Source organism: Pseudonocardia humida, from assembly GCF_023898865.1.
Taxonomy (GTDB): Bacteria; Actinomycetota; Actinomycetes; order Mycobacteriales; family Pseudonocardiaceae; genus Pseudonocardia; species Pseudonocardia humida.
The window spans coordinates 1-40700 of sequence record NZ_JAGSOV010000068.1; the positions used below are offsets into that span (position 1 = coordinate 1).

Below are 40700 nucleotides of genomic sequence, written 5' to 3' on the forward strand. Positions count from 1 at the left end.
GGCTGCCCCCGGCGGTGGGGCGGCCGGGCCACCCGCCCCCACACCCCCGCGCGCCCGACCCGCAGCGGGCTGCGGCCGATGTCGGTCAGCACGTGCAGCGGTCGCCGCGGGCCCAGCGCCGCACCCAGCGCGGCGATCGCCGGGTGGCTGCGGAAGTGCTCGTCGAGCACGGCCGCCCCGCCCGCCGCGTGCTCGGCCGCGTCCAGCAGCGAGTGCCGCGCGGGGGACAGCCGGTGGCGGGCCAGCCAGTGCCGGGCCACGCCGTGCCGCTCGCGCAGCACGCAGTCGGTGCGCGAGGGCAGCTCCCCGGCCAGCGGCAGCTCGGCCGGGTCGCCCACCACCAGCGCCCGCCGGGCCCGGAACAGCAGCGGCACCGCCTCGGGCAGCGAGCAGTGCTGGGCCTCGTCGATCACCACCAGGTCGAACAGCGCCGAGCGCGGCGGGATCCGGTGCGCCGACGCCGCGGTGACCGCCCAGCCCCGCAGGTGGCGCAGCACGTGGTGGAACGCGGCGCGGTCGGGGGCGCCGCGGCGGCGGATGCTGCGCAGCTCGGCCAGCGCCGGGCGGCCCCGGTCGACGCCGTCGAGCACGACGCCGGTCAGCAGCTCGCCGGAGGCCTGCTCCAGCCGTCGGCGCGCGGTGACCAGCGCGGCCCGCAGCTCGGTGTCGACGACGGCGGCGCGGGCGGCCTCGCCTGCGGCCCGCCAGCGCTGCTCGGTGTCGTCGAGGGCGGCCAGGGCCACGCAGGTCTCGGCGGTGCGGCCCTTGCCCGGCGGCAGGTCGACACCGCCCAGGAACCGCCGCCTGCGCAGCTCGCCGAACAGCCGCGCCCCGGCCAGCTCGCGGGCCCGCTCGCCCCAGCCGGGCCCGAGCCTGCGGGTCAGCTCCTCGCCGGTGTGCCCGAGCCGCCCGTGCGCGGCGGTGCGGGCCCGGCCCAGCGCCAGCAGCTCGGCCTCACGGGCCGCGACGGCGCGCAGCTCGGCCTCCGCCGAGCCGACCAGGTGCTCGGCGTAGCGGAAGCCCATCGCCCTGGTCTCGGCGTCGCGGCGGGGCGCGGGGGTGGCGAGCAGCTCGTCGAGCGCGCCGGCCTCGGCGTCGCGCCCGCCGGGGTGGCCGGCGCGCAGCAGCAGCCCGGGCACGATCCGCCGGCAGCGCTCGACGATCTCGTCGACGGCGCGGTCGCTGGCCGCGGCGACCAGCACCCGCTGCCCGGCGGCGACGGCGGTGGCCACGGCGTCGACCACCAGGCGCGTCTTGCCGGTGCCCGGCGGCCCGGTGACGGCGGTCAGCCGCCGGGTCATCGCGGCCTGCAGCACACCGCGCTGGGTCGCGGTCAGCGCCTGCGGGGTGACCAGGGCGACCGGCGCCGCGTCCGGCGGGTCGGGCGCGCCGGGCAGCAGCGCCGCCAGCGCCGAGGCGCCGATCGCCTCCGGGGTGCGGGCGATGGCGTCGAGGTCGGCGAGCAGGTCCACGACCGCGGCCGGGGGCGCGGCGGTGAAGACCACGGCCAGGTTGCGCGCGCCGTCGAGCGGGCTGCGCCGGTCGAGCCGCTCGCCCAGGTGCCCGGGGTCGAGCCGGTCGAGCGCGCGCAGGCCGAGCTCCTCGCGCAGCAGCCGGTCGGCGTCGGTGACCAGCCGGGCGCCCTCGCCGCGGTGCCAGCCGGGCACCCAGGTGGTGGCGAGCGCGGTCGCCTCCTCCGCGCCCAGCAGCAGGTGGGCCAGGCCGAGGTGGGGCACCGGCTGGCCGATCGGGCGCAGCCGTGGGCCGTCCGCGCCGGGCACGACCTCCAGCCTGCGCACCAGCAGGGGCGCGCACAGCGGGGCCGACCAGGCCCGCCCGTCGGGCTCGCCGTGCAGCACCACCAGCGGCCAGCCCGTCCACAGGGTGCGCTCGCCGTCGCGCTGCGCCGCCGCGACCAGCTCCGCGGCTCCGGCGGGCACCGGCAGGAGGCCCTCGCCGTCGACGTCGTCGAGCAGCGCCCGCTCGTGCCCGCCGACCACAACGTGCCCGTCGCCGTCCGGGTCGAGCAGCGGCAGCGTGCCGGCGCCTGCCTGGATGGTGTTGCGGTAGTAGGCCAGCAGCTCCCGCCACTGCGGCGGGCGCGGCGCCCGGCCCGAGGGCGGGCGCGGCGCGGGCCGGCGCACGTCGCCGTGCAGTGCGGGGGCCAGCACCGGCACCCGGCCGCCGACGCGCACCGCCGACACGGTCACCGAGCGTGGCGGGTCGAGGTCGCGCAGGGCGAGGTCGGCGGCGTCGGCCAGGTCGTCGGTGGTGACCAGGACGTCCTCCTCGGCGCCCGCCCGCAGGGCCGCGGCGAGGGCGTCGGTGAACGCGGGCGACTCCTCGGCCGGGTCGGAGGCGATCAGGTACACCCCGGCGGGGGACGGCAGGGCGGCCGCGACGGTGCGCCCGGGGTCGGGGCAGTCGAGCAGCGCCACCTTCTGCTCCGACCAGCAGTCGGCCAGGCAGCGGGCGAGGAAGGTACCGGTCAGGCCGGTCTCGGCGGGGCGGTCGGGGTCGGTGTCGCTGCCCGCGACGACGAGCTCGCCGTCGGCCGCGACGGTGGCCCGGCAGGCCAGGTAGACCAGGGCGAGCTCGTCGGGGTCGCGGTCGGCGCAGAACCGGGCCACGGTGGCCCGCAGCGCGCCGGAGGTGAGGTCGGAGCGGACGGCGACCTCGGCGCCCGGGTCCTCGCGCAGGGCGTCGGCCAGCCGTTCGGCGGCGGCCCTCGCCGAGGTCAGCGGCGGGAACCGGGGGTCGTCGTAGTGCTCGATGTGGATCAGCAGCGCGCGCCGGCGCGAGGGGATGGTCACGGTGGGGGTGTCACGACCCTCGCGCCGCCCGCTGCGGCGCGCGGCCCCGGAGGGGTCGGTCCACGCATGTCACTGTTGGTACACAACGGCGGGCGCGCCGTGGTACCCGCCGGGCGGGTGAGCCGCTGCGGGGCGTTCGTGCGCAGGGTGACGCGCCCGCGCCCGCCGTGGTGAGCCGGTCGGGTCCGGACGGCGCTTTCGGCGCAGCGCCGCCCCGGGATACTCGGGCCGTGCCCGCCCCAGCGCCCGTCCCCGACCCGGCCCTGCCCGACCTGAGCGGCACGGTGACGCTGGTCACCGGGGCCGGTGGCGGCATCGGCGCCGGGATAGCCGAGCGCTTCGCCGCGGCCGGAGCGGCGGTCGTCGCGCACCACCGCGGCGGCACCGGCCCCGCCGCCGCGAAGGCCGCCCGGGTGGTCGACCGGATCGTCGAGCAGGGCGGACGGGCGGTGACGGCGCGGGCCGACGTCACCGATCCCGACGCCTGCGCGGCGCTGGTCAACGTGGCGTTCGCGCGCTTCGGTCGGCTGGACGCCGTCGTGGCCTGCGCGGGGGTGCAGCCGGTGACCCCGCTGACGGGTCTCGACCAGGCCGGGTGGCGGGAGGTCGTCGACGCGAACGCCGCGGGGAGCTTCGCCACGCTGCAGGCCGCCGCCGCGCGCCTGCGGGGTGGCGGTGGCTCGATCACCCTGATCGCCTCGATCGAGGGCACCCGACCGGCCGCTGGGCACGCCCATTACGCGGCGTCCAAGGCTGCGGTGATCATGCTGGCCCGGGCCGCGGCGCTGGAGTACGGGCCGTCGGGCGTGCGCGTCAACTCCGTGTCGCCCGGCCTGGTCGACCGCGCCGGACTGGAGTCGGACTGGGCCGACGGCGTGGCCCGGTGGCGCGGACGTGCTCCGCTGGGGCGGATGGGGGAGCCGTGCGACGTCGGCGACGCGTGCGTGTTCCTGGCCTCGCCCATGGCCCGCTGGATCACCGGCCACGACCTGGTCGTGGACGGCGGCATGTCGGCGGTGCCGGGGTGGTGAGCACCGGGGTGGTGGTCGCCGACGGGTCCGACCGCGCCGACGGCGAGCGCATCGCCGCGCTGCTCGGGCTGGAACCGCTGCCCGACGAGGGCGGGCTCTTCCGACGGACCCACCTCGACGCGCACTCCTCGGCCATCCACTACCTGCTGCTCGACCCGGACTTCTCCGCGCTGCACGCGCTGACCGCGCCGGAGGTCTACCACTTCTACGCCGGCGCTCCCGTGCGCATGCTGCTGCTCGACCCGGACGGTACCGCGAGCGAACCGCTGCTCGGCCCGGACCCGACCATCGGCCAGCACCCCCAGCTCGTGGTCCCCGCCGGCACCTGGCAGGGCGCCCGCTCGACGGGCGCGTGGTCGCTGGTGGGCACCACGATGGCCCCGCCGTTCGACGAGAGCGGCTTCCGGCTGGGCGAGCGCGCCGACCTGACCGCCCGCTACCCGGCCTGGCGAGAGCGCATCGCGGAGCTGACCCGGACGGGCCGACCGGTCACCCCTCGAGCGCCTGGTGGAGCGCGAACGTCGCCCCGAACGGGTCGGTGAAGATCCCCATCCGGCCGAACGGGGTGTCCTCGGCCGGCATCAGCACGGCCGCGCCGGCGCGCGCGGCGACCGCCTCGGCGGCGTCGACGTCGGCCACCGAGAAGTACGTCAACCAGTGCGACGGGACCCCTCCCGGCGTCCCGACGATCCCGCCGACCGGCTCGCCGGCGACGAGCAGGTTCGCGTAGCCGCCCGGTGCGTCGGGCACCGGCTCGAAGGCGTGCCCGAAGACGGCGGCGAAGAACCCCTTGCCGCGCTCGACGTCCGACAGCCGGGCGTCGGTCCAGGTGACGGCGCCGGGCTCGGCGGTGATCCCGAAGCCGATCATCCCGGCCGACTGCCAGACGCCGAACGCGCCGCCGGTGGGGTCGAGCGCGACGGCCATCCGCCCGTTGCCCGCGACGTCCGCCGGCTCGACCAGCAGCGAGCCGCCGTGCTCGGTGATCAGCTTCGCGGTGGCGTCGGCGTCGTCGGTGGCGAGGTACACCGTCCAGCGCGGCGGTGCGTCGCCCTGCGCGGCCGGTCCGATGGCGGCCGCGGCCCGGCCGTCGACCTGCGCGACGTGGTAGTTCCCGAACGCCTCGCCGGAGTCGATGAAGGACCAGCCGAGCACCGCGCTGTAGAAGGCGGTCGCGAGGGTGACGTCGGGAACCGCGACGTCCACCCAGCACGGTGTGCCGGCGGGCCACGGGGTGTCGCGGACGGGCATGGGACTCCTCCTGCGGGACGCGGCGGAAATTGTGGCGGAGATGCGGCGGAATGCGATTGCGCTGTTCGGTGGACCGCGGCGCCGGGCGCGGTCAGCCTCGCACCCACCCCCGACGGTCCGCGACCCGCGCGGGTTGCCGGCGGGACGGTCGGCGCACCGGGATAGCCTCCGGCGGTGGCCGATGAGACACCGGTGGGGCTCGTCGCCGGCACCGAGGACTCCACCCCGCTGCTGTTCAACGTCGCGCTGGCCCCCGAGCAGTACCTCCAGCTCGACGACGTGGTGATGACGAAGCGGACCGTGCCCGGCTTCGGCGAGGTGGTCACCGCGGGCGTGGTCACCGAGGTGCGCGCCCGCCACGAGGGGGCCAGCTTCGGCTCCGACGTCTTCCTCATCCGCGAGGGCGTGCTGCCCGCCCAGGTGCAGGAGATCGCCGAGGTCACCACCACCCGGGTCGAGCCGGAGTGCTACGTGCCGCCGACGCCGGGCGCCCCGGCCCACCGCGCCACCGGCGACGACCGGGCCAGGGCGCTGTACTTCGACAAGATGGACAACAAGGTCCCGGTGGGCCTGGGCCGCGACGGCGAGCCCGTCTACGTCAACCTCGAGTTCCTCGACGGCACCCGCGGCGGCCACGTCTCGATCAGCGGCATCTCCGGCGTGGCGACCAAGACCAGCTTCGCGCTGTTCCTGCTGTACTCGATCTTCCGCAGCGGTGTGCTCGGCAAGCGCTCGGTCAACGCCAAGGCGCTGGTGTTCAGCGTCAAGGGCGAGGACCTGCTGTTCCTCGACCAGCCCAACAGCAGGTTGTCGACCGAGCCGCAGGGCGACGACCTGCGCGCCGCCTACGCCCGGGTCGGCCTGCCCGCCGCCCCGTTCGCCTCCGCCGGCTTCTTCGCCCCGCCCACCCCCGACGACCTCACCGGCCGCCCGCACGTCACCGGGCGCACCAGCGGGGTCACCGCCTTCTGGTGGACGCTGGCCGAGTTCTGCGCCGACGAACTGCTGCCCTACGCCTTCGCCGACGCCGAGGACGAGCGCAACCAGTACACGATGGTCATCCACCAGGTGACCGCCCGCCTGCGGCGCGAGCACATCCCCCTCGACGACGGCGCCGTCCAGATCGAGGGCCAGGTGCTGCGCACCTACGACCAGCTCGTCGAGTTCGTCTCCGACCGGCTCACCGACGAGGACGCCCGCCGCGACTGGGCCGGCCCGGTCACCGGCACCGGCACGGTCAACGCGTTCCTGCGCAGGCTGCGCTCCAGCCTCAAGCCGCTGCGCTCGATCGTGCGCGGCGACCTCACCGACGTCCCGGCCCGCCGGGTCAGCACCGACGGCCAGCAGCTCACCGTGGTCGACCTGCACAACCTCCCGGACCGGGCGCAGCGGTTCGTGGTCGGCGTGGTGCTGACCGCCGAGACCGCCCGCAAGGAGTCCGCCGGACCGGGCGGCCTGCTCTTCACCATGATCGACGAGCTGAACAAGTACGCCCCGCGCGAGGGCTCCAGCCCGATCAAGGAGGTGCTGCTCGACATCGCCGAGCGCGGCCGCTCCCTGGGCATCATCCTGATCGGCGCCCAGCAGACCGCCAGCGAGGTCGAGCGGCGGATCGTGTCGAACTCCTCGGTCAAGGTGGTCGGCCGGCTCGACCCGGCCGAGGCCGGCCGTCCCGAGTACGGGTTCCTGCCGCCGTCGCAGCGCGCGCGGGCCACGCTGGCCAAGCCGGGCACGATGTTCGTCTCCCAGCCGGAGATCCCGGTGCCGCTGGCCGTGGAGTTCCCGTTCCCCGCCTGGGCGACCCGGCTGTCGGAGGTCTCGGGGCCGATCGTGTCGGCCACCGCCTCCGGTGCGAGCAACGGCAACGGGGCCGCACCGGCGGCCCGCCGGGACCCGTTCGCCCGGCTCCCCGCCACCCCCAGCGACGACGACGCCCCGTTCTGATCCGTCGACCGGATCCCACCCGGCGCCGGCGCCCTCACACGCGGGTGAGCGTCCAGGTGCCGGTGCCGACGGCCAGGTCCTTGTCCGGACCCATCCAGCGCCCCGCCATCGCCCGCCCGCCCGGGGCGACCACGAGCTGCACCAACCCGTGGTAGACCGCGCCGCGGTAGTACCCGTCGGGGGCGGTGTGCTCGGTCCACGAGCCGGTCACCAGCAGCCCGTCGGCGCGCAGGTCGAGCTCCACCGAACCGGCGGCGGTCGGTTCGCTGCGCCCGACGAGGCGGGCGCCGTCCAGGCGGAGCCGGAACCGGTGGGCGGCCTCGAGCTCGGCGCCGCGCCCGGAGCTGACGTAGGTGTAGCGGCTGTCCCAGCGCCCGACCAGCTCCGCGGGGGCCGGGCCGTCGGGGGAGTCGGCGCGGCCGGCGGCGATCGCGGTGGCGGTGCTCGTCTTCAGCAGCAGCTCCCGCCGCCGCGGCTCGGGTAATCGCTGCGCCCAGTCCGCCACGGCGCGGGTGAGCTCGGGCAGCCCCAGGTTTCGGACCTGCCAGGCCAGCGAGGACTGCTCGTCGCGGCCCGCGGGCCTGCCGGTGCGGTGCTCGCCCCAACCGGCGACGAGGTCGGCGACGTCGCACTCGTAGACCTGGGCGAGCCGGTCGAGCACGGCCAGCGACGGGGCGTGGCCGGTCGGGCTGGGCCAGGTCTCCCAGTAGGAGATGTTCTTGAAGCTCTTCGGGTCGTCGGGCCAGCGGGTGTTCCACGCCGCGGCGGCGTCGGCCTGGCTCCAGTCGTGCGCGACCCGCATGGCGACCCTGGCCGGCAGGCCGTAGCGCTCGCGCAGCACCGCGGCGATCTCGGGCCACGCGTGGCCGCCGGCGCGCAGGGACCGGGCGAGCTCGCGGTGTTCCTGGCGTCGGCCGCCCCGGGACGTCATTCCGGGCACGCTACTTCCGAACCGTTCGGGAGTCACGCTGTGAGGTCGTCCCGCTGCGCGGTGTGCGTGCGCTCACCCGGGCGGGTCGGCCGGGTCCTGTCGGGGGCGCCACCTACGATGTGGCCCGATGCGGCTCCTTCACACGTCCGACTGGCACGTCGGCAAGACCCTGAAGGGCCACTCCCGGCTCGACGAGCAGGAGCGGGTCCTGCGCGAGATCGTCGGTATCGCGCGCGACCGGGAGGTCGACGCGGTGCTCGTCGCCGGCGACCTCTACGACACCGCCGCCCCCACCGCGGCCGCCCAGCAGCTGGTGGTCCGCACGCTGATGGGGCTGGCCCGCGACGGCATCCCGGTGGTCGCGATCGCCGGCAACCACGACCACGCGCCCACCCTCGACGCCTACCGCCCGCTGGCGGGCGCGGCCGGGATCACGCTGGTCGGCCAGGTGCGCACGGCCGAGCGCGGCGGCGTCGTCGAGCTCACCGCGGGCCCGACGGGCGAGCGGGCCACGATCGCCGTGCTGCCGTTCCTGTCCCAGCGCTACGCGGTGCGCGCGGCCGAGCTGGTCAACCGCAGCCCGGCCGAGAACACCGCCGACTACGACCAGCACCTGCGCGACGTGCTGGCCAACCTGACCGCGGGCTTCCGCGATGACTCGGTCAACCTGGTCATGGCCCACCTGACCGTGCTCAACGGCAAGATGGGCGGCGGTGAGCGGACCGCTCAGTCGATCTTCGAGTACGCCGTGCCCGCGTCGATCTTCCCGGTGGAGACGCACTACGTGGCGCTGGGCCACCTGCACCGCAGGCAGCGGATGGAGGCGCCCTGCCCGGTGCACTACAGCGGCGCGCCCCTCGCGGTCGACTTCGGCGAGCAGCAGAACACCCCGGTGGTCTGCCTGGTCGAGGCGGCCCCGGGCGTCCCGGCCACGGTCACCGACATCCCGATCACCACCGCCCGCGGGCTGCGCACCGTGCGCGGCACCGTCGCGGAACTGTCGGTGCTGGCCGACAGCATGGCCGGCGAGCGGTCGGGCGACCCGGAGGAGGGCGACTTCCTGCGCGTCTGGGTGCGCGAGCGGGCCAGGGCCGGGCTGCGGGAGGAGGTGACGGCGCTGCTGCCGAACGCGCTGGAGGTGCGGATCGACCCGGAGTTCGCCGCGCCCACCGAGACGCCGCGCCCCTCGGCCGGCCACGGCGACGCCGACCGCCACCCCGCCGAGCTGTTCCACGAGTACCTCGGCACCCGCTCCGTCGCCGACGAGCGGGTCGAGGCCCTGTTCCGCCGCCTGCACGACCGCGTCACCGGGAACGGCTGATGCGCCCGGTGCTGCTGGAGATCGCCGGGTTCGGCTCGTTCCGCGAGCCGACGACGGTCGACTTCGCCGGGGCCGATTACTTCGCCCTGGTCGGCCCGACCGGGGCGGGCAAGTCCACCGTCATCGACGCGATGACCTTCGCGCTGTACGGCTCGGTGCCCCGCTGGGACAACAGCCGCACGGTCGCGCTCGCGCTCGCGCCCACGGTCAACCGGGGCACCGTCCGGCTCGTCTTCGACATCGTCGACGCCCGCTACGTGGTCGCCCGGGAGCTGCGCCGGGCCGCGTCCGGTGGGGTCTCGGTGCGCGGGGCCCGGCTGGAGCGGCTGCGCGACGCGTCCGGGCTCGGCGGCCCGGACGAGGAGACCATCCCGCTGGCCGACGGGGCCGGCCCGGTCAGCAAGGCCGTCGAGGACCTCCTCGGCCTGCCCTTCGGCGACTTCTGCACCTGCGTGGTGCTGCCGCAGGGCGAGTTCGCCGAGTTCCTGCACACCGAGCCGCGCAAGCGCCAGGAGAAGCTGGTCCGCATCCTCGGCCTCGGCGTCTACGACGTCGTCGCCCGGGAGGCCAACACCGAGGCCGCGCGCCAGCGCCAGCGCGCCGACGTGCTGGCCGAGCAGCTCGGCGGCTACGCCGACGCCACCGCGGAGGCCGAGCAGGCCGCGGGCGAGCGGGTGGGCGCGCTGGAGGCGCTGGTCGAGCGGGTCGGCGCGGCCGTCCCGGAGCTGACCGCCGCCGACGCCGCCGTCGTCTCGGCGGGCGCGGCCGTCGAACGGCTGCACGACGAGCGCCGCCGCCTGCGCGCCCTGGCCGTGCCCGGCGGCGTGGCCGATCTGGCCGCCCGCCACCGCGCGGCGGCCGGGGCCGTCGAGGCGGCCACCGGGCGGGCCCGGCTCGCGGAGCGGTCCGACACCCACGCCCGCGAGGGCCTGGCCGAGGCGCCTGCCCGGGGCCCGCTCGAGCAGACCCGGCAGCGGCACCGCGAGCTCACCGGGCTGACCGGCGAGCTGCCGCTCGCCGAGGAGCGCCACGCCAAGGTCCGCGCGGCCTACGAGGCCGCGACCGCCGCCGCCGCGGCGGCCCACGGGGCCGTGGACGCGGCGCGCGGCCGCCACCAGTCCGCGGCGTCGGCCCTGGCGGGGGCGCGCGACGCGGCCGCCCGCATCACCGCCGAGCGCGACGGGCTGGCGGCGCTGTCCGCCCCGCCCGGCCTGGACGCCCTCGACCGCCGCCGATCGGAGGCGGCCGAGGCGCTGCGGGAGGCCGAGCAGGCGCGCGTCGAGGCGGAGCGGGCCGACGCGGCCGCCCGGGAGGCGCTGGCCGCGGCCCCCGAGCGCGCCCCGCTGGAGCGCGCCCGCCGCGACCACCACGACCTCGCCGCGGCGGTGCGCGAGCGCGAGGCCACCGAGCGGCGCGTCCAGGACGCCCGCACGGCCGCGGCCGCGGCGGGCGAGCGGGTCGCCGAGGTCCGCCGCCGCGTCGAGCACGCCCAGGAGCAGCGCACGGCCGCCCTGCGCAGCGACCTGGTCGCCGCGCTGCGCCCGAGCCTGGTCGAGGGCGAGCCCTGCCCGGTCTGCCGGCAGGCCGTCCCGGCCGGGAGCCTCGATGCCCACGCCGCCGCCGACGCCGGGGAGGGGGCGACCACCGACCTGGCGGCCGCCGAGCGCGCGGTGGCCGCGGCGGAGGCCGACCACGAGCGCGCCCGCGCCGCGGAGTCGGCCGCCCTCGCCGCGGTCGCCGCCGCCGAGTCCGAGCTCGACCGCCTGAGCACCGCGATCGAGCGCCTGCGCGCCGCGCTGGCCGACGCCCCGCCCACCGTCGACGCGGTCGACCGCGCCCTCGCCGAGCTCGATGGGCTCGCGGAGGCGGCCGCCGGGGCCGACGCGGCCGCCCGGGCGGCCCGCCGCAGGCGCGACGAGGCCGCCGCGGCGGGGGCGGCCGGGGGCGCCGAGGCGCCGGCCGCCGGGGCCGGGGCGCGCCCCCCGGCGGCGGCGCTGCGCGCCACGCGCGACCCGCTGGTCGCGCTCGGGGCGCCCGCCGTCGACACCGACGACGCGCCCGCCGGGTGGACCACGCTGGTGGAGTGGGCCCGCGCGGAGGCCGCCGCCCGGGAGGGCGATCTGACCGCCGCGCGCAGCGCCGCGCAGAGCGCGTCCCGGGAGGCCGAGGCCGCCGAGCGCGAGCTGCGCGACGCCGAGAGCGCCGCCCGGCAGGGCCGCACGGAGGAGACCGCCGCGGCCCGCGCCGAGCAGGAGGCCAGCTCGGCCGCCGAGGCGGTCCGGGCCCGGATCGCCGAGCTGCGCGACGCGCTCGCCGATGCCCCGAGCGACACCGAGGCCGCGGCCGAGCTGGAGCGGATCAACGCGCTGGAGGCGCGGGCCAGGCAGGCCGACGCCGAACTGCGCGCCGCCCGCGGGGCCCAGCGCGCGGCCGAATCGGCGGCGGCCGCGGTCGATCGCGACGTCACCGCGGCGTGGGCCGCCCTGCGCTCCGCGCGCGATCCGCTGGTCCCGCTGGGCGCGCCCGCCGTCGAGGACGCCGCGGGCGGCGACCTGGTGGCCGCCTGGGGCGCGCTGGGCGAGTGGGCGGGCCGGGAGGCCGCGGCCCGCGACGACCGGCTCGCCGCCGCCGAGAAGGTGGTCACCGAGGCCGCCACCGCGCGCGACGAGGTGGAGCGCCGCCTCGGCGACGACCTCACCGCCCACCAGGTGGCCGTGAGCGGCCCATTGGCCCGCGCAGCGCTGCCCGCAGCAGCCGCCGCCGCGGAGCGGGCCCGCGGCGCGCGCGACCGGATCGCCGAGCGCCGCGCCCAGGCCGGCCGGCTGGTGGCCGAGCGCGACGAGGCCGAGGGCGCCCAGCAGGTCGCCCACATGCTCGGCCGACTGCTCCGCTCGGACGGCTTCCCCCGCTGGCTGGTGGCCTCCGCGCTGGACGCGCTGGTCGCCGACGCCTCGGTCAGCCTGGCCGAGCTCTCCGGCGGGCAGTTCGAGCTCACCCACGCCGACGGCGAGTTCCTGGTGATCGACCACACCGACGCCGACGCCCGCCGCCCGGTCAAGACGCTCTCCGGCGGCGAGACGTTCCAGGCCAGCCTGGCGCTGGCGCTCGCACTGTCCGCGCAGATGTCCGGCCTGGCCGCGCAGGGCGCCGCCCGCCTGGAGTCGATCTTCCTGGACGAGGGCTTCGGCACCCTCGACGAGGCCAACCTGGAGACCGTGGCCAGCACCCTGGAGGCGCTGGCCACCCGCGGCGACCGGATGGTCGGGGTCATCACCCACGTCCCGGCGCTGGCCGAGCGGGTGCCGGTGCGCTTCGCGGTCAGCCGCGACCAGCGCACCTCGTCGATCACCCGGGAAGGCGCGTGACGGCGCGCCTCCCGCGCCTGCCCGCGGGCCGGGGTGAGGATCACCCGGTGAGGTTCAGCGTCGACCCGTGGGACCCGGCCTACGGGACCAGCACCGGCAGCCAGCGCGGCGAGTCCAGCGCCGAGGTCGACGTCGACGTCGAGGTGCCCGCGGCCGAGTGGGAGCCCGTCGACCCGAGCCCCGGGCTGGCCCCGCCGTCGGCGGTGCTGTTCGTCGACGGGGTGCGCCGCGTCGACGCCCAGGTCTGGGTGCACGGCCCGAGCGGCGAGGCCGCGCCCGCGCTCTGCGCGTCCTACGCCGCCGGTGTCGTCTGCTGCTGCCCGGACCAGGGCGCCCACGTCGTCAGCGCCGACGTCCGGCGCGGGCTGTTCACCACCGCCGACGACGGCGCCGACCTGGTGACGGCCGCGGGCCGCTACGAGACGGTCAAGACCGAGACGCGCACCCCGGAGACCGCGGGCGTCGCACCGATGCAGCTGCTGTCGCTGGCGCTGCAGCGCGGTCTGATGGCCGCCGAGCAGGAGGCGGCCGAGCAGGCCCGCGCCGGGCACAGCACCCCCGACGACCTGCTGGTGGTGGACGGCCCCCTGCACGAGCGCCGCCGGCTGCCCCGCGCGATCGGCTTCGTCAAGACCCACCGCAGCGAGTACCTGCCCGAGCGGCTGGTCGGGGTGGTGGCGGCCCTGCGGGCCGGGCAGCGCACCCCGGTGTTCCGGGTGGGCAGCCGGTTCGAGGTCTACACCTGGTACCTGCGCCTGCCGTGCGCTCCCGGGGCGCCGTGGGCCGGGGTGGTCCGGGTCGAGTGCAGCGCCGAGCTGTCCGCGGCCGAGGCGGGAGCGCTGGCCGCGACGAGCCAGGTCACCCTGGGCCGCTTCGCCTCGACGGAGTACAAGGACTCGCGGGCCCCGCAGAACCTCTACCCCATCGCCGGCCTGGAGCGGGCGCTGCGCAGGCGGCTGGGGGAGCCGGGCGTGCTCTACCGGGCACTGCGGCGCGCGGCGGCGACCTCGACGGCGCCCGTCCCGGCCGCCTGAGGGGCCACTAGCGCCGCGAGCCGCCCGGCGGCGTGGCCTCCGCGGACACCAGCGGCCCCGTCGCCGTCGGACCGTCGTCCCCGGGAGCCTCCCAGCGCTGCGTGTCCTGCTCGTGCGCGCCGGCCGCGGGGGTGCGGTGTCCCGGGATCCGGGTGGGCGCGGGGAAGTCCAGGGTGGGTTCGTCGGGGCGGCGGGCGGGCGGCTCCTCGACCGCGGCCTGCGCCTCGCGGAACAGCGTGGTCGCCACCCAGCGCAGCAGGACGTCGTCGCGGCAGACCGTGAGCAGCTCGGCCTGCTCGCGGACCTGCGGGGAGCTCGGGTCGCTCGCTCGTTGCCTGCGGACGAGCTCGCCGAACTCGACCGGCCGCTCGTCGGGGAAGGGCTCGGCGGGTCCGTCGATGCCCAGCCCGGCCAGCAGCAGCCGCAGGGCGCCGAACCCCAGCACCCGCAGCCCGTGGGGCAGGGAGGTCAGCCCGTAGCCGGAGACCGCGGTGACCCCGCCGTCCAGCAGGGCCCAGCCCTCGACCGTGGGGGAGTGCACGTCGCGGTGGACGGCGTGCGGGAGGCGCTGACCGGCCAGCCAGTCGCGCACCCGCTGCCGGTGGGCGGGCACCACCTCGAACACGGCGGGGCCCAGCGACGTCGCGCGAACGACGTCCGACCACCTGAGCACCATGCGCACCGCCCTCCACCGACGAGCTAACCAGCAAGGCCGGACCACCGCAGGCGCGAGCGAGGGCTTCGCCGGTCGGGCGAGGCGGGAGTCCGCCACGGGGCCCTTCCGCGCGACTACCCCGGCCCGGCACGGCGGAATCGGATCGATGGTGTGAACCGGGTGGCCGCGGACCTGCACCGTCGTGCGGCGCGGGTGGGCCTCAGCGGGCCAGCCGGTGGCGCAGGCCGCTCGCCCGGCCGACGGGGCGCTGCACGGCGGCCCGGACGGCGTCGGCGGCGCCGACGACGCGGACGAACTCGCGGGCCCGGGTGACCGCCGTGTAGAGCAGCTCCCTGGTCAGCAGCGGCGACTCGGCCGGGGGGAGCACCACGGTGACCCGGCGGAACTGGCTGCCCTGGCCGCGGTGCACCGTCATCGCGTGCACGGTGGCCACCTCGCCCAGCCGCGACGGCGGGTGCAGCGACGGCGGCCCGCCCCGGGCGAACGCCACCCGCAGGCCCTCCGGGCGGGCCAGCACGACGCCCGTGTCGCCGTTGAACAGCCCGGCGTCGTAGTCGTTCTCGGTGACCAGCACGGGCCGGCCCGGGTACCAGGGCCCGGCGTCGCGGTCGGGGCCGAGGCGGCGCTCGCCCAGCCAGCGCTCGACGTCGGCGGTCCAGCGGGTCACCCCGAACGGGCCCCGGCGGTGCCCGCACAGCACCCGGTGCACCTCCAGGGCGGCGAGCGCGCCCGCCGCGTCGCCGGCGCGGGCCGCGTCGGTCAGCGCGCGACCGGCGCCGACCACGTCGGCGCGCACCCCGGCCAGCAGCTCGGGGGGCAGCGGGCCGTCCGGGGTGGGCTCGACGAAGCCGAGGTCGTCGTGGCCGGCGCGGAGCAGCTCGACCGCGGTGTCGGCGTCGCCGTCGCGGACGGCGCGCGCGAACCGGGCGATGGCGCCGCCGAAGCGCCAGACGTGCTCCAGGGTGACCACCCCGTTGACCACCGGCGGCGCGGTCGGCAGGCCCAGGCCGCCCAGCGCGGCCTGCAGCGCGGGCTCCGGGCGCCCCGCGGCACGGGCCAGGTCGCCCAGGACGGCGCCCGCCTCGACGGAGGCCAGCTGGTCGGGGTCGCCGACCAGGACCAGCCGGGTGTCGGCGCGCACGGCGTCGAGCAGGCGGGCCATCATCGTCAGCGACACCATCGACGTCTCGTCGACCACCACCACGTCGAACGGCAGGCGCTGGGTGCGGTCGTAGCGGAACCGCCGGGTGCCCGGGCGCCAGCCGAGCAGCCGGTGCAGGGTGGCGGCCTCGGGGATGCGGGCGCGCAGCTCGGCGGGCAGCTCCTCGGCGACGGCCTCCTGCAGGCGGGCCGCGGCCTTGCCGGTGGGCGCGGCCAGCGCCACCCGCGGCGCCGGCCCGGGCTGGTCGTGCAGCACCTGCAGCAGCCGGGCGACGGTGGTGGTCTTGCCGGTGCCCGGGCCGCCGGCCAGCACCGTCACCCGGCGCAGGGCCCCGACGGCCACCGCCAGCCGCTGCCCGGCCGACTCGGCCCCGGGGAACAGCTCCCGCAGCCCGGCGCGCAGCGCGTCCGCGTCGGCGGCCGGGGGCGGCAGCGCGGCCCGCTCGGTCAGCGAGCGCCGCACCGACTCCTCCTCGCGCCAGTACCGGTCGAGGTAGAGCAGGCCGTCGACGAGCCGCAGCGGGCGCCCGGGTGGGGCGTGCTCGCCGTCGGCGACGAGCGGGCCGGCGACGCAGGCGGCCAGCCAGGCCCGCGGCTCCGGCCAGGGCAGCGCCGAGACGTCGACCAGCTCGTCGCCCTCGCCCAGCACGGTCCGGTCGACGGCGGCCAGGTCGACGCACACCGACCCGAGCCGCACCGCGCGCACCGCCAGTGCCACCGCGAGCAGCACCCGCTCGTCGGCCTCCCCGCCCAGCCCGCCCACCCGCGCCGCCACCTGGACGTCGGACGCGTCGAGCACCCCGGCGGTGTTGAAGGCGCCGAGCAGCCCGGTGGCGGCGCGCGAGACCCGGACGTCGGCGGGGTCGGCGAGGGCGTGCGGGGCGACCGGTGCGGTGGCCGGGGCGGTGGCCGGGGTGGCCGGGTCGGGACCGGGGCGTGCCGTGCTGGGTGCTGCCATGGGGACCTGCCGGGGAACGACGGCCGCGGGCGGCCGGGCTGGGGAAGCGGGCGGGGTGGCTCAGCGCGTCACGGGGGACCGGCCAGCAGGTCGGAGAGCTCCACGGTGAGCGCGGCCGGGGGCGACCAGCCGAACACCCCGCAGGGCGTGCCGTCGTACGCCGGGGTGTCGGGCCCGCACATGCCGCGCACGAACAGGTAGAGCACCCCGCCGAGGTGGCGCTCGGGCCGGTAGCCGGGCAGCCGCCAGCGCAGGTACCGGTGCAGCGCCACCCCGTACAGCAGGGCCTGCAGCGGGTAGTGCGCGGCGATCATGGCCTCGGCCAGCCGGGGCGGTCGGTAGTGCGCGGCGGTCAGCGGGGCGCGCCCGTCCGGGCCGATCGGACCCAGCCAGTTGGTCTTGTAGTCGACGATGGCGAACCGGTCGCCGGGCAGCCGCAGGACGGCGTCGATGCTGCCGGTCAGGTAGCCGCGCAGGCGCTGGTCGGGCAGCTCGGCGAGGGCGTCGGGGTAGTCGCGCAGCGGGTCGTCGGCGGGCAGGTGCCGACGCAGCAGCGGGACCAGCGCGTCGAGCGGGACCGGGGTGCCGCGGTCCTCGCCGCCGGCCAGCGGCAGCTCGAACTCCAGCTCGGCGAGCCGGTCGCGCGGGGCGATGGCGTCCAGGGCGAGGCCGCCCGCCAGCGGACCCAGCGGGGTGCGGGCCACCGGCGCCAGCGCCGCGGCCAGCCCGTCCGCGTCCAGGCCACCCGTGGGGTGGCGGGCGAGCTGCTCGCGGCAGTGTGCGGCGAGCTCGCCGGACAGGTCGGCGGCGGTGAGGTCGGCGGTCTCGAAGACGGCGTGCACGAGCGTCCCGAACGCGGCCCCCAGCGGGAGGTCGGCCATCGGGGAGGCCATCGCGTCGGCGGCGTCGACCGGTCCCGCGCCCGCCGGCACCGGGTCGGCGTCGGGGTCGGCCGCGGAGCCCTCGTCGTCGGTGACCCGTTCCTCCGGCTCGACGGCGGCGTGCGCGCTGCCGTGGCCGGCCGCGGTGAGCGCGGTGTACGAGGTGCGCCGCCACGCCGTGTCGAGCACGCGGTCGAACGGCGCCGCGGCCAGCGCGGCCGCCGGGTCGGCCGGGCGGCGGTAGCCCGGGACCGGGCGCTCGTCCACCCGCTCCACCGAGATCCGGCTCGCGTTCGCCCCCGCGCCCAGCTGGCGCAGCGCGGTGACCGCGGCGTGGTCGGCGGGCACCCGGCAGAACTCCGGCGGCTCCGTGCCCGGGTCGGGGCGTCCCACGAGCAGCCGGTGCAGCGGGGAGGCCGCCGTGGTGGTGGCCGGCACCCACCAGGTGACGACCTGGCAGCGGGCCCGGGTGAGCGCGACGTAGAGCAGCCGCAGGTCCTCGCCCGCCTCCTCGCTGCGGTGGCGCGCGCAGCGCTCCTTCCAGCCCTCGCCGCTCTCGCCGCCCACGTCGAGCACCCGGGCGCCGGTCTCGTCGTGCAGCAGCGGGACGTCCGGGTCGCGCACGTTGCGGTCCCAGGCGAAGGGCAGGTAGACGATCGGGAACTCCAGGCCCTTGCTGCGGTGGATCGTGATGATCTGCACGGCGGCGGCGTCGGAGTCGAGCCGTCGGCTGCGGTCGGCGCCGACGTCGGTGGCGGCCCCGGCGATCCGGTGGCGCAGCCAGTCGACCAGCGCCGCCGGCCCGAGGTGGCCCTCCACCGCCGCGGCGTGCAGGGCCTGGCCGATGTGGCGCAGGTCGGTGAGGGTGCGCTCGCCGTCGGCGGTGGCCAGCAGCCGCCCCGGCAGGTCGGTGGCGGTGGTGACGGCCTCCAGCAGCGCGGCCACCCCGCGCTCGCGCAGCACCGTCGACCAGGTGCGCACGGTGGCGCCGAGCCGGTCGAACAGCTCGTCGGCGCCCGGGCCGCACAGCTCGGCGACGGTGTGGCCGAGGAAGCAGGTCAGCGCGGCGGCGCGGGTGCGGAACGCGCGCGGCTGCTCCAGCGCCTCGAGCAGCGTGAGCCAGTCGGTGGCCACCGGCGCGCCGAACACGCTGGCGGTGCCGGTGAGCACCGCGGGGACACCGGCCGCGGCCAGCGCGTCGCGGATCCGGCCGCCCTGGTCGTTGGTGCGCACCAGCACGGCCACGTCGGCCGGCGCGATCGGCCGCCCCGCCACGGTGGCCCCGCCGGCCAGCAGGGCGGCGATGTCGGCCGCGGCGTCGCGGGCGACCGCGTCGCGGGCCGGACCGACGACCACCAGGTCGCGCCGGGGCGCCTTGGGCAGGCCCTCCCGGCCGACCACCCGCAGCCGGAACGGGGTGTCGACCGGAGCGCCGTGCAACCGCGCGACCGGGTGCGCCGACTCGACCGGGTGCACGGTGATCCGGTGGTCGCCCAGCGCCGCCCCGGCCAGCACGGTGTCCAGCGCGGCCAGCAGCGGGGCGTCGCTGCGCCAGTTGGTGCCCAGCGTGGCGTGCTGGGTGGCGGCCTCGGTGGCCTCCAGGTAGCTGACGACGTCGGCGCCGCGGAAGGCGTAGATCGCCTGCTTCGGGTCGCCGATCAGGACCAGCGCCGTGTGGCCGTGGAAGGCCCGGCGCAGGATCTCCCACTGCACCGGGTCGGTGTCCTGGAACTCGTCGACCAGCACCACCCGGTAGCGGTCGCGCAGCCGCTGCGCCGCGCCGCGGGCCGGGTCGGCCAGCGCGTCGGCGAGGCGGGTGAGCATGTCGTCGTAGGTGTAGATGCGCAGCGCGGCCTTGCGGCGCGCCACCTCCGCGCGGACGGCGCCGGCGAACCGGAACCGGACCTCGGCGGTGCTGCCCGGCTCGGCGTCGGTGGGCTCCAGCCGGGCCTGCCCGTCGTGCACGGCCCGGCGGGCCAGGGTGAGCGCCTCGGCCCGGGAGAACTCGGGCACGCCCGCCGAGCGGGCGCCGTACTTGCGCACGTAGAAGTCGTCGACGACCTCGGTGATCAGGTCGTCGATGGACTCGACGAACACGGCGTCGGGGTCGGCGTCGCCGGCGATGCCCAGCCCGGCCAGCATCTGCTGGCAGAACTGGTGGGTGGTGGCGATGGTGGCCGCGTCGAACTGGGCGAGCGCGCGCACCAGCCGGGCCCGGCGGCGCTGCACCTCCGCGTCGGGCGCGTCGCCCAGCAGGGCCAGCACGGGGTCGGTGGAGGCGCGGGCGGCGCCGGGGTCGGCCAGCGCCAGCGCGGTGTCGACCAGGCGCTCGCGGACCCGCTCGCGCAGCTCCTGGGTGGCCTCGCGGCCGAAGGTGACCAGCATCAGCTCCGGCAGCGCGGCCCGGCCCTCGGCCACGTAGCGGGCGGCCAGCGCGGCGATGGTGAACGTCTTGCCGGTGCCCGCGCTGGCCTCCAGCACGGTCGTGCCGCTGGGCAGCGGGCCGGTCAGGTCGAACGGCGCCGGCCCCGCGGAGCGCGCCGCCCGGCGGGCGGCCAGCGAGTGCACGGTCGCGGGGGGCGTCGGGGTGGTGGGGGTCGTGGCGGTCACAGCCGCACCACGTCCTCGGCGGCGAGCAGCGGCTCCCACAGCCGCAGCGCGAGCGCGCCGAACCGGGTGGGCTCGCCGCCCGGCCCGCCGGGCTCGCGGGTGAGGTCGGCGCCGTCGGGGCCCCAGACCTTCGCGTGCGCGGGCTCGCGGCACTCGGCGCCCGCGCCCGTGGTCCACTTCCGCATCGCTTCCTCCAGCGCCGCGCCGGCGTCGGCCCCGCCGCGGCGCACCGAGGCGTAGGACAGCCCCGTCGCCGTGGGCAGCGGCAGCGGCGCGCGCAGGCCGTCGTGGTAGAGGTCGACCAGGTCGGCCAGCAGGGCGGTGGCGCCCGCCTGGTCGAGCGGTCCCGCGGTGGCCTTCATCAGCGCGTGGCCCGTGCCGCGCCCCAGGGTGACCGCCGTCCACCGCTCGCCGGTGCACGCCGTGAGGGCCACCAGCCGCACCCACGCCCGGATGCGCTGCTTGGCGGCCAACCGGGAGTACTCGACGCGCAGCAGCACCGGGCCGTGCAGGCCGCCGAGGGTGCCGACGACGCGGGTGCCCCCGGGCAGCACGACGTCGACGTCGCGGTCCTCGGCGCCCCCCGGCCCGGCCGGGTGCGCCATGGCCGCGGTGACCAGCGGCTCGACGTCGTCGAGCACGTCGTGCAGGAGCCGGTCGCCCAGGGCGCCGGGGGGCAGCTCGCCGCGGCGCCACTCGGCCTGCCTGCAGCGCTCCAGCGAGTGCCCGGCGAGCCGGTCGCGCAGGAGGCGGTCGCCGACGGCCCAGCGGCCCAGCCCGTCGGGGTCGACGGGGAGCGCATCGGTGGGCTCGTCCTCGCCCGCGAACAGCGACAGCCCCACCCGCTGGCGCAGGAAGCCGCGGACCGGGTGCTCCAGGAACGTGACCAGGTCGTCGAGGGCGACGACGGCGTCGGGGACCGGGTCGAGCGGCGCGGCCAGGAACGGCGCGGGCGGCGCGGCCGGGTGGGCCGCGGCCAGCGCCCCGGCCAGCTCGGCCCGGTCGAAGCTGAACGGGCCGGGCGCGCCGAGCGCGGCGGGGGTGAAGTTGCGGGCGTCGAAGGGCTGCAGCGGGTGGCGCACCACCACCTGCGGCAGCGCTTGTCGGCCCGCGGTGGCGGTGATGGCGTCGAGCAGCTCGCCCAGCGGCACCGCGGGCGGGCGCCGGGCGCCGGTGCGGGCGTCGGCCCCGGAGTGCACCACGACGAGGTGCTCGGTGGCCGCGCAGATCGCGTCGAGCAGGAGCTGGCGGTCCTCGCTGCGCGGGTCGCGCTCGCCGGCCAGCGGGTCGCGGGCGAGGAGGTCGTCGCCGTCGGGCACGCCTGCCCGCGGGAAGGCGCCGTCGTCGAGGCCGAGCAGGCAGACGACCCGGTGGGGCACCGAGCGCATCGGCACCAGCGTCGCGACGGTGAGGCTGCCGGTGCGGAAGTTGGCCCGGCCCGGCCGCCCGCGCAGGCGCTCGTCGAGCAGGCCGCGCACGTCGGCGGGCCCGAGCGGCACACCCGCGGCGTGCGGACCCGCGGCCCGGGCCGCCTCGGCCAGCTCGGTGCGCGCCTGGGCGGCCTGCCAGGCGTCGGACTCGGTGGTGTCGGTGAGCGCGTCGAGCCCGGAGATCAGCGCCTCGACCCACCGGGCCAGCGGCTGCTCCGCGCGCAGCCCGGCCAGCACGTCGCCGAGCCGCTCGACGAACTCGGCCAGCTTGCCGATCCGGGCGATGTCGCCGGAGTCGACCTCGTCGAGCGGGAGGGCGGTGCCCAGCCACTGCGGACCGCCGCCGTCGGCCCCGTCGGAGCCGCCCTCGGCCATCGCGACGCCGAGCAGCAGCCGGTCGAGCCCGGCCGCCCAGGTGTTCTGGGGGAACCCGTCGAGCCGGAACGGCGCGCGGTGGGCGGCGTCCAGGCCCCAGCGCACCCCCGAGCGCACCACGAGGTCGGTGACGCGCTCGATGTCGTCGGTGTCGAGCCGGAAGCGCAGCCGCACCGGGGGCGAACCCAGCAGGTCGAGCAGCTGGGAGGCGGTGGCCCGGGCGCCGGCCAGCTCCAGCAGCTGGGCCACCGTGTCGAGCAGGGGGTTGACCTGGCGCAGGGCCCGGTCGGCCAGCCGGACCTGCAGCCGGTGGCCGGGGTGCCCGGCGGGGTCGCCCGGATCGCCCTGCTGGTCGTGCAGGCCGAACGCCGCCGAGATCAGCGGGGCGAAGGTCTCGATGTCCGGGCACATGACCAGCACGTCGCGCGGCTCGAGCGCCGGGTCGTCGCGCAGCAGGCCCAGGACCACCTCGCGCAGCACCTCGACCTGCCGGTCGGGGCCGTGGCAGGAGTGCACGCGGACGCTGCGGTCGGCGGGGTCGAGCGGGGTGGGGGAGCTCGGGGGAGCGTCGTCGCGCAGCTCGCGCTGCAGCCTGCCCAGCAGCGTGGGCGGCGGGTCGGGCAGGCGGTGGTGGCGGTCGGTGCGCCCCGGCGCCGCGACGGCCAGCCGGACCTGCAGCTCGCGCACGTCGCGCCCGAGGGAGGAGAGCAGGGGGTGGCGGGGGGCGTCGGCGCTGGGGTCCTCGCGCCTGCGGGGCACCCGCGCGGGCGCGCCGACGCCCGCCCAGAGCGCGGGGGAGGGGTGCGGCAGCCACAGGTGCACCTCGCGGTGCTCGGCCAGCGCGGCCAGCACCGCGAGCTGCTCGGCGGGCAGCCGGGTGGGCCCGAAGACCGACAGCCGGGTGGGCAGGTCGGCCCGGCCGGGCTCGGCGCGCAGCACGGCGCACGCCTGCGCGAGCCGCTCGGCCGGCCCGGGGCGCCCGATCCGCTCGCGGAGCCGCCGCCACAGCTGCGGCTGCCAGGCCAGGTCGGCGGCGCGGGGGTCGAGCTCCACGTCGCCGCGGCGCCAGGCCTCCAGCATCTCCGGCCGGTGCGCGGCGTAGGCGGCGAACAGGTCGGCCAGGTGGCGGGCGGCGGCGTAGCGGCGGCCGCGGTGGCGGTCGACGTGGCGGCCCAACGGCGCGCACCACGGCTCGTCGGCGCACTCGTCGACGACCTCCAGCAGCGGCCACACCGCCCGCTCCGGGCGCCACGGGTCGTCCTCGGGGTCGAGGCCCGTCGCGGCGCCCACGGCGGCGGCGACCACGGCGGAGGGCGGGGGGAACACCACCCCGGCGCACACCCCGTCGCCGCGCTCGGCGCCGAGCCGGTGCGCGAGGCGGTGGGCCAGCCAGCGCTCGATGCCCTTCGCCGGCACCGCGACGACCTCGCCGGCGAACGGGTCGGGCAGCGGCGAGGCGAGCAGCCCGCCGAGCGCGTCGGCCAGCGCGTCGGCCCGCTCGGCCCGGTGCACGAACAACATCGATCCACCTCCCCGTCGCACAAACTAGGGCGCCGGGCCCACGGGACCCGACGCGGGAGGGCGTGTCGCGGCGAGTTGTCCACAAGTCGCGCGCGCGACGGAACGTGACCGCTCGCTCTACGGTGCGCTCAAGTCGACACGATCGTGCTATCCCGCAACCGCCTGGCTAACGGCAGGCTGTGGCCCACGCGATCACCGGGTATCCGACGAGGAGAGGGGCCGCCACCATGGACGACACGAACATCGGGCCGCTGGTGCCGAGCCAGCGTGGCGTCCGTGACCACGCCCGCTCGCAGGTGCTGCACCGGCACGCGAAGCTGATGAAGAACGGCCGCCCGGTGTTCTGCACGCCCAGCGTGGCGGAGATGTCCGGGCGGGTGCCGCCCAAGCAGAGCCGGGGCACCGACGGCAAGGTCATCTACCCCACCCGCGAGGCCGCCGAGGCGGCGGCCCGCGAGCTGGAGGCGCTGGGCGCCCGGACGCTGCGCTCCTACGTGTGCGGGCGGTCGCGGCGCGGACACTTCCACCTGACCACCGACGCCGGCGTCCGCGCCGCGGTGCCCCGCCCGCGCACCGCCCCGGACGAGAGCGTGCTGGCCGACGAGGGCTTGGCAGGCGACGCCGTCACGCGCATCCCGCGGCCGAGCCCCCCGGTCCACCGGGGCACCCCGCTCGTCGGGCTGCCGCTGCACCTGCGCATCCCGCGCCAGGCCGGGCCCCGGGCGAGCTAGCCGCCCCGACCGCGGACGGCGGACCGCGGATCGGCGGAGCCGGCTCCCGCCTGGCAGGGTGGTCGTCGATCCCGCCGGGCGAACCCAGGAGACGCCGATGTCCACCCATCCCCGTGCCGGTACCCGCGCCCAGCCCGAGGACCTGGTGGACCTGTCCGAGCTGCTGGCCGCGTACCACGACCGCCACCCCGACCCGGAGGACCCGGCGCAGCGGGTCGCGTTCGGCACCTCCGGCCACCGCGGCTCGTCGCTGAAGGCGACCTACAACGACGACCACATCGCCGCCACCAGCCAGGCGATCTGCGAGTACCGCGCCGCGCAGGGCACCGACGGGCCACTGTTCATCGGCCGCGACACCCACGCGCTGTCGGAGCCGTCGTGGGTGACCGCGATCGAGGTGTTCCAGGCCAACGGCGTGCACGTGCTGGCCGACGGCGACGACGCGTTCACCCCGACCCCGGCCGTGTCGCACGCGATCCTGACCCACAACCGGGCCCGGGTCAGCGGCCTGGCCGACGGGGTGGTCGTCACCCCGTCGCACAACCCGCCCGCCGACGGCGGGTTCAAGTACAACCCGCCGCACGGCGGCCCCGCCGACACCGACGCGACCGGCTGGATCGCCGACCGGGCCAACGCCCTGCTCGCCGCGAAGCTCGACGGCGTCAAGCGCAGCGCCATCGACCGCGCCGGTCTGGGCCGCTACGACTTCCTCGGCGAGTACGTCGCCGACCTGCCCTCGGTGCTCGACCTCGACGCGGTCCGGGACGCGGGGGTGCGCATCGGCGCCGACCCGCTCGGCGGCGCGTCGGTCGCCTACTGGGGCGCGATCGCCGAGCGCCACCGGCTCGACCTGACCGTGGTCAACCCCGAGGTCGACCCCCGGTTCGCGTTCATGACCCTGGACTGGGACGGCAAGATCCGGATGGACTGCTCGTCGCCCTACGCGATGGCCTCGCTGGTCTCCTCGCGCGGCGAGTACACCATCGCCACCGGCAACGACGCCGACTCCGACCGCCACGGCATCGTCACCGCCGACGGGCTGATGAACCCCAACCACTTCCTGGCCGTGGCCATCGGCTACCTCTACGCCAACCGGCCGGGCTGGGCGGCGGACGCCGGGGTGGGCAAGACGGCGGTCAGCTCGTCGATGATCGACCGGGTGGCGAAGGACCTGGGTCGCGAGCTGGTCGAGACGCCGGTCGGGTTCAAGTGGTTCGTGCCCGGCCTGCTCGACGGCTCGATCGGGTTCGGCGGCGAGGAGAGCGCCGGGGCGTCGTTCCTGCGCCGCGACGGCGGCGTGTGGACCACCGACAAGGACGGCATCATCCTGGCCCTGCTGGCGTCGGAGATCACCGCGGTCACCGGCAGCACGCCCAGCGAGCGCTACCGCGAGCTGACCGGGCGCTTCGGCGAGCCGGCCTACGCCCGCACCGACGTGGCCACCTCCGCGGAGGCGAAGGCCCGGCTGGGCAAGCTGTCGGCAGAGGACGTCACCGCCACCGAGCTGGCCGGCGACCAGATCACCCAGCGGCTCACCTCGGCCCCGGGCAACGGCGCGGCGCTGGGTGGGCTGAAGGTGGTCACCGAGGGCGGCTGGTTCGCCGCCCGCCCGTCGGGCACCGAGGACGTCTACAAGGTCTACGCCGAGAGCTTCCGCGGCCCCGACCACCTGGCCCGCATCCAGGAGGAGGCGCAGGCGGTGGTGTCGGCGGCTCTCGGGGAGTAAGTCCTCGTTCGACTCCGCGACATGAACCTCATGGGGCTCGGCAGCGCCGATGAGCCCCGTGAAGTTCATGTCGCGGGGTGTCGATCATCGTCGGGGAGGCCCGCCCCGGTTCGGGAGTTCGAAGCCGATGTGGGCCCGGCGACCCCCGCGAAGCACCGCGAGGACTCCACTCAGGCGGGCCGGGTGCGGGCGTCGCACTCCAGGCGGGTCGGGGTGCCCGGGGACGGCGTCCAGTGCGCGGGCACGCCGGAGGGCCGGTCGCGCCGGTACCGGGCGACCTCCCGCGCCGGTGTGCCTGCCCGCGACAGGGCGAACACGGCCAGCTCGCGGTGCCCGACGTCCTCGGCGCGCTGCAGGTAGCGCAGGATCTCCTGGGCGGCGGCGCGCGGGCGGCGCGCCTGTACCCAGGCGGTCAGCTCGGCCTCGGCGACCTCGCGGCGCAGCCGCGACACCCGCACGCAGACGTACTCGATCTCCTCGTCGACCAGCTCGCCGATCTCCGGCACGTGCACGCCCTGCTCGGTGAGCAGCTCGCGCACGCCCCACAGGCCGATCGGGGTCAGCGACACGAGCGTCGGGTCGGGGTCGTCGCGCCCGGCCAGTGCGGTGAGCTGCTCGTGGTTGTCGCCGTCGAGGCTCTCCTCGAGGTGCACGGCGCCGAGCAGCTCCAGCGCGTCGAGCAGCGCGGTCACGTCGCGGCGCCACAGCCGGTGCTCGGCGTCGCCGGCGAGGTCGTCGACCACGCAGCCCATCCGCCGGTTGACCGTGTCCCGCACGACCCGGTGGAACAGCTCGACCGGGATCGGGTCGCCGCCCGCGGCGTAGAGCAGCCGCAGCAGGATGGGGAACGCGTCGCCCAGGCTCATCCCGAACAGCGACGGCGCCCCGAAGACGTTGCTGCCGCCGAAGTGCTCGCCGATCCCGCCGATGGCCTCGAACGCCCGCTTCCACAGCTCGATGGGCCGGCTCAGCAGCGGCGCCGAGCTGCGCACCTGCAGCAGCCGCCCGTGCACCACCCGGACCAGGCGGGCCTGCCGGGCCCAGGCCAGCAGCAGCGTGATCTCGGGCAGCTCGTCGCTGGTGCGGGCGCGGTCGCGGGAGAAGTGGTCGAGGTCGAGCGCGTCGGCCACGGCCTTGGCGTCGCCGAGCAGCAGCCTGCCCTCGCGGGTGACCGCGCGCCCGGCGCGCACCCAGCGGGTGAAGGCCCGCAGCCGGGCGAGCGCGATGCTGGAGTCGGCGGCGGCGAGCATCCGCGCGGCCCCGGGCAGCAGCACGGGGGGTAACTCCGCGGACAGCTCCGGCGGCTCGGCCGCGACGTCGGGCTCCTCGGTGCGCTGGCGACGGGTGATCTCGGCCAGCGCGGCCCGGTCGACCTGCAGCTCCCCGGTGTGCACCTTGGTCAGGAAGCGGGCCACGGCGGCCGGGTCGGCGGTGGGCACGCCGTGGCGCAGCATCTGCACCGCCCAGAACGTGCCCAGGTCGTGGTTGCGCTCGTCGTCGAGGGCGTCGTGCAGGGCGGGGGTGGAGTCGGTGATCTGGGAGTGCAGCTCGCCCGGGGCGTCCGAGCGGGGGTCCAGCCAGTCCTGGTCGGCCAGGAAGCCGATCAGCGCGTGCAGCGCGAGCGGGACGGCCTCGCGGTCGTCCTCCAGCAGCGCGACGGTGCGCGGGAACCAGATGGCCAGCGCGTCGGCGACGTGCGCGCGGGTCCAGTGGCCCAGCCGCCCGTCGACGCCGTGCTTGTGGTCGAGCGCGGCCGCCACCAGCGACGGCTCGGCGTGCATCCCGCGCCGACGGGCCCAGGCGACGATGTGCAGCCGCAACCGGTCGCGGACCGCGGCGTATGCCTCCAGGTCGTCGGGGCCGAACACGAGTCGCACCGGGCCACACTGTCACTGTCCGCACCGCGGCGGGAGGTCGGGGTGGATCACTTTCGGGGGTCGGGGCGTCGCGCCTGGTAGGCGACGGCGGGCGGCGGGTGCGCCACACGGTGGGGCTGATCGCCACCTCGGCGGGCCGCGACCGCGGCCCGCCGAGCAGGTGCCGGGCGGGCGGCACCCACCGCGTCCCCGTGTGGGCGAACCGGGTGAAGCCGCGCTGCGGCGCCAGGGTGTCGGTGGTGTGCGCCGACAGGTCGAGCGCGTCGGCGGCGCAGTGCCGACGGCCACACCGGGCGCGCCGGGGTCTCGCGCCGGACGGCTCCGGGTGACCATGATGGCGGTCAGGTGCTCGACGGAGAGGATTCACGGTGCGCGCAGTGCGGGTTGTGCGGTTGGACGGTCCCTCGGCGGTGGAGGTCGGCGAGGTGCCCGAGCCGCGGCGCGGCGCCGACCAGGTCCTCATCGACGTCCGCGCGGTCGGGGTGAACTTCCCCGACGTGCTGCAGACCAAGGGCCTCTACCAGTACAAGCCGGAGCTGCCGTTCGTGCTCGGCTCCGAGGTCGCGGGGGTGGTGCGCGAGGCACCGGAGGGCTCGGGCTTCGCCGCGGGCGACCGGGTCGCGGCGTTCCCCGGGCAGGGCGCCTTCGCCGAGGTGGTGGCCTGCGATCCCGACCGGGTGCTGCCGCTGCCCGACGAGGTGTCCTTCGCCGCGGGCGCCGGCCTGCCGATGAACTACCTGACCGCGCACTTCACGCTGCTGGCCCGCGGCAGGCTGGCCGAGGGCGAGACGGTGCTGGTGCACGGGGCCGCAGGCGGGGTCGGCACCGCGGTGGTGCAGCTGGCCGCCGCCCTGGGCAACCGGGTGATCGCCGTGGTGTCCACCGAGGCCAAGGCCGAGGTGGCGCGCAAGGCCGGGGCGCGGGACGCGGTCCTGGTGGAGGGCTTCCGCGACGCGGTCAAGGAGCTGACCGGGGGCCGCGGCGTCGACGTCGTCGTCGACCCGGTCGGCGGCGACCGGTTCACCGACTCGCTGCGCTGCCTCGCCCCGGACGGCAGGCTGCTCGTGGTCGGGTTCACGGCGGGGGAGATCCCCACCGTCCGGGTGAACCGGCTGCTGCTCAACAACATCGACGTCGTCGGGGTCGGGTGGGGCGCCTACGCGCTGAGCCGGCCGGGGTACGCCGCGAAGGAGTGGCAGGAGCTGATGCCGCACCTGCGCTCCGGGGCGCTCGACCCGCTGGTGGCCGAGACGCTCTCGCTGGACGACGCGGCCGCCGCGCTGCGCCGCATCGACGAGCGGGCGGTCACCGGGAAGATCGTCCTCACGGTCTGACCCGCAGGAGCCTGCGATGACCGCACCGGAGCGGGTGGCGGAGCTGAGCCTGCCGGAGAAGGCCGCGCTGTGCCTGGGCGCCGACATCTGGCACACCGCGCCGGTCGACCGGCTCGGGATCGCCCCGGTGCGCCTGGCCGACGGCCCGCACGGCGTGCGCAGGCCCGCCGCCGCCGGGGAGGTGGGGATCGGCTCGAGCCTGCCGGCCACCTGCTTCCCCACGGCGTCGGCGCTGGGCTCCTCGTGGGACCCCGAGCTGGTCGAGCGGGTCGGCGCGGCGCTCGGCGCGGAGGCGGCGGCGCAGGGCGTCGCCGTGCTGCTCGGCCCGGGCATCAACATCAAGCGCTCGCCGCTGTGCGGGCGCAACTTCGAGTACCTCTCGGAGGACCCGCTGGTCTCCGGCGTGCTCGGGGCGGCGATGGTGCGCGGGGTGCAGGGCCGCGGGGTGGGGGCCTGCGTCAAGCACTTCGCGGTCAACAACCAGGAGACCGACCGGTTGCGCGTCAGCGCCGACGTCGACGAGCGCCCGCTGCGCGAGATCTACCTGGCCGGGTTCGAGCGGGTGGTCCGCGAGGCCGCGCCGTGGACGGTGATGTGCGCCTACAACGCCGTCAACGGCGTGCCGGCCTCCCAGCACCGCGGCCTGCTCACCGAGGTGCTGCGCGAGGAGTGGGGCTTCGACGGGCTCGTGATGTCGGACTGGGGCGCGGTGGGCGACCGGGTCGCCGCGCTGGCCGCCGGGCTCGACCTGGAGATGCCGCCGAACACCGGGGTCAGCGACGCGGCGCTGGTGGCCGCGGTGCGGTCCGGGGAGCTGGCGGAGGGCGCGCTGGACGTCGCCGCGGCCCGGGTGCTGGCGCTGGTCGACCGGGTCGGCGCCCCGACCACCTCCGAGGTCGACGCGGACGCCCACCACGCCCTGGCCCGGGAGGCCGCGGCGCAGTGCGCCGTGCTGCTCCGCAACGACGGCGGGCTGCTGCCGCTGCGCGTGCCCCCCGGCGGCTCCGTCGCGGTGGTCGGGGAGTTCGCCCGCACCCCGCGCTACCAGGGCGCGGGCAGTTCGCAGGTCAACCCGACCCGGCTCGACGTGCCCCTCGACGAGCTGCGCCGGGCCCTGCCCGACGTCGACGTCCCGTTCGCCCCCGGCTTCGCGATCGAGCCCGACCCCGTCGCCGACGAGCCGCTGGCCGCGGAGGCCGAGCGGGTGGCGGCCTCGGCGGACGTGGTGGTGGCGTTCCTCGGCCTGCCGGCGAGCCAGGAGTCCGAGGGCTTCGACCGCGCGCACATCGACCTCCCGCAGAACCAGACCGCGCTGGTGGCCCGGCTGGCCGCGGCGAACCCGCGGCTCGTGGTCGTGCTGGCCAACGGCTCGGTCGTGCGCACGGCGGGCTGGGAGCGGCCGGCCGCGGCGGTGCTGGAGTGCTGGCTGTCCGGGCAGGCCGCGGGCGGCGCGGTCGCCGACGTGCTGGTCGGGGCGGCGGAGCCGGGCGGGCGGCTGGCGGAGACGATCCCGCTGCGGCTGGCCGACACCCCCTCCTACCTGAACTTCCCCGGCGAGCTGGGGCACGTGCGCTACGGCGAGGGCGTCTTCGTGGGCTACCGCGGCTTCGACGCCGTCGACCGGCCCGTGGCGTACCCGTTCGGGCACGGGCTGTCCTACACCGAGTTCGCCTACCGCGACCTCGAGGTCTCCACCTCCGGCAGTGCCGACGGCGGCGACCTGGCCGTCGACGTGGCGGTGTCGGTCACCAACACCGGGGGCCGGGCGGGCACCGAGGTCGTGCAGCTCTACGTGGGAGATCCGGAGGCCGCGGTGGCCCGCCCGGTCCGCGAGCTGCGCGGCTTCGCGAAGGTGGCGCTGGAGCCGGGGCGGACCCGGACCGTGCGCTTCCGGCTCGGTGCCCGCGACCTGTCGTACTGGTCCACGGCGGCGGGCCGGTGGGTGCTGGAGGGCGGGCGCTTCGACCTGGCGGTCGGGGCCTCCTCGCGCGACCTGCGGCTGAGCGCCGCGGTGCAGGTCGATGCCGAGCCGTTCCGCCCGCGCCTGGACGCCGAGGCGACCCTCGAGGAGTGGCTCGCCGACCCGCGCGGCGCCGAGGTGCTGCGGGCCGCCGTCGGCGTGGACGGGCGGGGCCGCCCCCGCGGCATCCTCGCCGTCCCGGAGCTGGCCCGGGTGCTGGGCAACTTCCCGCTGTCGCGGCTGGCCACCTTCCCCGGTCTGGGCATCACCCAGGACGTGCTGCGGGCCGTCCGACACTGAGGGGGGCCGCCCGGGACGGCGGTCGCCGCGGGCTCAGAGCTCGCCGCGGCGGGTCTTCAGCTCGCTGAACGAGGGCACGGTGGCCAGCGTGCGCAGCGCGTCGAACAGGCGCAGCGCCTCCTCGCCGGTGGGGGCGGGCGCCACGACCGGGCCGAACCAGGCCACCCCGCCCAGGCGCACCACCGGGCTGCCCGACTCCTGGCCCACGGCGGACTGCGACTCCTCGTGGCTCGTGCGCACGGCGGCGTCGAGCGCCTCGTCGTCGACCGCCGCGGCCACCGCCGCGGCCACCGCCGCGGCCACCGCCGGGGGCAGCCCGGCCTCGGCCACCGCATCGGCGATCACCTCGTCGGTGTACGGCTCGCCCTTGCCGTGGCGGCGGGTGCCCAGCGCCGTGTAGAGGGCGGCGACGGCGTCGTTGCCGCCCTCGGCGCCGGCCGCCGCCAGGGCGCGCAGCGCCCGCGCACCCTGGGCCATCCCGGCCCGGTACTGCTCCGGGATCTGCTTGCCCTCGTTGAGCACGCCCAGGCTCATCAGCCGCCAGGTCACCGCGGCCGCGCCCGTGCCGGCGACCTCGGTGACCCAGCGGGAGGTGGCCCAGGTGAAGGGGCAGGACGGGTCGAAGAAGAAGTCGACCGGGGTGGGGCCGGGCGCGGTGGTCATGGTCGGACGCTACGCCCCGGGCCGCGGCGGCGCCGGGTCGTCCGGCCCGCCCTCCCCGTCGGTCGGGTCGTCGTCGGTGTCGTCCTGGTCGGCCAGGAACCGCTCCACCTCGGCGGCCAGCTCGTCGGCGCTGGGCAGCTCCCCGGACAGCCCGGGCATGACCTGCTGGCCGCGCCCGCTGGCCACGACGTCGTACTGGCGCTCGAGGGCCTGCACCACCTGGCGCACCTCGTCCGAGCCCGCGACCTGCTCGGCGATCTCGACGTCGGCGCGCTCGGCGGCCTTGGTCAGCGACCCGGTGGGCAGGTAGAGCCCGGCGGCCAGCCCGACGTGGTCGAGCAGCACGCGGGCCGCGTGCGGGTACTCGGCCCGGGCCAGGTAGTGCGGCACGTGCACCGCGAAGCCCATCGCGTCCAGCCCGGCCTGGCCCAGGCGCAGCTCCATCAGGCCCACCGCGCTGCCGGGCACCTCGGCCGTGGCGAACCAGGCCTCGTGGCCCTCGGTCAGCTCCGGGCGGGTGCCGTGCGCGGTCACCCCGATCGGGCGGGTGTGCGGCACCGCCATCGGGATCGCCGTCAGGTTGATCACCAGCCGGACCCCGAACCGGCGCACGACCTGCTCGACCGCCGCGCAGAACCGCTCCCACTGCGTGTCCGGCTCCGGCCCGGCGAGCAGCAGGTACTGCGTGTCGTCGCTGTCGGAGAGCAGCACCACGTCCAGCGCGGGCGGGGTGTACTCCGCCCAGTGGTCGGTCTCGAACCGCAGCGGCGGCCGCCGAGAGCGGTAGTCGATGAGCTGGTCGATGTCGAACCGCACCACCCGCCGCGGTTCCTGCCCCTCCACGACGGCCTCCACCGCCAGCCGGGCCGCGGCCCCGGCGTCGACGAACCCGTCCAGCGCGACCAGCAGCACGGGCCCGTCCAGCTGCGGCGCATCCTGCGCCACCTCGTACAACCCGGTCGGTTCCAGCACCGCGCACCTCCGCCTCGTCCCTCACCCGTCCGACACCCCGCCCGGCGCCCGCGCCATCGCGGCCGGCGCCCCGGCTGCGTCGCCGGTCCGGACATCGCCCCGTCCGCCGGCGCCCGGGGTGGTTCCCGGGCCGGCCGGATCGGTCGCCGCCGTCGGCGGGACCTCCACAGGGACAACGTGATTGTGGACGCACAGCATCCCGCTTCGGGCCCCGCGGTCGAAGTTCGGCGGTACGGGAGGCCGGAAAACCGGTCGCGCGCGTGGTCAGGCGGGCAGGATCGCGACCGCCAGGCGCACGAGGTCGGCGCCGGTGAGGTCGGGCCAACCGTGCAGCGGTTCGGGGTGCCCGGGCACGGCGGCGGCGCCGAACGCCGCGCCGAGCAGCCCCCCGGCGATCGCGGCGACGGTGTCGGTGTCGCCGCCGCCGCGGACCGCCCGCTCCAGCCCGTCGGCGACGCCGTCCGCCCGCCGCACGGCGGCCCAGGCGCCCTGCAGCGCGGCGACCACCCACCCGTTGGCGCCGGCGAACCGCTCGGGCTCGTCGGCCCGGTCGAGCAGGTCCGCCCAGTGGTCCCCGACGTGCGGGAGCCCGACCCGGACGTCGACCTCGCCGGTGTGCACGGCGTGGTCGATCGCCAGGCACCACAGCGCGCACGCCTCGCCGGCGACGGGGTCGTGGTGGGTGAGCGCGCTGATCGCGGTGGCCACGGCCACGATCGCGGGGGTGTCGCCGAGGTGGGCGAGCGCGACCGGCGCGGTACGCATGAGCGAGCCGTTGCCCGCCGTGCGCCCGGTGCGGGCGTGCAGGTCGGCGGCCCGCCTGCGCAGCCGGGCGGCCGAGCCGGGCCCCGGCCGGGCGCCGTCGAGCACGGCGCGGGTCTGGGTGCCCACGTCCGGCGGGTCCTGGGCGTACCAGCGCAGGAAGCCGTCGGCGACGGCGTCCAGGCCGTCCTCGGTGCGCAGGTCGGCGCCGTCGGCGGCGGCCAGCGCGATCGCGCAGGCCATCTCGGTGTCGTCGCTCCACTGCCCGGGCGCGATGTTCCCCAGGCCGCCGCCCAGCATCCGCGGCGGCTCGCCCGGCGGGGGTAGCGGGCGGGAGCCGTACTCGTAGGGCACCCCGAGGGCGTCGCCGGTCGCGCCGGCCAGCAGCACCCCGGCCGCCCGGTCGGCGATCGCGCCGGGTTCGATGGTGATCATCTGCGCCCCCTTTAGCTCAACTGTGCGCCAATAATAAGAGCAGAGATGAGCTAATTTGTCGACCATGGTGTGGCGCGACGACTCGGGACGATCACTCGCCGACTGGCCCCGCCCGTCGGTCGCGGTGGACGTCGCGCTGCTCACGGTCCGCGACGGCAGGCTCGCCGTCCTCGTGCACCGGCGGACCGACGGCTACGCGGCGGGCGCGTGGTCGCTGCCCGGCACCTTCGTGCACGAGCACGAGCGGCTGGCCGACACGGCCCTGCGCGCGCTGCGCGACAAGGCCGGGGTGGGCGGGCAGCGCCCCGAGCAGCTCGGCGTCTTCGACGACCCCCGCCGCGACGCCCGCGGCCGCGTGCTCAGCGTCGCCCACGTCGACCTGGTGCCCGCCGACCGGCTGCCCGACGCCCTGCTGGTGCCCGTCGTCGACGGCCGCGCCGAGCTGCCCGACGGCGGCGACCTCGCCTTCGACCACGGGCTGATCCTGCGCCGCGCGGTGGACTGGGCCCGCGCGCTCTACCGCGACCGCCCCGACCCGCGTGGTCTGCTGCCCGCCGTCGAGTTCACGCTGCTCGACCTGCTGCGCCTGCACGAGGCCGTGCTCGGCGAGGAGCTGCAGAAGGACACCTTCCGCCGGCGCATGCTCGCGGGCCTGGTCGAGACCCCCGGGCGCAGCCGCGGCTCGGTGGGCAAGCCCGCGCGCCTGTTCCGCCGGATCGACGGCGACGGCGACGTGCGCGACCTCACCGCTCCGCGGGAGTGAGACGGGCCGCACGCCCGCCCCGCGGCGGCCCCGGCGGCGGACCATGGACGACCGAGATGACTGCGACGAACCAGACCGCGACCAACCAGACGGCGACGAACCAGACCACGACGAACCAGGCCACGACGAACCGGACCACGACGAACCGGACCACAGCCGCCCCGTTCGCGTCCACGGGATCCCCGCCGACCGTCCCCCGCGACGACGGCCGCGTGCCCCGGACGGCCTGGGCGGTCTGGGCGGTCGGCCTGGGGGCCTACACGGTCGGCGTCATGCACCGCACCTCGTTCGGGGTGGCCGGGCTGGACGCGGCCGAGCGCTACGCCGCCGCCCCGGCGGCGCTGTCCGGGTTCGTGGTGCTGCAGCTGATGGTCTACGCCGCGCTGCAGGTCCCGGTGGGGGTGCTGCTGGACCGCTTCGGCGCCCGGCGGATGGTCGTCGCGGGCGGGCTCACCATGGCCGCGGGTCAGCTGCTGCTCGCCGTGTCCACCGGGCTGCCGCTGGCGGTCGCCGCGCGGGTGCTGGTCGGCGTGGGCGACGCGTTCACCTTCATCAGCGTGCTCTCGGTGGTCACCGCGTGGTTCCCGGCGCGCCGGGTGCCGATGATGACCCAGCTGACCGGCCTGATCGGGCAGCTCGGGCAGGTGCTCTCGGCGATCCCGCTGGCCGCACTGCTGCACGGACCGGGCTGGACCACCGCCTTCGTCTCGGCGGCGGCGCTGGGCGTCGCGTTCGCGGTCGCGGTGCTCGCCGTGGTGCGCGACCGGCCCCCGGGCGCGCCGGAGCCGCCGCCCGCCCCCGGGCCGCGCGAGGTGGTGCGCGGGCTGGTGTGCTCGTGGCGCGAGCCGGGCACCCGGCTGGGCTTCTGGACCCACATGGGCACCCAGTTCGCCGGCATGGTGTTCGCCCTGCTGTGGGGCGTGCCGTACCTGGTGGCCGGGCAGGGCATGTCGACGGGCGAGGCGAGCGCGCTGCTGACCGTGCTGGTCGCCGTGGGTCTGGTCGCCGGGCCCGTGTTCGGCGAGTTCACCGCCCGCCACCCGCTGCGCCGCTCGTCGCTGGTGCTGACGGTGATCGGCGCCACGGTGCTGGTCTGGACGGTGGTGCTGCTGATCCCGCCGCCCGCCCCGCGCTGGCTGCTGTTCGTGCTGGTCGTCGTGCTGGCGCTGGGCGGGCCCGGCTCCATGATCGGCTTCGACTACGCCCGCACGTTCAACCCCCAGCACCGCCGCGGCGCGGCCGTCGGGATCGTCAACGTCGGCGGCTTCGCGGCCTCCCTGGTCGTGGCGTTCGCGGTGGGCGTCGTGCTCGGCGCGACCGGCGACGGCGGCTACTCACCGGAGTCGTTCCGGGCCGCCTGGACCGTGCAGTACGGGGTGTGGGCGCTGGCCCTGGTCGGGATCTTCGTCGCCCGCCGCCGGGCGCGGCGCAAGATGGCCGCCGAGGGCGTCGTGGTGCCGCCGCTGCGCGAGGTGCTGGCCCGCCGCAAGCGGACCTGAGCCCGCCCGATCAGCGCCTGCGGCGGAAGATCCGGATGATCAGGGCGAGCCAGCCCAGCCCGATCAGCACCACCCACACCGTGACGGCCATGAAGCCGAACCCGCTGACCAGGATCAGCACGTAGACGAGCACGCAGTACGCGAGCGCGAGGTAGGTGGCGGTGAGCGCCCGGTCGGTGCGGATGGCGCCGCGGACCACCGGCAGGGCCTGGCGGGGCAGGTCGCGCAGCGTCAGCAGGCCCAGGCCGGCGGAGGCGGCGAGCACCACCGCGGCCGCGATCCGCGAGCCGGTGACCGTCTGGGCCGCGGCGATCTGGCCGATGGTGGCCACGAGCAGCCAGATCCGCAGCCGCCACGACAGCTGCCACAGCACCGCGGCGACCGTGCGGATGGTCGTCGGCTCGGCCGGGTCCATCCGACCGGCCTCGATGAGCCCGCGCAGCGCCCGGGCGGGCCGGTGGCCCACGGCGTCGAGCACGGCCAGGTCGTGGCGGGCGGCCGCGTTCTCCGGGTCGAGCCGCAGGGTCTGCTCGTAGGCCCGCCGCGCCACGGCCCGCGACCGGGGGTCGGGCATGTCGCTGGCGATGTCGGCCAGCAGCAGGTGGGAGTCGGCGGCGTCGGGCGCGAGCTCGACCACCCGCTGCGCGACGCGCAGCGCGTCGCCCAGCCGCCCGGCCCGCTGCAGGGTGCGCGCGTAGCCGGTGGCCGCGGCCGGTTCCTCGGGCAGCAGCGTCACGCACCGGTAGCCGGCCTGCACGGCCTCCTCGTGCCGGCCCAGCATCGACAGGTGCAGGGCGCGCAGCCGGTGGCCCCGCTCGCCGTCGGGCAGCGCGGCGACCGCCGCGTCGGCCGCGGCCAGGCCCTCCTCGTGGCGCTGCGCGTTGAGCAGCACCGCCGAGAGCGCCCCGAGCAGGCGCGGGTCGTCCGGGTCGGCGGTCAGCCCGGCGCGGGCGACCCGCTCGGCGTCGTCGAGGCGGCCGACCGCGCGCAGGTGCTCGGCCCGCCGGGCGGCCTCGCCGACCTCGTCGAGGTGGGCGTGCTCCCGGCCGCCCGCCTCCTCGCTCACAGCTTGCGATTCTTCTTCAGGTAGGCGGCCAGCTCGTCGTAGCTGCCGTCGGAGTTGCCGAACAGCGCCACGTTGCGCGCCGTGGCGAACCACGGCCCGGTGCTCGGCTGCACCTCGCGGGCCGCGGTGAGGACGTCCTTGGTGGTCAGCGGCCGCACCCGCCCGGTGCGCACCGAGTCGGCCAGCGCTCGCTCGGCCGCGGTGTCGCACAGGTGGGCGAGGTCGGCGCCGGAGTAGCCGTCGGTCGCCTTGACCAGCTTGCCCAGGTCGATCCCCTCGATCGGGCGCTTGTGCAGGTTGTGCCGCAGGATCGCCTCGCGGGCCGGCTCGTCGGGCGGCAGCACCAGCAGCATCCGGTCGAACCGGCCGGGCCGGCGCAGGGCGCTGTCGATGTCCCACGGGTGGTTGGTGGCGCCGAGCACGAACACCCCGTCGTTCTTGCCCGACAGCGAGTCCATCTCGGTGAGCAGCTGGTTGACGACGTTGCGCAGCCCCGCGGAGTGGGTCAGGTGGGAGCGCTTCTGCCCGAGCGCGTCGATCTCGTCGAGGAACAGCACGTGCGGGGCCTTGCGCCGGGCGACCCGGAATATCTCGGCGAGGTTGCGCTCGCTGCGCCCCATCCACATGTCGAGCACGTCGGAGATGCCGACCTCGGAGAACCCGGCGCCGAGCTCCCCGGCCACCGCCCGGGCCAGGAACGTCTTGCCGCAGCCGGGCGGGCCGTAGAGCAGCAGGCCGCCGGCCAGCCCCTTGCCGAAGGCCTTCGCCATCTCGGGGTTGCGCATCGGCCCCAGGAACGACAGCTCCAGCCGCTGCTTGACCTGCTCCATCCCGCCGACGTCGGCGAGGCGCACGGTCGGCGCGGCGTGCAGCACGTCCTCGACGACCGGGTCGCCCGCCTCCTCGACGAACGCCGGTTCGAGCTGCGGGACGTCGGCGACGTCCTCCTCGGCCTGCCGCCAGTCGAAGTCCGGCCGCGCCGGGGGCCGCTCCGTCCCGCCGGCGGCCGGGGCCGCCGGCGGGACGGCGGGCGGCCGGGACTGCGGGGACTGCGGGGCGGCCAGCGCCGCGGTCCCCCGCCGCAGCAGGCCCCGGGCGGGGGGGTCGCCGGGCGCGGCGGTGAGCGCGCGGCTGCAGTGCTGCAGCGCCTCCGCCCCGCGTCCGCGGGCCAGCAGCAGCTCGGCCACGTGGAGCCGCAGCGGGACGTCGTCCGGGGCGGCGTCGACGGCGGCGAGCAGGCTCGTCAGCAGGGGATCGGGCGCGTCGGTGCTCATCGCGGCCCAGTATCACCCGTCGGGCCGTGGGCCGGTCGCGAACCGGGCAGCGCGGGGTCCGCGCTGTCGCGCACCCGCCACAGCGGCCCCGGGTGACGCCCGAAGGGCTCCGGTTACGGGATCCGATCGTAACGACCCCGTTCCGTCCTGCGCCATCTGTTGACGATGGCGCACCAGCGCCGCAAGGTGGCTCCACCACGCAGACCACCACGCGGGAGGGGGAAGGCTGCGGTGCACTCGCCGCAGCCGAGTGCCATGTCCGTCCAGCAGACCTCAGGGAGCTCTTCGGAGACCCCACCCCCCGAGCCCGGGCCGGATCGTCCGATCACGCCCGAGCAGGCCGGCACCACCGCCGACAAGCGCTACCCGATCGACAAGGTCATCTTCGGGGTGGCCGCCGTGCTGGTCGTGGCGTTCATCCTCTGGGGGATCATCTCGGTCGACTCGCTGTCGAGCGTCTCCGGCGCCGTGCTGGGCGCCATCATGACCGGCGGCGGCTGGGCGTTCGTGCTCGCCGCGAGCGCGTTCGTGATCTTCGCCCTCTGGGTGGCCTTCAGCAGGTACGGCAAGATCCCGCTGGGCGGCGACGACGAGCGACCGGAGTTCCGCACGGTCTCCTGGATCGCGATGATGTTCAGCGCCGGCATGGGCATCGGGCTGATGTTCTACGGCGTCGCCGAACCGCTGTCGCACTTCACCAGTCCCCCGCCGGGCACCGTCGCGGCGGGCACGCCGGAGGCGCTGGACGTCGCCATGGCGACCACGCTGTTCCACTGGACGCTGCACCCGTGGGCCATCTACGCGGTGGTCGGGCTGGCCATCGCCTACTCCACCTTCCGCCGCGGCCGCCGCCAGCTGATCAGCTCGGCGTTCGCCCCGCTGCTGGGCGAGTCGCGCACCGAGGGCGCGTTCGGCAAGGCGGTCGACATCCTGGCCATCTTCGCCACGCTGTTCGGCTCGGCCGCCTCGCTCGGCCTGGGCGCGCTGCAGATCGGCGCGGGCCTGGAGCTCAACGGCGTGCCCGAGGTCGGCGTGGCCCTGCTCGTGACCATCATCGTCGTGCTGACCATCTGCTTCGTGGCCTCCGCCGTCTCCGGCGTGGCCAAGGGCATCCAGTGGCTGTCGAACATCAACATGGTGCTGGCGGGCGTGCTGGCGCTGGTGGTGTTCGTCTTCGGGCCCACCATCCTGATCCTCAACCTGCTGCCCACCGCCATCGGCGACTACTTCGGCAACCTCGCCCAGATGGCCGCGCGCACCGCGGCCACCGGCGGCGACGCCACCGCCGAGTGGCTCTCGGGGTGGACGGTCTTCTACTGGGCCTGGTGGATCTCCTGGACCCCGTTCGTCGGCATGTTCATCGCCCGGATCAGCCGCGGCCGCACGATCCGCCAGTTCGTGGTCGGCGTGCTGCTGATCCCGAGCGCGGTCAGCCTGATCTGGTTCGCCGTCTTCGGCGGCGCCGCGATCAACCTGCAGCGCAGCGGCACCGACCTGGCCTCCCAGGACACCGAGGGCCAGCTGTTCGGCCTGCTCGACTCGGTGCCGGCCGGCGGGTTCTTCGCGATCGTGGCGATGCTCCTGGTGGCGATCTTCTTCGTGTCCGGGGCGGACGCGGCGTCGGTCGTGATGGGCACGCTCTCGGAGCGCGGGACCATCGAGCCCTCGCGCTGGGTGGTCGTGTTCTGGGGCGTCGTGATGGGCGCGATCGCGGCCATCATGCTGCTCGTCGGAGCGGGTGAGGGCGACGCGCTCACCGGCATCCAGACCATCACGATCATCATGGCGGCACCGTTCGCCGTGGTCATGGTGGTGCTGTGCATCGCACTGGCGAAGGACCTGTACCACGACCCGATGATGCAGCGCGACCGCCGCTCGGTGGCGGCGGTCCAGCAGGCCATCGACTACGGCATGACGAAGTACGGCGACGAGTTCATCGTGTCGGTCAAGCGGCACCCGGAGGGCAGGCGGGTGGTCGCCGAAGCCGAGGCGAGGCCGGAGTCGGGGGAGAAGTAGCCCACCCACGACGAGGGGGG

26 protein-coding genes are annotated in these 40700 nt (G+C 77.0%); 13 read left to right on the forward strand and 13 right to left on the reverse strand.

The window, feature by feature from the left end; genetic code table 11:
• Positions 1-2813 (reverse strand): AAA domain-containing protein (locus KDL28_RS31545; protein ID WP_252444388.1); only part of this gene is annotated, 2813 nt, incomplete at its 3' end.
• 230 nt (positions 2814-3043) lie between these two features.
• Between KDL28_RS31545 and KDL28_RS31550 the strand changes: the two genes are divergently transcribed.
• Both KDL28_RS31550 and KDL28_RS31555 read left to right on the forward strand, forming a co-directional pair.
• Positions 3044-3844, forward strand: coding sequence for an SDR family NAD(P)-dependent oxidoreductase (locus KDL28_RS31550; protein WP_252444389.1), 801 nt, complete (start codon positions 3044-3046; stop codon positions 3842-3844).
• Positions 3841-4386 (forward strand): cupin domain-containing protein, encoded by a 546-nt coding sequence (locus KDL28_RS31555; protein WP_252444390.1) that lies wholly within the window; start codon positions 3841-3843, stop codon positions 4384-4386. Before KDL28_RS31550 ends, KDL28_RS31555 begins: the two co-directional genes overlap by 4 nt.
• On the opposite strand, the gene KDL28_RS31560 is transcribed toward KDL28_RS31555, so the two are convergent.
• Entirely contained in the window at positions 4334-5095 is a 762-nt protein-coding gene (locus KDL28_RS31560; RefSeq protein WP_252444391.1) for a VOC family protein, read from the reverse strand. The genes KDL28_RS31555 and KDL28_RS31560 overlap by 53 nt on opposite strands.
• A gap of 174 nt (positions 5096-5269) precedes the next feature.
• Here KDL28_RS31560 and KDL28_RS31565 point away from each other — a divergent pair, with 174 nt between their 5' ends.
• Positions 5270-7039 carry an ATP-binding protein gene (locus tag KDL28_RS31565; protein WP_252444392.1) on the forward strand — a complete coding sequence of 590 codons (1770 nt, stop codon included), beginning with the start codon at positions 5270-5272 and terminating at the stop codon, positions 7037-7039.
• A gap of 34 nt (positions 7040-7073) precedes the next feature.
• Here the strand turns inward: KDL28_RS31565 and KDL28_RS31570 are convergent, their stop codons facing one another.
• Positions 7074-7970 carry a hypothetical protein gene (locus KDL28_RS31570; RefSeq protein ID WP_252444393.1) on the reverse strand — a complete coding sequence of 299 codons (897 nt, stop codon included), beginning with the start codon at positions 7968-7970 and terminating at the stop codon, positions 7074-7076.
• A 127-nt stretch (positions 7971-8097) separates the two neighbouring features.
• Between KDL28_RS31570 and KDL28_RS31575 the strand changes: the two genes are divergently transcribed.
• Genes KDL28_RS31575 through KDL28_RS31585 form a run of 3 tightly spaced genes read left to right on the forward strand, consistent with a single transcriptional unit; the run spans position 8098 to position 13690 of the window.
• Positions 8098-9291 (forward strand): metallophosphoesterase family protein, encoded by a 1194-nt coding sequence (locus KDL28_RS31575; RefSeq protein ID WP_252444394.1) that lies wholly within the window; start codon positions 8098-8100, stop codon positions 9289-9291.
• Positions 9291-12656, forward strand: a complete 3366-nt coding sequence (locus KDL28_RS31580) for an AAA family ATPase (protein ID WP_252444395.1) — start codon at positions 9291-9293, stop codon at positions 12654-12656. Before KDL28_RS31575 ends, KDL28_RS31580 begins: the two co-directional genes overlap by 1 nt.
• A 47-nt stretch (positions 12657-12703) precedes the next feature.
• A complete protein-coding gene (locus KDL28_RS31585; RefSeq protein WP_252444396.1) occupies positions 12704-13690 on the forward strand; it encodes a DNA double-strand break repair nuclease NurA in 987 nt (328 codons plus the stop codon).
• A gap of 7 nt (positions 13691-13697) precedes the next feature.
• On the opposite strand, the gene KDL28_RS31590 is transcribed toward KDL28_RS31585, so the two are convergent.
• From KDL28_RS31590 to recC, 4 genes are all read right to left on the reverse strand, one after another.
• Complete coding sequence (locus KDL28_RS31590) at positions 13698-14372, reverse strand: hypothetical protein (RefSeq protein WP_252444397.1); 675 nt, start codon at positions 14370-14372, stop codon at positions 13698-13700.
• Between the two features lie 193 nt (positions 14373-14565).
• Positions 14566-16485 (reverse strand): exodeoxyribonuclease V subunit alpha, encoded by a 1920-nt coding sequence (gene recD, locus KDL28_RS31595; RefSeq protein WP_252444399.1) that lies wholly within the window; start codon positions 16483-16485, stop codon positions 14566-14568.
• Between the two features lie 68 nt (positions 16486-16553).
• The gene (locus tag KDL28_RS31600; protein WP_252444401.1) at positions 16554-19976 is read right to left on the reverse strand and encodes a UvrD-helicase domain-containing protein; all 3423 of its coding nucleotides are present in this window, start codon (positions 19974-19976) and stop codon (positions 16554-16556) included.
• Positions 19973-23302 (reverse strand): exodeoxyribonuclease V subunit gamma, encoded by a 3330-nt coding sequence (recC, locus tag KDL28_RS31605; protein ID WP_252444403.1) that lies wholly within the window; start codon positions 23300-23302, stop codon positions 19973-19975. The genes KDL28_RS31600 and recC overlap by 4 nt, the downstream gene beginning before the upstream one ends.
• A gap of 227 nt (positions 23303-23529) precedes the next feature.
• Here recC and KDL28_RS31610 point away from each other — a divergent pair, with 227 nt between their 5' ends.
• Entirely contained in the window at positions 23530-24033 is a 504-nt protein-coding gene (locus KDL28_RS31610; RefSeq protein ID WP_252444405.1) for a hypothetical protein, read from the forward strand.
• A 97-nt stretch (positions 24034-24130) separates the two neighbouring features.
• Positions 24131-25759 carry a phosphoglucomutase (alpha-D-glucose-1,6-bisphosphate-dependent) gene (gene pgm / locus KDL28_RS31615; protein ID WP_252444407.1) on the forward strand — a complete coding sequence of 543 codons (1629 nt, stop codon included), beginning with the start codon at positions 24131-24133 and terminating at the stop codon, positions 25757-25759.
• A 170-nt stretch (positions 25760-25929) separates the two neighbouring features.
• Here the strand turns inward: pgm and KDL28_RS31620 are convergent, their stop codons facing one another.
• Positions 25930-27636 carry a hypothetical protein gene (locus KDL28_RS31620; RefSeq protein WP_252444409.1) on the reverse strand — a complete coding sequence of 569 codons (1707 nt, stop codon included), beginning with the start codon at positions 27634-27636 and terminating at the stop codon, positions 25930-25932.
• A 368-nt stretch (positions 27637-28004) separates the two neighbouring features.
• On the opposite strand from KDL28_RS31620, the gene KDL28_RS31625 reads away from it, so the two are divergent.
• The gene (locus KDL28_RS31625; RefSeq protein WP_252444411.1) at positions 28005-28970 is read left to right on the forward strand and encodes an NADPH:quinone oxidoreductase family protein; all 966 of its coding nucleotides are present in this window, start codon (positions 28005-28007) and stop codon (positions 28968-28970) included.
• A 16-nt stretch (positions 28971-28986) separates the two neighbouring features.
• The gene (locus tag KDL28_RS31630) at positions 28987-31230 is read left to right on the forward strand and encodes a glycoside hydrolase family 3 C-terminal domain-containing protein (protein WP_252444413.1); all 2244 of its coding nucleotides are present in this window, start codon (positions 28987-28989) and stop codon (positions 31228-31230) included.
• Between the two features lie 33 nt (positions 31231-31263).
• Here KDL28_RS31630 and KDL28_RS31635 read toward each other — a convergent pair whose 3' ends face one another.
• The 3 genes from KDL28_RS31635 to KDL28_RS31645 all read right to left on the reverse strand — a co-directional run bounded on the left by KDL28_RS31635 (position 31264) and on the right by KDL28_RS31645 (position 34062).
• The gene (locus KDL28_RS31635; RefSeq protein WP_252444429.1) at positions 31264-31893 is read right to left on the reverse strand and encodes a DsbA family protein; all 630 of its coding nucleotides are present in this window, start codon (positions 31891-31893) and stop codon (positions 31264-31266) included.
• A gap of 9 nt (positions 31894-31902) precedes the next feature.
• Entirely contained in the window at positions 31903-32865 is a 963-nt protein-coding gene (locus KDL28_RS31640) for a proteasome assembly chaperone family protein (protein ID WP_252444415.1), read from the reverse strand.
• A 264-nt stretch (positions 32866-33129) separates the two neighbouring features.
• Entirely contained in the window at positions 33130-34062 is a 933-nt protein-coding gene (locus tag KDL28_RS31645; protein ID WP_252444417.1) for an ADP-ribosylglycohydrolase family protein, read from the reverse strand.
• 64 nt (positions 34063-34126) lie between these two features.
• Here KDL28_RS31645 and KDL28_RS31650 point away from each other — a divergent pair, with 64 nt between their 5' ends.
• Positions 34127-34825, forward strand: coding sequence for an NUDIX hydrolase (locus tag KDL28_RS31650; protein WP_252444427.1), 699 nt, complete (start codon positions 34127-34129; stop codon positions 34823-34825).
• A 56-nt stretch (positions 34826-34881) separates the two neighbouring features.
• A complete protein-coding gene (locus KDL28_RS31655) occupies positions 34882-36324 on the forward strand; it encodes an MFS transporter (RefSeq protein WP_252444419.1) in 1443 nt (480 codons plus the stop codon).
• A gap of 10 nt (positions 36325-36334) precedes the next feature.
• Here KDL28_RS31655 and KDL28_RS31660 read toward each other — a convergent pair whose 3' ends face one another.
• Both KDL28_RS31660 and KDL28_RS31665 read right to left on the reverse strand, forming a co-directional pair.
• Positions 36335-37390 carry a tetratricopeptide repeat protein gene (locus KDL28_RS31660; RefSeq protein ID WP_252444421.1) on the reverse strand — a complete coding sequence of 352 codons (1056 nt, stop codon included), beginning with the start codon at positions 37388-37390 and terminating at the stop codon, positions 36335-36337.
• Positions 37387-38664, reverse strand: coding sequence for an ATP-binding protein (locus KDL28_RS31665; protein ID WP_252444423.1), 1278 nt, complete (start codon positions 38662-38664; stop codon positions 37387-37389). The genes KDL28_RS31660 and KDL28_RS31665 overlap by 4 nt, the downstream gene beginning before the upstream one ends.
• A 255-nt stretch (positions 38665-38919) precedes the next feature.
• Here KDL28_RS31665 and KDL28_RS31670 point away from each other — a divergent pair, with 255 nt between their 5' ends.
• Positions 38920-40680, forward strand: a complete 1761-nt coding sequence (locus KDL28_RS31670) for a BCCT family transporter (RefSeq protein ID WP_252444425.1) — start codon at positions 38920-38922, stop codon at positions 40678-40680.
• Positions 40681-40700 lie beyond the last annotated feature (20 nt).

Bases quoted from the DNA above. Each gene is read 5' to 3' on its own strand.
- KDL28_RS31560 (WP_252444391.1), bottom strand. From the start codon at position 5,095: ATGCCCGTCCGCGACACCCCGTGGCCCGCCGGCACACCGTGCTGGGTG.
- KDL28_RS31570 (WP_252444393.1), bottom strand. From the start codon at position 7,970: ATGACGTCCCGGGGCGGCCGACGCCAGGAACACCGCGAGCTCGCCCGG.
- KDL28_RS31575 (WP_252444394.1), top strand. From the start codon at position 8,098: ATGCGGCTCCTTCACACGTCCGACTGGCACGTCGGCAAGACCCTGAAG.
- KDL28_RS31580 (WP_252444395.1), top strand. From the start codon at position 9,291: ATGCGCCCGGTGCTGCTGGAGATCGCCGGGTTCGGCTCGTTCCGCGAG.
- recD (WP_252444399.1), bottom strand. From the start codon at position 16,485: ATGGCAGCACCCAGCACGGCACGCCCCGGTCCCGACCCGGCCACCCCG.
- recC (WP_252444403.1), bottom strand. From the start codon at position 23,302: ATGTTGTTCGTGCACCGGGCCGAGCGGGCCGACGCGCTGGCCGACGCG.
- KDL28_RS31610 (WP_252444405.1), top strand. From the start codon at position 23,530: ATGGACGACACGAACATCGGGCCGCTGGTGCCGAGCCAGCGTGGCGTC.
- pgm (WP_252444407.1), top strand. From the start codon at position 24,131: ATGTCCACCCATCCCCGTGCCGGTACCCGCGCCCAGCCCGAGGACCTG.
- KDL28_RS31630 (WP_252444413.1), top strand. From the start codon at position 28,987: ATGACCGCACCGGAGCGGGTGGCGGAGCTGAGCCTGCCGGAGAAGGCC.
- KDL28_RS31635 (WP_252444429.1), bottom strand. From the start codon at position 31,893: ATGACCACCGCGCCCGGCCCCACCCCGGTCGACTTCTTCTTCGACCCG.
- KDL28_RS31645 (WP_252444417.1), bottom strand. From the start codon at position 34,062: ATGATCACCATCGAACCCGGCGCGATCGCCGACCGGGCGGCCGGGGTG.
- KDL28_RS31650 (WP_252444427.1), top strand. From the start codon at position 34,127: ATGGTGTGGCGCGACGACTCGGGACGATCACTCGCCGACTGGCCCCGC.
- KDL28_RS31655 (WP_252444419.1), top strand. From the start codon at position 34,882: ATGACTGCGACGAACCAGACCGCGACCAACCAGACGGCGACGAACCAG.
- KDL28_RS31665 (WP_252444423.1), bottom strand. From the start codon at position 38,664: ATGAGCACCGACGCGCCCGATCCCCTGCTGACGAGCCTGCTCGCCGCC.
- KDL28_RS31670 (WP_252444425.1), top strand. From the start codon at position 38,920: ATGTCCGTCCAGCAGACCTCAGGGAGCTCTTCGGAGACCCCACCCCCC.